Here is a 54226-nt window from a genome sequence, read left to right as displayed (position 1 = left end):
TAATCTCAGCTTTCAAATCGGCATCTACATCTGGACGATTCATTTTCTTTACTAAATCATAATACGTGCTTCGAGGAATAGTAGCTAGCTCCACGAGTGCCTTGACCGAATATTTATGCCTTAATTCATAGACTACTTGCGCTTTGTCTTGTTTTGTGATTTTTCCTTGTTTTGAACTAAGGCATTTAACTTTTTTAAGTACTCATTTTCCATCTCAAGCTGTTTAATGCGTGCTTCAAGTACTTCGACTGACCCTTCAGCTAAAGGTTGTTTTAATTGTTTATTTGAATCTTTTTTCATGGATGGACGCCCCTTTTTCTTAGATTGAAGGGCATCAATTCCTTGTGTTTCGAGCTGTTTTTTCCAAACAGAAATCGTTGAAGGGGCAGGAATATTAAAGATAGCTGCCGTCTCAAATAAGGACATACCGTTTTCAATCATAAAGTTTAGTACGTCTAGTTTAAATTGTTGTGTGTAATTTGTACATCGTTTTAGAAAAGCTTCCAGACCATTCTGTTTATATTGGTTTACCCAATTCAAAATGATTGTGTCACTTATACCGAGCGATCTACCCATTTCTCGATAACTTTCATTTCCGTTCAAATAACGTAGAACGATTTGTATTTTTTCATCAGCTGTAAATTTAGCCATAGAAAAACTGCACCTCCAATTGTTAGACTGTGTCTAACAATTGGGGTGCAGTTCAGGATAGTGCTCTTTTTTATGAATAGAAAGGAGTGAGTTAAATGAAAGAAGTAATTGAATGTCCACAGTGTGAAGGGGATATTACTGCGCAACATATTATGGATCTCCCGCATCCTTTTTCATTCAGGTGTCCACATTGTAAGGTGAAATTAAAAGAAATGAGGATCACACCATGTTTAATATTAGTGGCAATTTGTATCATTCCACTATTTATTATGATTGGAGAGAGTATTAAGGAATTACTAGTAAAATATTTTTCTATTATAGACGGTGTACCAACTGTACTTATTTTCTTCTTATTTTGTTATCCATTGTATTATCTCTATGAAAAATATAATGCCATATTGTTTATTAAATACGGCTTGTTGAAAGTTAAAAGTTGAATAGGGGTTTATCATTAAAAAAAGACAACGATGGATTATCCCATCATTGTCTTTTTTACTTTGCTTCTTACATAAATCATCCCAGCAAATGTTAATAAAAATGCTGTCCCGATAATGAAGCTGATGCTAGGTGATGCTCCGATTGCGCCGACTGTAAAGGAGCCAGCAACAACTCCTAATGAGAAGAAGGCATAAAATAATCCGAATGCCTTTCCGCGATTATCGTCTGTAGTATTTTCAACGAGTAAAGCGTTAATAGACGGAAAGAGGATTGCGAATCCAATTCCATAAATCATCATTACGATAAAGAGCATACCTTTTGTAGCAAATAATCCGAGTAAAGATAATGCGAATGCCATAACTGCAATTCCGATTAGCATTAGTTTCGAACGATTAAATCGATCGTAAATACGATTTGTTGGAAGCAAGAAGAAGAGGATAGCAGTTATACCGAATACACTTAACATCATGCCTGTTGTGGATGCTTTAAGCGCTAATGCCTCAACTTTTACTGGTAACATATAAGTGACAATTCCTTGTGAAAACATTAATGTGAAAGCACCAATATATGCTTGTAATAACGGTTCTGATTTTAAAAGTTCAACCATATCTTCTTTGTTCATCATTTGCGTTCTTGATGTATCTTTTCTTGATACGTTATTTGGTAAGAAGAATAGAGATACGATCGTACCAAGAGCCATTAAAATAGAAATAGTAATAAAGACCCACTCTACGCCAGCTGTTGCTTTCATAATACCGCTGAAAGCAGGTCCTACGATTGCGGCTGTTCCAACAGCCGCACCAGATAGAGCCATTGCTTTTCCTTGTCTTTTTGCATTTGTTTGTTTTGATAAAAATGTAAAGGCGGCAGGAATTAAAAAGCCATCACTAAATCCATGCATAAAGCGCACAACTAATAGTTGTTCACCACTTTGAACAACGGTGTATAACAAGACTATGAAACTCGTAATTCCCATGCTTATATAAAGGATTTTTTTTGCACCAAATTTATCGACAGCGGCTCCAGCAATAATATTACCGATCATATTAGCGAATGAGTACATACCGACAACTAGCCCGATAATAAGAGGAGTTCCTCCAAGGCTTTGAGCGAAAGTACTCATAATAGGTAATTGTGAAAATGTATCTAAAAATGCCACGATAACGATAAAGTAAATAAAATATTTCAAGCGATATTCACCTCTCCTATGCTATTATGGCACAATGCTAATTTCACCTGCAATGAAATTGAATTAACAGATGTGGAAAAAAGTACAAAGTGACAAAATATTGAACGTTATTTGTAAAAAATTAGTGGGAACGTGATTGTTTTTTTGAAATATATGGATAGAAGTATTATAATAGAATTGTAAACTTCACCAGGTTAAGTATATACATAGAGAGGGATGTATAAAATGAAAGCACTACTTTGGCATAATCAACGTGATGTACGAGTAGAAGAAGTACCAGAACCAACAGTAAAACCAGGAACAGTGAAAATCAAAGTTAAATGGTGTGGTATTTGTGGGACAGACTTGCATGAATATTTAGCAGGGCCTATTTTTATTCCAACAGAAGAACATCCATTAACACATGTGAAAGCACCTGTTATTTTAGGTCATGAGTTTAGTGGTGAGGTAATAGAGATTGGTGAAGGAGTTACATCTCATAAAGTGGGAGACCGCGTTGTTGTAGAGCCAATTTATTCTTGTGGTAAATGTGAAGCTTGTAAACATGGACATTACAATGTTTGTGAACAACTTGTTTTCCACGGTCTTGGCGGAGAAGGCGGCGGTTTCTCTGAATATACAGTAGTACCAGAAGATATGGTTCATCACATTCCAGATGAAATGACGTATGAACAAGGTGCGCTTGTAGAACCAGCAGCAGTAGCAGTTCATGCAGTACGTCAAAGTAAATTAAAAGAAGGGGAAGCTGTAGCTGTATTTGGTTGCGGTCCAATTGGACTTCTTGTTATCCAAGCAGCTAAAGCAGCAGGAGCAACTCCTGTTATTGCAGTTGAACTTTCTAAAGAACGTCAAGAGTTAGCGAAATTAGCAGGTGCGGATTATGTATTAAATCCAGCAACTCAAGATGTGTTAGCTGAAATTCGTAACTTAACAAATGGTTTAGGTGTAAATGTTAGCTTTGAAGTAACAGGTGTTGAAGTTGTACTACGCCAAGCGATTGAAAGTACAAGCTTCGAAGGACAAACTGTAATTGTTAGTGTATGGGAAAAAGACGCAACAATTACTCCAAATAACTTAGTATTAAAAGAAAAAGAAGTTATTGGTATTTTAGGATACCGTCACATCTTCCCAGCTGTTATTAAATTGATTAGCTCTGGTCAAATTCAAGCAGAGAAATTAATTACGAAAAAAATTACAGTGGATCAAGTTGTTGAAGAAGGATTTGAAGCACTTGTAAAAGATAAAACACAAGTGAAAATTCTTGTTTCACCTAAATAAGATAGAATCGAAAAGAGTAGCCCTTTTCTAGAAATAGAAGAGGGCTACTTTTTTTCTGTACAGAAAGGTGATAGACTTTCCTGTAACTAAAGGTATTTTGTTTGGAAGGGGAAGTCTAATGCTTTCATTTATGTTGACATTGAAACGGATGCTAAAAGCTTGTTTGCGAGCATGGAAAGATAAAGAATTTCAAGTGTTATTCGTATTAACAATTTTGACATTAATATCTGGTACAATCTTTTATAGTACAGTGGAGGGGTTACGTCCTCTGGATGCTTTATATTTTAGCGTTATGACGCTGACTACTGTCGGTGATGGACAATTTAGTCCCAAAACTGACTTCGGAAAGATATTTACGATATTATACATATTTATAGGGATCGGATTAGTGTTTGGATTTATACATAAGTTGGCAGTTAATGTACAATTGCCAAGTATATTATCGAATAGAAAAAAAGAGTAAAGCATGTGTATGCTTTACTCTTTTTTTACATTAGTTTAGACAAGCCTTAATAATAGTTTATTAAAATGAAAGTGTATTCATTCATTATATTCACTGTGTATAAAGTTATAATGATATGAACATTTGCATATTTTAATTTAGTGATAGAAATTTCGTGAAAGGTGGGATATTCTAGTCATAGGTTAACCGGACGACATCATAGGATCCTAACAAAATGTTTACAATAATTCAATTATAAAATGGAGGATTTTATATGAAAAAGAAAGTACTTGCTTTAGCGGCAGCTATTACATTAGTTGCTCCATTACAAAGTGTTGCATTTGCTCATGAAAATGATGGGGGACAGAGATTTGGAGTTATTCCGCGCTGGTCTGCTGAAGATAAACATAAAGAAGGCGTGAATTCTCATTTATGGATTGTAAACCGTGCAATTGATATTATGTCTCGTAATACAACACTTGTAAAACAAGATCGAGTTGCACTATTAAATGAATGGCGTACTGAGTTAGAGAACGGTATTTATGCTGCTGACTATGAAAATCCTTATTATGATAATAGCACATTTGCTTCACATTTCTATGACCCTGACAATGGGAAAACTTATATTCCGTATGCAAAGCAGGCAAAGGAAACTGGAGCTAAATATTTTAAATTAGCTGGTGAGTCTTACAAAAATAAAGATATGAAACAAGCATTCTTCTATTTAGGATTATCTCTTCACTATTTAGGGGATGTAAACCAACCGATGCATGCGGCAAACTTTACGAACCTTTCGTATCCACAAGGATTCCATTCTAAATATGAAAACTTTGTAGATACGATAAAAGATAATTATAAAGTAACGGATGGAAATGGATATTGGAACTGGAAAGGTACAAATCCAGAAGATTGGATTCATGGAGCGGCAGTAGTTGCGAAACAAGATTACGCTGGCATTGTAAATGATAATACGAAAGATTGGTTCGTAAGAGCAGCTGTATCACAAGAATATGCAGATAAATGGCGCGCTGAAGTTACACCAATGACAGGTAAGCGTTTAATGGATGCACAACGTGTTACTGCTGGATACATTCAGCTTTGGTTTGATACGTACGGAAATCGTTAAGTATTTGAAAAAGGTCAAATCTCAGAATAGAGTATTTGGCCTTTTTATGACTATACAATACATGGAGGTATGAAACGTGAAAGGTAAATTGCTAAAAGGTGTACTTAGCTTAGGGGTTGGTTTAGGAGCTTTATATAGCGGAACTTCAGCTCAAGCAGAAGCATCTACAAATCAAAATGATACATTAAAAGTGATGACGCATAATGTATATATGCTATCAACAAACTTATATCCAAACTGGGGACAAACTGAGCGTGCTGATTTAATCGGGGCGGCAGATTATATAAAGAATCAAGATGTTGTTATATTAAATGAAGTGTTTGATAATAGTGCCTCAGATCGTTTATTAGGCAATTTGAAGAAAGAATATCCAAATCAAACAGCAGTATTAGGTCGTAGTAGTGGAAGCGAATGGGATAAAACGTTAGGGAACTATTCATCTTCAACTCCTGAAGATGGTGGCGTTGCGATTGTGAGCAAATGGCCAATCGCTGAAAAGATTCAATATGTATTTGCAAAAGGATGCGGGCCAGATAATTTATCGAATAAAGGATTTGTATACACGAAAATTAAGAAAAATGATCGTTTCGTTCACGTGATTGGGACGCATTTGCAGGCTGAAGATAGTATGTGCGGAAAAACTTCACCAGCATCTGTACGTACGAATCAATTAAAAGAAATTCAAGATTTTATTAAAAATAAAAATATACCAAATAATGAGTATGTGTTAATTGGTGGTGATATGAACGTAAATAAGATAAATGCAGAGAACAATAATGATTCAGAGTATGCATCTATGTTTAAAACATTGAACGCTTCTGTACCATCTTATACTGGACATACAGCGACTTGGGATGCAACGACAAACAGTATTGCAAAATATAATTTCCCTGATAGTCCTGCCGAATATTTAGATTATATTATTGCAAGCAAAGACCATGCGAACCCATCGTATATAGAGAATAAGGTGTTACAGCCGAAATCTCCACAATGGACTGTTACATCGTGGTTCCAAAAATATACGTATAATGATTACTCTGATCATTATCCAGTAGAGGCGACTATTTCTATGAAGTAGTTTCAAAAAGTTTCTTCGTAAAGAAGAAACTTTTTTTATTTGCAAACAGGAAAATCATACTTTCTTTCCAATATGTATAAGACATATTGAAAAGAGGAGAGAAAAATGTGGATCGAGGAATTTTTAAAGAAGTTCCATTACCGTGTGCATTTTTGGATGAAGTGGCTTTAGATAGAAATATTCAATCGATTATAGAGTTAAGTGGAAATAAGAAGATTCGTATAGCGAGTAAATCGTTACGTTCTGTTCCGATTATGCAAAAGATTTTAGCTGCAAATGATCGATTTCAAGGTATTATGTGCTTTTCACCTAGAGAGGTTTTATTTTTAATAGAACAAGGATTTAATGATTTATTGCTCGGATATCCTGCTTATGATGAAAGAGCTTTGTGTGAAATTAGTTTGCTAACAAAGAAAGGTTTCATTATAACTTGTATGGTGGATTGTGAAGAGCATATTGTGTATTTAGAAAAAATTGCTGAGAAATCTAAAGGATGTTTTCGTGTTTGTTTGGATATTGATATGAGTAGTCGTTTCTTTCAATTTCATTTTGGTGTACAAAGATCCCCAGTAAAAAATGTGCAGGATGCGTTGAAAGTAGTAGAAAAGGTGAGAAGGTCATCATATTTAATGTTAGATGGTGTGATGGGTTATGAAGCTCAAATTGCTGGGGTGGGAGACCATATACCGAATCAATGGCTGAAAAGTAAAGTGATTTCGTATTTAAAGCAGAAATCAGTGCTAGAAGTGAAAGAAAGAAGAGAATATATTGTAAAAGCAATACAAAAACTTGGTATTGAGCTAAGGTTTGTAAATGGAGGCGGAACAGGAAGCATAAAAACAACTGAGAAAGATAATTCAGTTTCAGAGATTACAATAGGTTCTGCTTTTTATTCTCCGAAGCTGTTTGATTATTATAAAGAGGTGAAATTTCATCCAGCGGTCGGATTTGCCTTACCAGTTGTGCGTAAACCAGTCCCGTTTATTTACACTTGCCTAGGTGGTGGATATATTGCTTCAGGAGCAGTTGGAAAAGATAAAGAGCCTGAAGTTTGGAGACCGAAGGGTGCAAAACTATTAGCTTTAGAAGGTGCTGGCGAGGTACAAACGCCAATTTTTTATAACGGCGAGGAACGAGTGGATATAGGAGAGTCCATTTTGTTTCGTCATAGTAAGGCTGGTGAATTATGTGAGCGCTTTCCTTTTTTGTATCGTGTTAAAAAAGGAGAGATTGTTGGGGAGTATTCAACATATCGGGGGGATGGCCAATGCTTTCTATAAAGGGACAAAAGTGGAGGAATTGGACAGGGAATGTAGAAGGAACGCCGCATTATACGATGTATCCAGAAAGTATACAAGATGTAGTAGAAGTAGTGGGGCTTGCACGAAAAAAGGGGCGGAAAATTCGTGTTGTTGGTTCAGGACACTCGTTTACACCCCTTGCGCAAACCGAAGAAGTTTTAGTTTCTTTAGATGAATTGAAGGGCATTGTGAATATTGATGAAGAGAAGATGGTCGCTGAAGTGTGGGCAGGAACAAAGTTATATGATTTAGGGAAGTTACTTGAGGAAAAAGGTTATGCGCAAGAAAATTTAGGGGATATTGATTCACAATCTATTGCAGGAGCGATTAGTACGGGGACTCATGGAACGGGTATTACCTTTGGGAGTTTATCAACACAAGTTATAGAGATTACGGCAGTTTTATCTAATGGTGAGAGTATAGTTTGTTCGGAAGCTGAGAACGTAGAATATTGGAGAGCGTTTCAGTTGTCACTTGGAATGTTAGGTATCATTGTAAAGATAAAATTGAAGGTTATTCCAGCGTATTCACTCGTTTATGAAAGTGAAAAACAGTCATTATCTACTGTAATGAACAAACTAGAAGAGTATAAGAAGCATCGTCACTTTGAATTTTTCGTTTTTCCTTATTCTGATGAAGTACAAGTAAAACTTACGAACGAAACAACGAATCAAGGCAGTGATTTGAAATGGCATAAACTAAAGGTGGAGTTACTTGAAAATAGGATGTTCTCTTTACTATCTAAAGGGTGTAAATGGTTTCCTTCTATAAGTAAAGGAGTGAGTCGATTATCAGCTAAGGCTGTACCAAACACAAAAATAATTGGCCCGAGCTATGAAGTATTTGCTACATCACGTACGGTACCATTTTATGAAATGGAGTATAGCATTCCTTCAAAGTATATGAGGACTGTGGTAGAAGAAATCTCAAATATTATTGAAAAGAAAAAGTATAAGGTGCACTTCCCGATCGAATGCCGCTATGTGAAAGGTGATGATATATGGCTTAGTCCAGCCTATGGAAGAGATTCAGCGTATATCGCTGTTCATATGTATAAAGGTATGAAATATGCTGCTTACTTTGGCGAAGTGGAAAAAATTTTTCTAAAGTATGAAGGGCGTCCGCATTGGGGGAAAATGCATACATTATCGTATGAGCAATTACAAGATATATATCCAGAGTTTCATTCGTTTTTACAGGCGAGGAAGTCTCTAGATGAACTTGGAATGTTTTTTAATCCTTATGCAGAAAAGTTATTTATCCCGCTATTTGCCGGGCAGTAAGACCCCCACTGATTAAAGTTTCACATTATGTATATAAAAAAGCTGACAAATAATTATTTGTCAGCTTTTTTTAGTGTAATTGCATTTCTTGTATGACTAATATGTTCATAAAAAAGTAGTTTATCACGGCTAAATACATGCAGTAAAACATGAATAATAAATAGGCCGTTAATGATAAATAGGAATAACAATGTAACGAGTAATACTAAAGGCTCTGTATGATTTAACATAGAGCTACTAGAAAGAATGTAATTGATTCCGCCTAACGCAAAATAAAATATACCGTAGCGAATAAATAGTTCTTTTAATGTAATACGATCTGATTTTCCTTTCAGGTGAATGCGAAGCAATGCTTTCCCAATTGTTTTTCCATTCGTAAAGTATGGAATAATAATAAAGTAAATAAGGATTGAACACGTAATGAAAATGAGTTCATACATATTGGTGTAAGATTGCATATTAGAAACGAAGAAAGAATTTCCTTTGTTTTTAACGACAGGTACAACGATAGATAAGAAAATCCAATCAATTTGCATCGCGATAAGGCGACGAATGAATCCGACTGGTTTCGTTTCCAAATCAATATGACTATCTAACTCATTTGTCTTCGGAAGGAAGTACGTAAATATTGGTGCAATGATAAAACCAATTACGCCACCTAATGTATTTAAAAACAAATCATCGATATCAAATAATCGGTATGCACAATTGTATATACCGTATAATCCAGTCACTTGTGTTAGCTCGAAAAATAGTGAAAGGAAAAAGGAAATGCAAATTGTTTGTAAGAAACTACGTCGGAAATAATAACGTAAGTAAATACCGAATGGAACAGTTAATAGAACATTAAATGCAACTTGTAAAAACGCAGACTCTTTTAATAAGTAGAAATAAGTAGCTGGTTTCGTTAAAACTGCCGATGTATGACTACTAATCTCTTGTATGAAATAAAATGGTGAGAGTTGCATGTGTTGTGTATTAGCCGGTTGTAGGCTACAAGTATCAAACGTTTGTGGTAACGGCAAAATAACAAGAAAATAGGCATTTAATAAGTAAAGTAATAATGAGTATAAAATAAATGAGCGCCATTTATTTAAATAACCGTATTTTCGATAATTAAATATTAAAAAAGGGATTAAAAGAAACATTGCTAAAAAGGGAAATAAAATAAACGCTGTTTTCACTGGAAATAAATATGCAGTCAAAGTAAAACTCCTTTCAATAAAAATTCGTTTATCATTATAGCGCTAAAAATATTTAAATACAAAGTTAAAATCTTTCGAAATAGAAATAATTACTAATTTTATAGGAATTAAGTTATAATAAATTTAATATGAGGATATTATGATTATATAAGTTGAGAGAGGGTACAAGAGATGCGATATGAACTTTTTTCTGTAAGTGGGGATCATATTACGACTTTTGAAAGTGCATGGCGTTTTCAGGAGGGAGAACAGATTTTTGTTCATGATGATCAAACAAAAAGAAACTTTATTATTATTCGTCTGACGCATGATGTATTTCAACAAAATAAACATGTTATTCGTTTGTATTGTCAAGAGAAGAAAGTGTATGCATAAGAGAAGCCCTCTTACAGTATGAAAAGTAAGAGGGGCCTTATCTCGTTATTTGTGAACAGCCCGATTGATGAGAGCTGATTAAAGTTTCACTTTATCATTTTGCCCCTCGTAAGGAATAAAAAGAGGAGGGTTAATGTACATAGCTAGCATTTGATTTGGAAGAAAGGATATAGCCTTGTATTTTGCGCTTCAAAGTTACATTTCTTTCTCTTTGAGAAAGCCATGTATGGTAATCTTGTTGTGTTTTCCATAACATACGAATCATATATTCTGTCTTATCATTTGTACGATGAACATGTGAAAACTCTATGTTAATACAACCGTTCGTTCCGGGAGAAGGATAATATTGTTTAAGCCCATAAAGAAGCTCACATTCATATCCGTACTTAATATGAATGAGTTTAGTAACAATAAACATATAAACACCTCTTTTACGATAATAGTAGGAAAGATAGCTTTACTATAATAGTGAACTTAAATAATATTATACTATTCAGAAAATTCAAAGTAAATAATATATTTTAACTTAATAAAGGTATAAAAAAGCGAGTCATCTAGTGTAATAGAATGACTCGCTTTCAATTTGTAAGTTTCATTTTATAAGAAAATAAGAGTAAGTACACCTACGATAATACAATAGAAAGAGAAATATTTTAAATTTCCTTTTGCCATAATGTTCATAAACCATTTTAGTGAAATATACGTCATGATAAATGTTGCGATGAATGCAACAACATATGGCACGAATAATGTGTCTAGATTTGGATCATTTGCAATGTCTGTAATGCTTAACAATAAGCCACCTAAGCTAACAGGAATGTATAGTAAGAATGAAAAGCGAAGAGCTGTTTCTTGCTTCATACCAAGTAACATTGCTGCTACGATTGTGGCACCAGATCGGCTTATTCCGGGAATCAGTGCGCAAGCTTGTGCTAATCCGACGATGATTGCATCTTTCATAGAAAGGTCGCCATCATTTTTACGACCGCGTAAATTTCTAATAATCCAAAGGCCGACAGCAGTAATAAGAAGGGAAATCCCAACCATCTTCACACCTTTTAAGTACTGATCGATGTAATCTTTAAATAAAACACCAATAACACCTGCTGGAATGGTTGCAATAACAAGATAAATAATAAAGAAGAAATCTGATTTTGCGTCTTCTGCTCTTGTAAATATATAAGAGAGACCATTCTTCGTTAGACGAATTAAATCATTTCTATAAATAAGTAATACAGCTAATAATGAAGCTGAATTAACAAGTAGTTCGAAGCTAAACCCTTCTATTTTTAGTCCTAGCAAATGTTGTGCTAAAACGAGATGACCACTTGAAGAAATCGGAATTGGTTCTGTTAGTCCTTGGAACAGACCGAGAATTAAATATTTTAAAACGTAGTAAAATTGTTCCATAATAACCTCCTTGTTTATTAGTTGAAAGAAACAACTTTTCCATTATAACAAAGATATGGATGAATATTGAAAAGAAATAAATATTCGAAATAAAATAAAAATCCCTCATAGCAGTATAAGGGATTTTTATTTTTAATTAAGAATTTACTGTTCCTTGAAGACTTTTAGACAATTGAACATCGACTTTTTCAGCATCATGAATATGATTCATAATAGTAGTATTTAATTTTTGGAACATTTGTTGTGTGTTAGCGAATTCTCGTAATATGTCATCATTACAAGATTTTTGGTTTTCAATAGCCTTAATAACATTTGTAGCACCATTTTGTAACGTTTGAATCATAACTAAAATATTTTCAATTCTAGCATTTGTATCGGCGCTCATTTCTACACCTTCATCGACTAAATGTAAATTATCTTTTGTGTTATCGTATGCTTTTTCAATTTCTTCTTGAATTTTTTTCGTTAAGTTGCCTATGTTTTTTGTACTTTCTGCTGTACTTTCTGCTAGTTTTCTTACTTCATTGGCAACGACAGCGAATCCTTTACCGTGTTCTCCAGCACGTGCGGCTTCAATACTCGCATTTAAAGCAAGTAAATTTGTTTGTGCTGCAATGTTTTGAATGACTTCTACAATTTGCTCGATTTCCTTTGAGCGTTCGCTTAGATGATTCATACTAGTAGACGTGCGTTGGGATTGTTCACCTAATTTATTAATTACAATAAGTAAGCGGTGAACGGATTCTTTTCCTTCATTAGAGCAGTCAATAATTTCTGCAATAGACTGAATTAAGCTTTGTTCCTTTTGCAACATTTCATTATTTAACTCATTGGAATGTGTCGTACGTGTTGAAACATTTTCGAAACATGAACTTAATTGTTGAACTAAATTTTGGAGTGTATTGTGTTGGTTATTTACAAGTTGGTGCTCGTGGACAACGCTTTGTACACGATTGTGGATAGTAGAAATAGTCTCTTGTTTTTCAATATCTTTTTGTTTTAATTCTGCTTCTAATTCTTGTATACGCTCTTCTAATTGAGCAATTGTATGTTGGAGTGATTTCTTTTGAGTAAACATGTATTTATTTCAACCGCCTTCGAAAGTTATATTTTCTCTATATTTGGATTTTAGCATCTTTTGTATTTTTTAAATATAGGAATTGTTAAATATTTAAGAATCTATTACATTTTATTCATAATTCTCTTTTTTTTGTCACGAAAAATAAACTGTATTTAATCGTTTTGTAAACAAACTGTAAAATAAATCATGTATAACTGTATAAGAAGGGAGTCGGATTATGAACTATTTTAAGCGAATCAGCTGTCTAGTATTAGCAGGAATTATCGGTCTTTCTAGTACAGTCGCTGTTAAAGCAGAGTCAAACGACGAGAAACTTAACAACATGCAACAGCAATTGCAACAAAACGATGCAGAAATGCAAAAGAAAGAGCAAGAGAAGCAAGCTGTTAGTAAAGAAATTAAAGGTATCGAAAACGAACTACATAATTTAAATAATACAATTGCAAAAAATAAAGAGGATCAAGCTGCTATTCAACGTAAAATTGATGAAACACATAAGCAGATTGAACAAAAAAAGGAAGAAATTATCGTTTTGGAGGATAAAGTCCTTGCTCGTAAAGATATTATGAGAAAACGTATGGTTTCTGTTCAAAACAGTTCAAATACAAGTTTAGTAGTAGAAGTTGTAGTAGAGTCAAAAAACTTTGCAGACTTCTTACAACGTATGAACGCAGTTTCTACTATTCTAGAAGCTGATAAAGAAATTTTACGTCTACAAGAACAAGATCTTCGTCAAATTGAAGAAGATAAGAAAACAATTGACGAAAAAGAAGCATCTTTAGTAGTAGACAAACAAAAATTAGCAAAATCGCAAGCTGAACTGCAAGATAACTTGAAAAAACGTCAAGATAACTTACAAACAGTTCAAGCTAAATATAATGAGGTTGCAAGTCAACTTAATTTAGCAGCAGAAGAAAAAGCTAAAATTGAATCAAATATGAAGACAGTACAAGAAACGATTGCTCGTGAGCAAGAAGCAGCAAGAATTGCGGCAGAAGAGCGCGCAAAAGCAGAAGCGGCTGCAAAAGCAGAGCAAGAAGCTTTAGCGAAAGCGCAAGCAGAAATTGCTGAAAAGCAAAAGCAAGAAAAAGCTAGTAAACCAGCTGAACCTGTAGCAAAAAATACAGAAACAGAGTCTAAGCCTGATACGAAACCAACTCAAGGTGGAAAAGAATTTTACGTAACAGCAACCGCTTATACAGCTGACCCATCTGAAAACGGCTATAAACCGGGTGAAACTGTAAAATCTAAGTTAGGACATAATTTAACTGCAAATCCAAACATGAAATTAATTGCTGTAGATCCATCTGTTATCCCATTAGGTTCTACTGTATATGTAGAAGGATATGGAACAGCAATTGCTGGAGATACTGGTAGTGCAATAAAAGGGCATATCATTGATCTATTAATGCCAAATTCAGCTCAAGCTAATGAGTGGGGTAGAAGATCAGTTAAAGTTAAAATTTTAAATTAATATGCAATCCAACTTTACAATACGTAAAGTTGGATTTTTTTGTAAGGATAATGTTAAGTTGAGTTTACATTTTGTTAAGGATAGCATACAATAATGGTAAGAGGTGGTAAATTTGACCATTTTAAACAGAGTAAAAGAATTAAGAGCTCGTTTTAACTTTACACAAAGCGTATTAGCAGAAAAGGTGGGAGTAACGAGACAAACAATTGCAGCAATTGAAAAAGGGGATTACGTTCCTTCGTTGTTATTAGCACTTACGATTTGTGATGTGTTTCAGTTAAAGATGGAAGATGTGTTTGTTTTAAATAAGGAGGGGGAAGAGGATGAATAGAATTGTTTTTTCTTATATCATAAACGTGCTTTATACTGCTTTAGCATGCTGGACATTTGTTGAATTTTATAGTGTCATTACAGAGTTAGCAGATATAATTAAAAACGAGAAATTCCCATTTGAAGTATGGTTTAATGGAGTACCATTCATTTTATTATTTATTGGAGCAATTATAGTTACAATTTTTTATAGAATTCAAAAGAAAAAATATAAGAATTTATCTTTTTGGATGTATCCATTATTATTTCCACTAGAAGATGAACGTGAAAAAGCGATTACGGATAAAGCTTGCCGAACAACATTTGTATCGTTATGGTTTGTGTTACCTTGTGCAGTTGGATTTTTAACTTTTTCGCCTATTATTAATGAATATCTTCCTGGATACCCATTATATATTCTATTTTCGATTTTCTTTATTCAAATGACAGTATTTCACGTATCACTATACAGAAATAAATTAGCTTAAAAAGAAACCTTCTTGCACCGGCAAGAAGGTTTCTTTTTAAGCTAATACTTGTACATATGACGATATTATTTTATCATTTTATATAGAGTAAGATTTTGTAAGGGAAAGGAATTGTATATGAATAAGCAAAGAATTTATAGTATAGTAGCAATCCTTCTATTTGTTGTAGGTGGCGTGTTAATTGGAAAGCCATTTTATGATGGATATCAGGCTGAAAAGAAACAGACTGAAAATGTGCAGGCTGTTCAAAAGATGGATTATGAAAAGCATGAGACGGAATTTGTAGATGCTTCCAAAATTAATCAACCAGACTTGGCGGAAGTAGCGAATGCATCATTAGATAAGAAACAAGTAATCGGTCGTATTTCGATTCCAAGTGTTTCAGTAGAACTGCCTGTTTTGAAAGCTTCTACTGAAAAAAACTTATTATCAGGTGCAGCGACAGTAAAAGAGAATCAAGTTATGGGAAAAGGAAATTACGCACTAGCAGGACATAACATGTCTAAAAAAGGTGTTTTATTTAGTGATATAGCTTCTTTGAAAAAAGGCGATAAAATTTATTTGTATGACAATGAAAATGAATATGAGTATGCGGTTACTGGTGTATCTGAAGTAACTCCTGATAAGTGGGAAGTTGTAGAGGATCATGGGAAAGATGAGATAACGCTTATTACATGTGTATCTGTAAAGGATAATTCTAAGCGTTATGTTGTTGCTGGTGATTTAGTAGGAACGAAGGTGAAGAAGTAAAAAAAGAAGGTGAACTCTTTAAAGAGTTCACCTTCTTTTTTACTAATGTTGAGAAATAATAGAATATTTTGGTTGGTATTTAAGTATTCTTCTATTTATGTATAATAAAGTTAGAATTCTATATTTTGGGAGGAACAAGAGTGAGACAACAGGTGAAGAAACTTCTTTTAACAACGAGTATAGCGTTATTGGTAGCTCCAATTTCAGCTTATGCGCATCCAGGGCGTACAGATGCTAATGGCGGACATACGTGTCGTACAAATTGTGAGAAATGGGGATTACAGTACGGGGAATATCATTATCACAATAAACCAGCTTCTAGTAGTGGTGCAACGAGCCCAGCTCCTAGCCAGAATAATAATAGTGCTGTAGAAGCTGAGAGACAAGCAGAAGCCCAGCGCAATAATGAGGCTGAAAAACAACGTGCTGCAGAAGCACAGCGTAAAGCTGAGGCTGAAAAACAACGTAATGCAGAAGCCCAGCGTAAAGCTGAAGAAGAGAGACAACGTGTAGCCGAGGAACAAAGAAAAGCTGAAGAGGCACGTAAACAAGAGGAAGCGCAGCGCCAAGCTGATATGGAAAAAGGTCAACTTGAAGGTCAAAAGAATGGAGAAACTGATTTTAAAGCAGGAAAAAATGATGCAGAAGTGCATGTAGCTGGAAAATCTGATGCATATAAACAAGCGTTTAAAGCGACTTATGCAGCCGCATGGTCTTTAGAAGAGCAGAAGAAAACGCATTTTGAAAAAGGAAAAGAACAAGGTTTAGCACAAGAGACGATGGACGATAGTCAAGTTGCTCCAGAGTTTAAGGTAAACTTTGCAGACGGGTTCAAAGTAGGGAATAAAGAAAGAGTAGAAAAAATTGAAAAAGAGCAAGCTGAATTAGGGGAAAAGACAGGGAAAGAATTAGCTGAAAAGAATCCTGGAAATAGAGAGAAAGAAGTATACGTGAAGGCATATGAAACAGCGTATGAAAAAGGCTATAAATCTACAAAAAAGGCAGTAGAAAAAGCTGGCTATAAGTATGCATTTGAAAACTATGATTTAAAAGTTCCTGCTAAGTATGAAAGAAATGAATTGTTAAAGAAATGGTTTACTGAAGGATTTAAATCGAATAAAAAAGCAGCGGAAATTCGAGAAGAAGGGTATAAAAAGGGAGACAGCTGGTTCTCATTCTTCTATAAGAGTTTCGTACCAAGTGAATATAAAGAACATAAAGAGCTGTACGAACAAGCAATCGAAAAAGGTAAAACAGCATAAAAAAAGATGAGGAGAAATTCCTCATCTTTTTTAATCCATCCATTTCACTAATTTCTTAGAAATTAATAATAAAACACAACCTAATACAATTGCCACAGCGCCAATAACTGTGAATACTTCAGCGTATCCAAGTGAAGTTGTGAAGCTTGCAAGTTGTCCGCCTAAAATGTTGGCGATACCTGAACTTGCTAGCCATACACCCATTAGTAAAGATGCTAATTTTACCGGAGCAAGCGCACTAACCATTGATAGTCCGACAGGTGATAAGAATAGCTCACCTAACGTATGGAAAAGATACGTAAAGACGATAAATAGTAAGTTTGCTTTTTCTGTAATGTTATGTTCATCACTACCTGTTTTTAATGTAGCGATAACGAGAATGATATAACCGATACCGAGCAAGATCATCCCAAGTCCCATTTTAGTTGGGATTTTTAAATCACCGCGCTTGCGAGTTGCAAGTTTTGCCCATAATGCAGAAATGACTGGAGCAAGCAAAATAATAAATAATGGATTGACCGATTGGAACCAAGATGTTGGAACTTCCCATCCGAACACAGAGCGGTCTACAAATTTGTTTGTATATAATGTTAATGAGCTACCAGCTTGTTCAAAGCCAGCCCAGAAGAAGACAACGAAGCATGTTAAAATGACGATAACTGCGGTACGTTGTTTTTCTTTTTTTGTTAATGGTGTATCTCCTACTGATGGTTGTCCAGCAGCTGTTTGTAAATCGCGAGTTGGTTTTTTACCAATATTACCAAGGAAGCGATTTGATAGTGTTGTAAATAAAATTTGTCCAATAATCATTCCGATTGAAGCGGCTAAGAAACCGTAACGGAATCCGTAATGTACAACGCCATCAACTGTTGTTTTGAATAAATTTTCTGATAAAAATCCGCAAACGAGTGGAGCTAAAAATGACCCGACGTTAATACCCATATAGAAAATGGTAAATGCACTATCACGTTTTGGATCGTTCTCTTCGTATAATTCTCCAACCAGTGTAGAGATGTTCGGTTTGAAGAATCCGTTACCGATAATAATAAGCGCTAATCCGAGGTATAGGCCTAATTGGTTTTGCAAGGCAAATAGTGTAAGGTTACCGATTGCCATTGTTATACCACCAATTGTGATCGCTTTTCGTCTACCTAGAAAACGATCTGTTAAGTATCCACCAATCATTGGTGTGAAATAACAGGCTCCAGTGTAAAATCCGTAAATAGAGAGTGCCCATGCGGGACTAAACCCAAGACCACCGCTTACTAAAGCTGTCGTTAAATATAATGTTAATAATCCTCGTAATCCATAGTAACTAAATCTTTCCCACATTTCTGTAAAGAAGAGTAAGTATAAACCTGGAGGATGTTTCTTTTTTCTTTGTTGTTCTCTTTCTAGTTGTATCGTTGATTCCATTTTATTTTCCTCCTGACACAAACAAAAACAAAGTTAATAATTTTGTACATTTAATATTTTACCTTATTAACTATTATAAGTCAATAAAGGTTGATTTTTCAGAAGAAATTGGAAAAGGGGGATAGCTATAGAAGGGGTGTTTCTTTTGTGATAGACTATGGACTATGTTTTCTTTGTAAGGAAGCAGGTTATTGTACTTTTTTTATATGTGGAATTGATTTCATAAGAGATAAAATTAAAGAAGGAGAAAGAAATGAAATTGTTACAGAAAAAAGAAATTTTACTTATTAGTCTTATGTTATTTTCGATGTTCTTTGGAGCAGGGAATCTTATATTCCCACCTTTTCTTGGATATGAAGCAGGAGAACATGTGTGGATTTCATTAGTAGGATTTATTATATCAGCAACAGGTCTTCCTATATTAGGTGTTATCTCTATTGCAAAAGCAGGAAGTTTTCAAACGTTAGCGGGTAGAGTTCATTCTTCATTTGCAATTATTTTTCCATGTATCGTGTATGTATTTATTGGACCTGGGCTTGGTATACCACGTGCGGGAAGTTTAGCCTTTGAAATGGGGCCAGGTCAGTTATTCCCTGAAGCAGGAAGCGGAGTATTATTGTTTTATACAGTTATTTTCTTTAGTATTGTTTATTGGTTAAGTTTATCACCATCTAAGTTAATGGGTTTGTTTGGGAAAGTTTTAACACCATTATTATTATGTATGATTGCCATTATTTTTATAAAAAGTATGTTTACATCAGTAGGTGGCGTGAAAGAGGCTGCGGGGAATTATGGACAAGCTCCTATGTTTCAAGGATTTTTAGATGGATATTTAACAATGGACGCGTTAGCTGCTTTAATTTTTGGAATTGTGATTGCAAATGCATTACGTGCAAAGGGTATTGAAGATGATAAAGGTTTAGCGAAATATATGAGTATTGCTGGAATTGGAGCAGGACTATTATTATCTATTATTTATGTCATCCTTGGATATGTGGGGGCAATTAGTGGCTCATTAGGAACATTTGATAACGGTGCGAAAGTGTTAGCACAAGTTATGATTACATTATTTGGACAGGACGGAGTCGTTTTATTAGGTCTTATTTTTACTATCGCTTGTTTATGTGTTTCAATTGGACTTGTTACGTCTTGTAGTCAATTTTTTGCGAGTGCATTTCCGAAAGTATCTTATAAAGTGTGGGCATTTATAGTAAGCGTTGTTAGTATAATCTTAGCTAATTTAGGATTAACGCAAATTTTAAAAGTATCAGTACCAATTCTTGGATTTATTTATCCAATTGCATTAACGCTTATTATTCTAGGGTTATTCCATAAGTATATTGGGAAGTATGCATACGTATATGCAGTAACTGTTTGGTTTGTAGCAATATTTAGTGCAATTGATATTTTAAATAAAAATGTAATGATGAATCAGTGGACGTCAGTATTAAAATACATTCCATTTTATACAGAAGGTGTTGGGTGGATAGTTCCAGCTATTATAGGCGTGTGTGTTGGTGTCATCGTTAGCATTGTTCTAAATAAGAATAAATGAGTAAAAAGGTGTTTTCCTATTTTGGGAAGGCATCTTTCTTTTTTTGGAAAAAATACTATTGAAAATGAATAGACTAAGAGTATGATAAAGATAATTGGTAATATATAGGTTTAATGAGAGTTACGAATAAGGGGGTAGCGTATGAAGAAGGATTTGGATAAGAAAATAGAAGCACTCGAAACGGCAATTGAAACAATTCAAGAAGCACTTGCTGAATTAAAAGTGAAGCAAAGGGAAATAGAAGTAGAGAACGCTCAGCAACATGTTAGTAAGGAAAAGAAAGAATATATTGAAACGGTAATGGAGGAAAAGCCAAAAGAAGAAATAGTTACGATAAAAGAGCCTGTGCAAGAATATGAGGTAAAACAAGTAGATATATCTGCTTTTAAACCAGAGCCATTTAATATTATTAAGTTTTGTCAAACGTGGTTACCGCGTGTATTTGTCGGTATTATGTTGCTTGGAGTGATCTGGTTATTTAAAGCAGGGGTAGATGCTGGTTTATTAACACCAGCAATACGAATTGTGTTTGGTATCGCATTATCTATCGGTTTGTATTATATAGGAGATATTCAAATTAAAAGAGAGCGGCAGGCGTTAGGATTAGTATTGGTTGGAGGAAGTATTTCGGGGATTGTTTTAACGACGTTTGCGGCACATTATTTGTATGCATTTATTCCGGCAAGTATCGCGTTTCTCTTTAATATTGCATGGGTTATTTTAGGGATTTATTTAGCGAAAAGATATAACTCGGAATACCTTACTATCTTCGTAGCGGTAGGAGCGTTCTTCGTGCCATTCTTGTTAAATAGTACGACTCCTAATCCTTATATTTTCTTTGGATATGAGACAGTGTTAACACTTAGTTTATTATGGTATGGATTGAAAAATCGTTATAAATATTTATATATGATTTCTTACGCTGTTGCGGCCATTGTTCTTTTTGTCTTCTTTGCTGTTATGTCAATATTATTAGAGAACTTGCAAATACAGTTAACGATTGTATATGGTTTGATTCATTTACTATTATTTTGGCATATGTTTACGGAGAGAAGTTTTATACCAGAACCGCGTTTGGCGATATTTAGTGCGAATGCAGTGTTCTTTATACTAGCTATTTCAAAAATACCTGATTTTACAACATGGGGATTAATTATTAGTGCACTCGTGCATGCCGCTATGTTCGTATTTGAATATAGGAAAAATAGACATTCTACATTTACAAATCTCTTATTTGGTTTCGCAATGGGAGCATTTAGTTTAGCGATTTTATACGAGTATAGTTTAGTGAATGCAGCGATCGTACTATTGTTACAAGGTTTCCTCGGTATGGTTACTTCTATTAAAGGAAAACAACAGATAAAGTTGTATGTTAGTGCAACGATTTACGCAATTGGAATGATACAGACGATTTTTAGCCCGTTTGATCAATTTATTTCGGCAGGTTTTGTTGCTCATCTTATTTTAATAGGAACGTTCTATTATTGCATGAGACAGGCGAAAGAAGTGTTAGCGAGTTTTGGTAAGTATGTGTACTCTATAGCACTCTACTGGTTAATGGTCATTGTATTTATTACAATCACTAGAATTGGTGAAGTTCTTTCTACAGATGGAAGTATAATTAGCGTATCTGTATCGTTATTATGGATGATATATGCGTTATTTGCAGTTTGGTTTGGCCGTTATAGACAGATGAATGAAATATTATATGCTGGATTAATCGTATTAGTAGTAACGGTAGGGAAGTTATTCCTACTTGACTTACCAGAGGTATCGATGATGATTAGGGCAGTGTTATTCCTAATCGTCGGTAGTATAGGTATCGTTATTTCAAGAATGTTTTTCTCGAAGGAAGAGAAGTGAGAAGAAGGCAATCCATGTATGGATTGCCTTTTTCATTATTTCTTATTAATCGTTACAGTTTCATTATATTTCGTTGTTGTATTTTGGCGTAGACGAAGAGTTGCTTGTCCAGTTGTATTTGAATCAATCTGTACATTTACAACTTTCTCAGCAGAGCCTAAGCTGTTGGTTGTGAAAGAGAAGGCACTACTATATCCAAAAGCAGATGGCCAAGTGCCGTTTGTATTTTGAATTTTTGCTACTTGTGTTCCACCAGTAGTGAATATACCTAAAGAATAGTTGTTATAAGTTGTATTAGGTAGTAAGTTGTTTACTTGAATCTTCATTTGGAAAATTTCATTGTTTGGTAGAATGCTAGGGTGTGTAACGACGTAGTCGCTTGTTGTTACCGCACCGTTATAACCGTATGAACCTGGTTTAAAAGTATTTGTATTAAACCATTGATAACCTGCATTTGGTGCACTCCAAGGTTCAGGTTGTGGTTCTGTTGATAAGCTTGGCTGTTCAAATGTTTGTAGAGCTGTAGGTGAATCAAGCTGTAAACCATTTACTTGATCTAAACTTGTAAATGTCTCTTTATTCGATAACCAATTTACGATGTTTTCTAATAAAATCGCATCGTTTTCTTCTTTATAACCATCGTAAGTTTTCTTTGTTTGGCCAGAATCTTCACGAACGTACTTTGGCGTAGCATCTTCAACAGGAGAAGAGTCACCAATAAAGGCAGCTTTTCCAAGTCCTACTTTTGCAATTGCAGCATATGGGCCTTCTGCAATACCACCGCCATTATAAACGCCACTATCAACAGCGTTATTCCATTTTGATGGATTTTCTGGAAGGTAAACAAGTCCTTTTGCTAGTTTTGGGTTTGTAATTGCTAGAGTAGAACCAGCATGCATTGCTACAGAAGAAACACCTTTTGTAATTCCGAAAGATTGTTCAGGCGATACAATTGTTTTCGCTGAAACATCACCAAGTGCATTGTAGCGGAAGCGAATACCGAAGTTGTCAGATAGCCAATCAGAGCTTTCTACTCCTTGCATAGCTTGTGAATTTGCTTCTTCATTAGACATTCCTTTTGCTGGATTATCCCAAGCACCGCGTCTATATCCATTAAATACTTCAGAAGAGTCCCAGCGATTTTTATTACGATCTGCATTGTAATGATCGGCAATAAAGAAGATACTACCGCCATTTTTTACATATTGTAACATAGCGTCCTGCTCAGATTTTTTGTAAGGAATATTAGCTTCTGGAACGATAAATACATTGTAACCTTTTAAGTCTTCGTACGTAATAGGTGTTGATTTACGAAGTTCTTTTACGTGATAACCGTTTTTTGCAATGCCGTTTCCGAAGTCAGAAAAGCCGCCGTCAATAACCCAGTCAGCTGTCCCAGCAGTTTGACCGTGTGTATTATCGAATAATACTTTCTTCCCATTGTTTTGATTTACAACTTTTGCAGCAATTTCAGGAGCTGGGTCTACAGAGCTTTCGGCATAAGTAGACGGTATGAACGAGGTCCCTATACTTAGTGTAATTGCTGTTGCTAAAGAAAATGTAATCCATTTTTTATTCTTCATAGAAGAATCCCCCTAATAATAAATATATGTGCTTTAATAATGTAATTTATTTTTCTGTAAAAATAAAGACGGAAAACATAAAAAATATTAAAAGATTGTAAAAATACCGTGAATTTTGTTGAGAAATATTTATATAGATATAAAAAAAACCTTCCAAGTAATAAGGAAGGGGTTTTTGCTTAACTAATTTTTGAGTTAGGTGTTTCATCAATCTTATGAAACCCTTTCATGTAATATACGATTGCTAAGCCGATAAGCCAAATTGGGCCGACAATCAATGCAATTCGTGTATCTTCTGAATACGCCATTATACCTAGTACTAATACAAGGAAAACGAGTGAGAAATATGAGCTTAATGGGTATAAAGGCATTTTATACGATAACTTTTGTTTATTTTGAGTAGGTAAGCTTTTACGGAATTTAATTTGAGCGACTAATATAATTCCCCAAGTCCAAATTGCGCCGAAAGTTGAAATGCTAGTAAGCCATGTAAATACCTTTGCAGGTACGAGATAGTTTAATATAACACCAATGAGTAAAACGATAGCAGTTGCTACAATTCCTTGGCTTGGAATGCCATTTTTATTTAAACGACCAAATCTTTCAGGAGCTTTTTTCTGCTGAGCTAATGTAAATAGCATACGGCCTGTACTAAATAAACCGCCATTACAAGAAGAAAGAGCTGCTGTTAATACGACAAAATTAATAATACCTGCTGCTTTTGCGATACCAATTTGCTGGAATGTTAATACGAATGGGCTTCCTTTCTCACCAAGTTCGTTCCATGGATAAATTGCCATCATAACGAATAGAGCTCCTACGTAGAACAGTAATATTCTCCAAAACACGTTATCAATTGCTTTTGCGAGTGTTTTCTTCGGATTTTGAGCTTCACCAGCTGTAACACCGATTAATTCAACGCCTAAATAAGCGAATAGTACCATCTGCATGGAGAGTAGTAACCCAGAAAAACCATTTGGGAACCAGCCACCATGTGACCAAAGGTTTGAAATACCAGTAGCGATACCACCGTTTCCGAATCCGAATAAAATAATACCAGCTCCGACTACTATCATACAGATAATTGTGACAATTTTAATTAGAGCAAACCAAAACTCAAGTTCTCCAAATACTTTTACCGATAAGAAGTTAAAAGCGCTCATTAACAATAGAGCAAGTAACGCCCAAGTCCAGCGCGGGATATCTGGGAACCAGTACTGCATGTAAATGCCAGCTGCTGTAATTTCAGCCATACAAGTAACCACCCATAAGAACCAGTAATTCCAACCAGTAATATAACCAGCGAGTGGGCTGATATAATCATATGCATATTTACTAAAAGAACCGGCAACAGGTTGTTCAATTGCCATTTCCCCGAGAGCTCGCATAATGAAAAAAATAACGAGTCCGGCAATCATATAGCCTAGTAAAATAGAAGGACCGGCTAGTTTAATCGCGGAAGCGGATCCTAAAAATAGCCCAACGCCAATAGCTGAGCCCAGTGACATTAAAGTAATATGTCGTTCTTTTAAACCACGATTTAAAGTTCCAGATTTGTTTGTGTGCTGCATAAGAAGACTCCCCCTTGTAGAGTGAACGATATTTGAATGCCTTTACTAAATATTTAACTATTTCAAATTATAAAACATTTCTATCTGTTATGCTACAAAAATAATCATAATGAACTGTACTACATCTGTACTTGTCAGACTTAAACTTAAAATTCGAACTATTAGGGAATATGTTGACTCTTCTTTTTATTGATTGTTAAGATTAAGTATTATATTTTCTCACATACTAGTAAGAAAAAGAATGTGTGATAATAATTCAGGTGTAGGAAGGGTACATAAGCATGTTTCAATTACAAAAATATAACACTTCTGTGAAGCAAGAGTTTTTAGCTGGCATCACAACTTTTTTTACATTTGCGTATATTCTTGTCATCAATCCAAAAATATTATCTGATGCAGGTGTACCATTTGACCAAGCGTTTACAGCAACAATTATTGCAACCGTTGTTGGAACAGTAGGTATGGCGATTTTCGCGAATTACCCGATTGTTATTGCTCCAGCTATGGGAATGAATGCATATTTTGCTTATTCTGTTGTACAGAAGGCAGAAGGGATTACATATGTAGTTGCCTTTTCAGCTGTATTTGTGACGGGGATTATTTTTCTTTTATTATCTTTTACTTCGTTTAGGCAAAAGTTAATTTTAGCAATTCCTGATAGTTTAAAGCATGCAATTGCAGGTGGAATTGGACTATTTATTGCTTTTATTGGATTGCGCCTTTCTGGAATTATCGTGGATCATCCATCTAATTTAGTTACGATTGGTGATTTTCATTCTCCAGCTGTTATTTTAACTTTAATTGGTTTAATATTAGCGGCGGTATTAATGACATTACGTGTGAGTGGTGCATTATTTATTAGTATGATTGTGACAGGAGTTATCGCCTTCTTTACAGGGCAATTGAAGTTTGCTGATAAAATTGTGGCGATGCCTCATTTGCCAGAGGGTATTATCGTTTCAAACCCAATCAATGCATTTTCAGATGTAATTGAATACGGATTATATGGTGTTGTATTTTCATTTTTACTTGTACTTTTATTCGATACAACAGGTGCATTACTTGGTTTAATTAAACAAGCAGGTTTAATTACAGACAATACAGAGAAGCGTTTTGGTAAAGCGTTTATTGCAGATGCAATTGGCGGGACTACAGGTTCTATCTTTGGAACAAGCCCAACAGCAGCGACGATTGAATCGTCAGCAGGTATTGCTGCAGGTGGTAAAACTGGATTAACAGGGATTGTAGTTGTTGGTCTAACAATTATAACGGCATTTTTTAGTCCTGTTATTGCTTCTTTATCAAGTGTAGCCGCTATTACAGCTCCTTCGTTAATTATAGTAGGTAGTTTAATGGCACAAAGCATTCGAGATATTAATTGGAATGAATTTGAAGATGCGTTACCAGCATTTTTAATTTTTATAGGTATTCCGTTAACATCTAGTATTGCAAATGGAATCGCAATTGGATTTTTAGTATATCCAGTCTTGAAAATTGTGAAGGGTAAAGGGATGGAAGTACATCCATTACTATACTTATTTGCATTCTTATTTGGATGTCATTTATTCTTATAATATAAATATAGGAGAGGGCCTTCTTATGGGAGGCTCCCTTTTTGTGTATAATAAAGTGAAACTATAGGCAGTAGGGGATATCCTCACTGTGTATTAGCCCGCACCAATTGGAATAAGGTGAAAACTTAATTGATTTCGTAAAATATAAATTACTTAATGGAATATATATGTTACAATAGAGGTAGAGGAGGAACATGAATGGCTGTAAGTAAAATAAAAGTCGCGCGTGTTCAGTTAGATTTAACACAGCAACAATTAGCAGAAAAAGTAGGCGTTACAAGGCAAACGATTAGTTTAATTGAGAAGGGGAAATACAATCCATCTTTAGATTTATGTTTAAAAATTTGTTATGCAGTAGATAAAACGTTGAATGATTTGTTTTGGGAGGAAAAGGAGTGGTAGGATGAAAATCGTGAAAGATGAACGTTTAATGATTGAAGGGTTAAAACATATTAGATTAGCTTTCATCTTACAAAATATCGTCATACTAGCTATCGTCTTTTACCGCTATGTCTTGCAAGGGGCAGGATATGAAAATGTTTCGGATTTATTAATGGTATTTATGGGCGGGATAATAATTATTAACTTTTTAAATCTGAAAAATTCAGTGGAAGTGTATGAGCATACGGGCGGAGTGTCGCGTCGTTATTTTATGAAGCTATTATTCATTCCGGTGGGTATTATTATTGGGATTTTAGCTATTTGTATCGTTGTAACACCAGATATTTCGATAAAGGAAATTAGTATGACAGGACTTATTATGTTTGCTTGTTTTTTAGTTCCAAGTTTGTTTATATACATATATATGAAAAAAATAAAAAGAGAAGATTGAAATATAAGAAAGGCTTTCCTATATTGAGGAAAGCCTTTCTTATATCTTTTTATACAAAACTTTATGAAGGCCAATTGGTTCAATTTCAAAAATTTCACCATGCTCCTGAAAGCCTAATCGCTTGTAATAGTCAGTTACAGTAATTCGGCCATTACACCATAGGATGTTTGCTTTTCGTTCTTTTAAAACTTGTTCTGCCTTATGAATTAAGGAGCTTCCAGCTCTTTTGTTCCGAAAGTTAGGTAATGTTGCCATTCCTCGTAGTCTATAATGGATACCATTTTGTAAATCAGGATATATTTCTTTTGAGAAGGAAGCGATGCTAATCAACTCAGCGTTTATAAAGGCGCCTAAGTGGAATGTGTCTTTTTCGTAGTCAGAAGAGTATTTACAGTCTGCTAGGGACTGATTTGGACGCAACACCGCTTGGCGTAATAAGTGTGTCTCGGATGCATCAATATATTGCACAGTAATCATGTTATCATCCTTTCTTATAAACCTTTTTCTATAAGTTGTATAAAGAAGTATGCAGGTGCAGCTAGAAGGCCGAGTATACTAGCGGTTCCGAGGAAGAGTGAAAGTAAAAGGCATGAGTATTTAACTCCAGTTGATTTTTTCCAACCATAGCTGCAAATTTCAATGCTAACACCGATGAGAATAATGGCGATGAGTACTTCCGCTAATAATAAGAGAGCTAAAGTTACAATAGACATAATGTAATCCATCCTCATAATATGTGATAGTAACATTTTACCATATGAAGTTAAAAAAATGCCCCTCAATTATGTGAGGGGCATTTTTTACTCTAATATGTTTTTTAGTGTATCGATATGTTCTTTTGAACCTGTTACAAGTAATGTGTCACCGTGTTGTAGTCTTGTATCACCATGTGGTATTAATGCTTTGTTACCGCGGTAGATTTGAATGACAAGTACATCACCTAAAAATGGGAGGCGGCGAAGCGCAACGCCGTTATATTTATTGCTGCGCAGTTCAACTTCGCGTACTGTTTCGTTTGCTGTTGTAATTAAGCGAACGAGACTAGGTTTATCAATAAGCGCACGTAATAAAATACGTGTAGAGTTAATTGTTGAGAATACAGCGATATGTTCTTGCGTTGCTTTTTCTTGTAGAAGTGGATCTTCTACACTTGCAATAACATGTTCAACACCTAGCTCTTTTGCATGTTCTGCCAATAATAAGTTTTGTTCATCATCACTGGTTGCAACAACGACGCGATCTGCATCAAATGCTGTTTGTTCAGTTAATGATGCGATTGTGATGTCATCTAATTTTACGATAGGGAAGTCATGCGATTTCGCTTCTTCATCATTTATTTTGTTTTGACGCATCATATATAGCGTTACGTCATAATCTTCTCGTTTTAAATCTAGTGATAACGGAAGGGTAATTCTGCTCGCGCCAATAATAGCTACTTTTGGTTTTGGTGTTTCTACTTTTGGGAACATTTTTTTAAACAATATAGGTGCAAAAATACAAGTAATAACTGCGCTTAAAATAAGAGAGGCAGATAAACTTGGACTGATAATCCCCAGTTTTTCACCAATTTGTGCAGCCGCAATAACTAAAGAAAGTGTCGATGTTAATAAAATTGCACTTCCAAGTACTATATTACGTGGATACCATTTTCGTAAGACGAGTGATGGTAAGAGTTTTGAAATAAAGAGTCCTACAATTAAGATTGGGATCATTAGCATGCTAGAAGGTTCTTTGAAAATAGACCATACCTCTAGATTTACACCAACCATTACGAAGAAAATAGGGATGAAGAAACCATAGCCGATGGAATCAAGTTTTTCAACCATATCTTCATTTGGTGATAATAACGATACAAGTACACCTGCTAAGAAGGCACCTAAAATATTTTCTGCTCCAACAGATTCCGATAACCCTACTAATATTAAAATGAGTGCAAAAACAGCTCGTGTATCAATTTGTACACTACCAGCTTTTAAACTATCTAAGTATGGAATGTTTTTAAAGCGTTTTGCAATAAAGTAAATGACAATACCAGCACCGAATAGAAGAAGTAGGAGCCACATACTTTGGCCGCTTTCGGAATTTAATCCGACGAAAACAGCGAGTAAAATCATTGTAACTAAGTCTGCAATAACAGCAACTAATAAAATGATTTGTCCGATTGCAGTTTTTCCTAGGTTGTTTTCTTTTAATGTTGGTACAACAACACCTAAAGAAATAGTTGAAATAATTAAAGTCATGAACATTGCATTATCTACAAATCCTAGCCATACGAATAGTAATGATAGGGCATAAGATAAGATGAAAATAAATAAGAAGATAATGCTTGCTACTTGAAATGTATTTGGCTCGTTTGTCGTATTTTTTTTCCCTTTTTGTTTAAAGATAGAAAAATCAATTTCTAAACCGCTTAAGAACATGAGGAAGATAAATCCTAATGTTGATAAAACTTGAAGCCATATATCTGGCTCAATAATATTAAACCCACTTTTACCTACAAAGATTCCTGCAATAATTTCTGCAACGACAACAGGAAGTGCTTTTAATTTAAAGCGTTGTAACAAAAGGGGAACGAAAAACGCGATTGCAACGACAACCATAAGTGATAGAACAGAAGTATGATGTTCCATTGCGTTCTCTCCCTTCAAATAAATATAGTACCTATTTAGCCATATAATAGGTAGAAAAGCAACGCATATGGATTCGATTTCATAAAGAAAGATTTTTCTTAACATTTGTCATAATAAGTATATTTTTCATGATTCTGTTGTTAATTCCGTAATGTGGATGTAATAGGGGAGGGGATAAAAAAAGACTGCTGAGGAATCTCAGCAGTCTTTTTCATGTACATTACATTGAGAAGAAGATCCATACAGTTAAACCAACTGTTGCAGTTGCAACGAAGAAACTGTATATCATTGTAAGAATTTGAACTCTTCCTTCTCCTTCTTTTAAATGCATGAACATAATTAATTGTAACAATGCTTGCGCAACAGCCATTATGATAATAGTTGTTAAGACTGTTGAAAGTGGCAATGTTGTGTAAAGTGCCACGTATAACGCTAGAAACGTTAATGCAAGCGATAAAATAAATCCGAAAACGTGTGACCAAGGGAATCCGCTATGCGCATGCCCGTTTGCTTGATTGTTGTTTTGAGCCATTTACGCCACCATCCCGTTCAAGTAAACTAGTGTGTAAATAAAGACCCAAACTAGATCAAGGAAATGCCAGTATAAGCTGATAATGAATACTTTACGAGCTGTAACTGGTGTTAAACCTCGTTTTAAAATTTGGATAATAACACAAGTTGCCCAAATGATACCGCCTGTTACGTGGGCTCCGTGCGTTCCAAGAAGAACGAAGAATGCAGATAGGAAAGCACTTGTTTGAATTGTTGCGCCTTCACCGATGTACATAATGAACTCTTCGATTTCAAAGAATAGGAAACCTGCACCTAAAAGTAATGTAAGGATGAACCATCCAAGCATTGCTTTTTGGTTGTGCTTACGCATTTCGTGAATTACGATACCACATGTGAAACTACTTGTTAAAAGTAGTAATGTTTGAATTAAAAGCGTTTTAAGTTCAAACAGTTGCGCTGGAGTTGGGCCATCTGCCGTACGACCAGCAAGGACTAGATAAGAGGCGAAAAGTGTTGCGAACAGCATAATTTCAGCCCCAAGAAAAATCCAGAATCCTAGGATATTCAATCTGCTTTGTTCGGATTGATATTCCAAAGGTAAGCTTTTATCTAAAGCCGCCATGTCATTTCACCTCTCATGCTATATGTTCTGTTTCTTTAATTTCATCAACACTTACGTAGTAGCCATCATCATAATCGAATGAACGATAGATTAAGCAAGCTAAAATACCAACGCCGCCGATTGCTGCAAGCCAGAACCAGCTAAATACTAATGCGAAACCTGCAAGACCGAAGAATAAAGACGCAATAATAGGCACACCAGAGTTACTTGGCATGTGAATTGGTTTGATATCTTCTGCTGCTGGTGTAACTGTTTCTCCGCGTTTTTTCATGTACCAGAAAGCATCAGCTTCTTTGATTTCAGGAAGTTTCGCGAAGTTGTAATGTTGTACAGGAGATTGAGTTGCCCATTCAAGTGTACGGCCATCCCATGGATCTCCAGTTGTGTCACGTTCACCGTGACGTGCACTCCAAATTACGTTGTAGCAAAGAAGTAGGAAGCCAATACCCATCATTACCGCACCAACAGATGCGATTTGGTTTAGCCATCCCCATCCAAGACTTTCAGAGTAAGTGTACATACGACGAGTCATACCGTCTAAACCTAAGAAGTACATTGGGAAGAAACAGATGTTGAATCCGCTCATAAAGATCCAGAATGTCCATTTACCTAGGCGTTCATTTAACATATGACCAGTCATTTTTGGATACCAGAATGTGAATCCAGCAAGCATAGCGAATACTGTACCTGCGATTAATACGTAGTGGAAGTGAGCGATTAGGAAGTAGCTGTTATGGTATTGATAATCAGCTGCTGCCATTCCAAGCATAACCCCTGTAACCCCACCGACTACGAAGTTTGGAATAAATGCCAATGACCAAAGCATTGGAACTGTAAAACGGATACGTCCTTTATACAGTGTAAACAACCAGTTAAAGATCTTAACCCCGGTTGGAATCGAAATCGCCATTGTCGAAATCGAGAAGAATGAGTTAACCGCTGGACCTGCACCCATCGTGAAGAAGTGGTGAAGCCATACGACGAAACTTAGTAAAGAAATTGCAACCATTGAGTATACCATCGCACTGTAACCGAATAGACGCTTACGTGAGAATGTACTAATGATTTCAGAGAAAATACCGAATGCCGGTAAAATAACGATATATACTTCAGGGTGACCCCATACCCAGAACAGGTTGGCCCATAACATCGGCATACCGCCGCTCGCCATCGTAAAGAAGTGAGCATCGAATAGACGGTCAAATGTCATTAATGCAAGAGCAACTGTTAATACTGGGAAAGCGAAAATAATGATAATTGTTGTAATTAAGATTGACCAAGTAAACATTGGCATTCTCATTAAAGTCATACCAGGTGTACGCATTTTTAAGATAGTAACAAGGAAGTTAATACCGGTCATTAGCGTACCGAGACCTGAAATCTGTAATGCAATTGCGTAGTAGTTATTTCCTACGCCTGAAGTAAACTCTGTACCTGCCATTGGGAAGTAAGAAGTCCACCCAGCGTCTGGAGAACCACCGATTACGAAAGCGATGTTGAATAACATTGCTCCGACAAAGAATAACCAGAAACTTAAAGCATTTAAGAACGGATATGCAACGTCACGAGCACCAATTTGTAATGGTACTACAAGGTTCATTAATCCCATAACGAATGGCATTGCCATGAAAAGAATCATTACTGTACCATGCGTTGTAAAGATTCCGTTATAGTGTTCAGCGTTTAAATAAGTTGTTTCTGGGAATGTTAACTGTGCACGGATCATTAAACCATCCATACCACCACGGAATAACATGATAACCGCAGAAATAATATACATGGCTCCGATTTTTTTATGGTCAACAGTTGTCAACCATTCGTCCCAAAGCCATTTCCATTTTTTATACTTTGTTAGTACGAAAATGATTGCTAATGTCACAAGAACGATAGAAGCGTCTGCACCGTAAATAATCGGGTCACCTGTGACAAAGAATTCATCAAGCTTCACTGTGTTCACTCCAATCTGTTGGAATAATAGCTATTATTTTTTGTTTTTGTAGTAGTTGTAATCACAATATTCAAGTGATTTTGGATCTACATAACTTAAGTGGTGACTAGAGAATGTCATACGACCAACTACACCAGGTTTAACAATTTCGTTGTACTTAGCTTCTGTTAGTTTAGGAGCAGTTTCTTGTACTTCTTTAACCCACTTGTCATATTTCTCTTTAGTTTTCGCTTCAACTTCGAACTCCATGTGTGTGAATCCTTCACCAGAGAAGTTCGCACTACGGCCTAGGTAAGAACCTGGCTTGTCAGCTTGTAAATAAAGATCCATAATCATGCCATCCATTGTGTACTTCATACCACCAAGTTCTGGTACCCAGAAAGCATTCATTGGGCCGACAGAAGTCAGTTTGAATTGAATTGGTACACCAGCTGGGATGTTTAAATAGTTAACGGTTTCAATTTTTTCCTCTGGGTAACTGAATAACCATTTCCAGTTTGCAGATGTAACATAAATTTCAACTGGTTTAATATGTTTGGACTCTTTCGGAACCTCTTCCGAAGCATAAGTTGCTTTTACTGTTGGAATCGATAATGCGATAACGATAATAACAGGAACAAGCGTCCAAATAATTTCTAGTAATGTGTTACCGTGTTGTTCAGGTGGCTCATAGTCCATATTCTCTGGTTTTTCACGATAACGAATCAAGATGACTGTAAACAGAATGAATACAATTGCGATAATTAATGACATAAGCAAGAATGACCAAACAATTAAATCATACTGTGCTTTTGCAACAGGTCCTTGCGGATTTAATACTGCGAGTTTTTTATCACAGCCACCGAGGAACAGAAGTAATGATAACGGAAGAAGCGAAGCCAACTTCCAAAACGCTTTCTTTAGTTGCACGATTGAAAATCTCCTTTCTCCTTGGATTGAAACTATGCCAATAAAACAATATAAACCTATTAATTTATAGAAGGCAATAGTTTTTGATATATTGTTAAAAAATAGACACAAATGCACACTTTTTAAGGTGAATATCATTTGTAACTTGATTACATTGTAAACTATTTTCCAGAGAAAAACGTGATTGTGAAAATTTTAAGATAAATAAAGTTATACCAGGATATCCAAGAAATAGAAAAAAGCTATCTTATCATAAGAAAGATAGCTGAATATTTCGTATATTTAGTTTATTTCTTGTGTGACAGTTCGTGGCTGTTCAAGTGTGACAACTTTTTTATATTTAACTTGGTATAAAATGTAACAAATAATCATAAATGGAATGCCACAATAAAGAGCAATTCTTTGATCTGGAATGAAAGCCAAACTAACAAATGTAATGAAATTAAGTGAGAACGCTACGATTGGAACTAGCGGATAGAGCGGTGTACGATATTTTAAATCATTTATGTCGCCACCATTTTTCACGAAATTTCTACGGAAGAAAAACTGTGAAGCGGCGATTGACATCCACACGACAACAGCAGCCATCGCTGCAATAGATGTTAAAACTAGAAAGACAGTATCTGCCGCAAATACACTTGTTAATAAGGAAAGGCTAGCGAAAATTAGGCTGAAAATTAATGCATTTAGCGGTACACCTTTTTTAGTTAATTTCGTAAATGCTGGACTTGCCATTCCTTGTTTTGCCATCGCCCACAGCATACGAGAATTTGCGTATAGACCAGAGTTAGCAACGGATAATACAGCTGTAATAATAACGAAGTTCATAATGTCTGCTGCATATGGGACACCGGCTACATCAAATACAAGTACAAAGGGACTTTCGACTAGATTAGCCTCTTGCCACGGGAGTAAACCTACAACAACTGATATCGCTAAGACGAAGAAGAAGAGAGTTCGCCAAATTGTATTTTTGATTGCTTTTGGAATTGTTTTTTCAGGATTTTCACTTTCTCCTGAAGCGATTCCAATTAATTCTGTTCCTTGGAAGGAGTAATTTACTGTAATCATCGTAAGAAGAACAGCTAATGCACCGTTTGGAAATAGCCCGCCATTTTCAGTGAAATTATGAAGCATCGGAGCTGGCTTTCCATTAAAGTCTAGTAGACCGAACATAACAGCGCCACCAAGTACGATGAAAATAACAATTGTTGCAACTTTCACACTTGCGAACCAAAACTCTGCTTCTGCATATGCTTTTGCTGATAAAGCGTTTACGAGAAATAGCGCTGCTGCAAATGTAACGCACCAAATCCATGAAGAAACGTCTGGAAACCAGCGTTTCATTAAAATACTTACAGTTGTTAACTCTACGCCAACTGTAACAGCCCAATTTAGCCAATACATCCAACCGACAACAAATCCAAAACCAGGTGAAATGAATTTGCTTGCATAGCTTTGGAATGAACCTGCTTCTGGCATAGCAACGGATAATTCACCAAGACATAACATCGTTAAATACATAACAAATCCACCGACTAAAAATGCAAGAATAGCACCACCAGGTCCGGCATTATGGACAATTTGACCAGATCCCATAAATAGCCCGGTTCCGATAACACCACCGAGTGCAATCATAAATAGGTGTCTACTTTTCATTGTTCGTTTTAAATCTGTTTGTTCAATTTGTTGATTCATATGCCCCTCACCCCGTATTTTCTTGAATGTGTGAACTTCGTTTTATTCTGAGTTTTTAATCATTAGTGGGGGATGCAACACACACTCGGTTTATTTACTATAAAATGAATGGAGTATGTAAAAAAACGAACTATGACTAAATACTCTAAGAATGTTTGTTAACATGGTGATATCTTCACCATGTTAACAATTTTGATTTTAGCAAAATATTCTGGAAATGTATATTTATTTTTCTTTTTATTAAAAATAATTAGAATTTTTACAATTAATTCTATGAACGATAATTCACATGATCTTTCTAGCAAACTAGTAAGAAGAAGGGTACAATGATAAGAGTTGTGTCTGTAAAATAATAATTAATGGAGTTTTGTTTATAATGAAAAAGTTAAAATATCTTTTTGTTTTTGGGATTATACTTGCTGCTGCATTTTTTATAGGAAAAGATAAAATTATGCAAAAGGCGCAAGTTCTACGCTTAGAGTTTCTATCTGAAATGAAAGAAGCAGCTATGATTGAGGATGTTCCGTTTATTAAACAATTACCAGAATTACCTCGAGGATGTGAAGTGACAAGTTTAGCTATGTTGTTGCAATATAAAGGTGTACAAGTAGATAAGATGCAACTTGCTAGCGAAATTCATCGCGTTCCATTTGAACAAAATGGCGTACGGGGAAATCCTTACGAAGGGTTTGTTGGAAATATTTATACAAAGGCAGAGCCTGGATATGGTGTATATAATCAACCGATTTTTAATTTGGCAGAAAAATATGTTCCTGAAAAAGTAATTAATTTAACAGGTAGAGACATGCAAGATATATATAAAGTAATTAGTTCTGGTTCTCCGGTATGGGTCATTATTAATACGACGTTTAAGCCGCTAGCTGAAAGTAGTTTTGAAACATGGAATACGAGTTCAGGTGAAGTGAAAATTACATATTATGAGCATAGTGCAGTAGTAATTGGATATGATCAAAACTTTGTATATGTAAATGATCCTCTTAAAAATAATCCGCGTTTGGCTGTTCCGCGAGCAGAATTTGAGAAAGCTTGGGAGCAAATGGGAAAACAAGCAATTACTATTTTATAATAATGAAAAAGTCATCTTTTGGGTGGCTTTTTCTTTTTGGATTATTATTGCGGAAAATTCAGAAGATTCTTTTAAAAGTTAACAATTCACGTTATAATAACATTTAACTTGGTGAAGAAGGAGTGAAGGGGTATGGATGTTGCAAAGGAATTTGTTTTGTCAAAAAATCAGTTAGTTGAGTGGAGAAGGCATTTTCATAAGTATCCAGAGTTATCTTTTCAAGAAGAAAAAACATCGCAGTTTGTGTTCGATATACTTCGGAAATTCCCATATTTAGAAGTGTCACGGCCGACTAAATATAGTGTGATGGCAAAGTTAGTAGGTAAACATCCGGGCAAAACAGTTGCGGTTCGAGCCGATATGGATGCTCTTCCTATTCATGAAGAAAATGAGTTTAATTTTATTTCTACATATAAAGGTGTAATGCATGCATGTGGTCATGATGGACATATAGCGATATTACTTGGGGTTGTACATAAGTTAGTAGAAGAAAGAGAGAAGATTAAAGGGGAGATTCGTTTTCTATTCCAACATGCTGAAGAAAATTTCCCTGGTGGTGCAGAGGAGATGGTTGCTGCAGGTGTAATGGAAGGTGTGGATTATATTATTGGTGCTCACCTTTGGGCGTCGTTAGAGGTTGGGAAAATAGGCGTTATTTATGGTCCTGCAATGGCTGCACCAGATGTTTTTAAAATTAAGATAGAGGGAAAAGGTGGACATGCTGGAATCCCTCATGAAACGGTGGATAGTATTGCGATCGGAACACAAGTCGTTTCGCAACTTCAGCAAATTGTATCTCGCCTCACGAATCCATTAGATTCTCTCGTAATATCTGTTACACAATTTCATGCGGGGACAACTCATAATGTAATACCAGAGCAAGCGGAGATTGAAGGGACAGTGAGAAGTTTAAGACATGAATTACGAGGTGAAACAGAGAAGAAGATTGAGCGGATTGTGAAGTATATTACGGAATCTTACGGAGCGAAATATACATTTTCATATGAATATGGATATCGACCAGTTGTAAATGACTACGAAGCTACAGATCTTATTGAACAAACGGCATTACAACTTTATGGAAGGGATAGAGTTGTTCGTTTACAGCCGACGATGGCTGGAGAAGATTTTTCAGCGTTTTTACAAAAGGCACCGGGGACATTCTTTTTTATCGGAGCGGGAAATAAAGAGAAAGGTATTATATATCCTCACCATCACCCTCGTTTTACGATTGACGAAGATGCATTACCGATTGGAGTGGAAGTCTTTGTATCAGCCATTATGAATTTTATAAGTAAAGGAGAATGAGATGAAGAAAATACACATCCTAGCGCTTATTCCAGTTCTTTGTTTAGTAGTTGGGCCAATATTTGCGAATTCGGTTACTCCTTACGTATTAGGGATGCCCTTTTTATTATTTTGGGTATTATTATCAGTGTTTATTACATCTCTTTGTATGGGGCTTGTGTACGTGTTTGATCCTGCTAATAAGGAGGATGTAAAATGACTGCATTACTTATTATTATTTTATTTTTGTTTCTCGCACTATTTTTAGGGATTCGGGCACAACATGGAAAAGATATGAATTTAGAGCAATGGTCAGTTGGAGGAAGAGGGTTTGGCACTATTTTTGTTTTTCTCCTTATGGCAGGTGAAATTTATACGACGTTTACATTTTTAGGAGGAAGCGGCTGGGCATATAGTAAAGGCGCACCTACCTTTTATATTTTAGGCTATGGCGCTTTAGCTTATCTTTTATCGTATTTTTTATTACCACCGATTTGGAAGTATGCAAAAGAGCATAACCTTGTTTCGCAGTCGGATTTTTTTGCGAAGAAATACAGAAGTAAGGCGCTTGGACTTATTGTTTCAATTGTTGGTGTTGTTTCCATCATCCCATATCTTGTTTTACAGTTAAAGGGACTGGGAATTATCGTTTCAGAAGCGTCTTACGGAAGGGTATCACCTGTTGTTGCGGTTTGGATTGGTGCCATTGTTATAACTATATATGTAATGGTTTCAGGTATACACGGTTCAGCTTGGACGGCTGCTTTGAAGGATATTATGATACTGTTTATCGTTATGTTTTTAGGTATATATTTACCGTATCATTATTATGGAGGATTTCAGCCGATGTTTGAAGCTGTAGAAGCAGCGAAACCAGGATTTTTATCTTTACCTGAAGAAGGAATGAGTATTTCTTGGTTTGTTTCTACTATTATATTAACGGCCCTCGGTTTCTATATGTGGCCTCATACATTTGCTTCTGCTTTTTCTGCAAAAAATGAAAAAGTATTTCGTAAAAATGCAGCAATTATGCCATTGTATTCTTTAGTGTTACTCTTCGTATTTTTCGCAGGGTTTGCTGCTATATTGCAAGTTCCTGGGTTAAAGGGAGCGGATGTAGATCTTTCGTTAGTCCGTCTTGCTTTACAAACTTTTGATCCTTGGTTTATTGGGATTATTGGTAGTGCGGGAGTATTAACGGCATTGGTTCCAGGCTCTATGCTTGTTATGGCGGCTTCTACACTGTTAGCAAAAAATATTTATCGAACGATTGTTCCATCTGCTTCAGATAGACAAGTTGCTAAGATGGCAAAATTATTTGTGCCTGTAGTAACGCTCGTGGCAGTTTTATTTACATTTAAAGGAGGGGAAACAATAGGAGCGCTTCTCTTAATGGGGTACAGTATCGTTACGCAACTTTTCCCTGCACTTGTATGTAGCTTGTTTCCACGCCAAATTGTTACGAAGCAAGGAGCGATTGCAGGAATGGGAGTTGGGCTATTAGTGGTCGCATATATTACCTTATCTGGCTCAACTATAGCTACGATGTTTCCGAGTTTTCCGCAGTATATAAAAGATTTGAATGTGGGCATAGTCGCATTGTTAATTAATATGATTGTGATGTTTGTAGTTAGTGGATTTACAAAAGGTGTATTTATAAAGAAAAACACTACAATAGTAGAAAAGTAATTCGTTTATTGGAGCTATCTTTGCAAAGAGATAGCTCTTTTTTGTATATATTTTCTTCTATTAGCGGAATCTAACTAAAAACTTGTTGAAAAGGAAGTTAGGTGGGGAAATTGTTAGAGCTTGAAGGTAACTTATTTGAAGTTATGAAAGAAATTAGGGATGAGTTAGGTTCACCTAATGATTTAACAATTAGAGAAGTTGCTCTTGCTGGGAGTTTTACACGTTGTGCGGTTGTGTTTTTATGTGGATTGACAGATAAGGATAATGTTTATAAATATGTCATTCGCACACTGCAATACGAAGAAATTATAAATGAGGAAGCTGTTGTTCAAACGTTATTGGATCGTTTTATTTCTATCGCAGAAGTGGGTGTAAAGAAGAAGTTTCCAGATATTATGAATGCGATATTAGCGGGAGATACAGTTATATTAATTGATAATATTCAAACCGCTATCGTTATTAATAGTAGAGCTTGGGAGAAGAGAAGTTTAGAACCACCAGTGACAGAAGATTTAATACGCGGACCGAGAGTTGGATTAAATGAAGATATTAATGTGAATAAAATGTTAATCCGACGCGGTTTACGTGATCCAAAGTTGAGGTTCCAATCTTATATTATGGGGAAGCGATCGCAGAAAGAAGTAACCCTAGTATATATAGAGGATATTATTAATCCTCACATTGTAAAAGAGTTAGATCGCCGTCTTCAATCAATAGTGACAGATGTCGTTTTGGAAACAGGTACGATTGAACAATTAATTCAGGATAATAATTTATCCCCATTTCCACAGTTTTTGAATACAGAGAGGCCTGATAATATTATAGCCTCATTAGCGAAAGGGAAAGCGGCCATTTTAGTAGATGGATCCCCGTTTGCTCTTATTGCACCACTTGTGTTTGTTGATATTTTTCAATCTGTAGAAGATCATTACGAGCGCTGGGTGATTGGAACGTTATTAAGATTTTTACGTATGGGTTCAGGTATAATTGCGGTTTTGTTACCAGCTATGTATGTAGCACTTGTATCTTATCATCAAGGACTTATTCCTTCTAAACTGGCTTATTCAATTGCAGGTGCGAGGGAAGGTGTTCCATTTCCAGCATATATTGAAACGTTAATGATGGCCTTGACTATGGAATTAATACGAGAAGCTGGAATCCGATTGCCGAAACCGATGGGACAAACGATAGGGATTGTAGGAGGTCTTGTAATTGGAGAAGCTGCGGTAAATGCAGGGATTGTAAATCCGTTTTTAGTTATTATTATTGCGGTTACTGCGATTGCTACGTTTTCGCTTCCTGTATATAGTATTACGATTACGTTCCGAATTTTACTTTTCGTCTTTGTATTAGCTGCAACGGCTTTTGGGTTGTATGGGATCATTCTAGCTCTGATCGCACTTGCTATTCATATTACAAATTTAACAAGTGTTGGTATACCGTATACAACTCCAATTGCTCCTGCATTTTATAAAGATTGGAAAGAAGAATTTATTCGCATGCCAAAATCGATGTTGAAAGATAGACCAGAGTACTTACAAACAAAAGATTCTACAATACGTCCAAAGGAGCGAAAATAAGTGAAACCATTTGAGTATGGCGATGAAGAGATTGGATCTCGGGAAATTGGGTTTGCGGTATCATCGACCATTATTGGTATAGGGGCATTGTCTATGCCAAGAGATATCGCTAACCAAACTTTATTTTCGGACGGTTGGATTATCTTGCTTTTGGGTGGATTGATCTGCGCAGTTTTAGGTTGGTTTGTGACGAGAGTGGCTATCTTATTTCCGAAACAAAATTTTGTTCAATATACGAGTGCGCATTTGACGAAGCCTGTTGCATACACAATTAGTAGTATTTTAGTATTAACGTTTGCTGCTTTGACAGCATATGAATCGCGAATGATTTCAGTTATTTCTCAAACGTATTTATTTAGTGATACACCGATACAACTACTGTCTTTCTTCTTCTTATTAGTTGTTATTTATGGAATAGCAGGATCAAGAGCAGCCTTATTAAGGTTAAATGTTTTATTCTTACCTATTGTTTTAATTGCGATAGTACTTCTTTCTTTATTGAATATAAATTTAATGGAAATAAATAATTTACTACCAGCTTTTCAAACGAAAGTAAGTCAATATGCTGTTGGAGTTAAAAATTCTATTTTTACGTTTATTGGATTTGAAGTAGCTTTATTTTATGCGGTGTTGCTAAATGATAAGACAGCGAAAAAAGCGCCAATGGCAGTCGCGAAAGCGGTGATGGTAAACGTACTGTCATACATTTTAATTTATGTAACTTGTATTAGCGTTTTTACTTATATGACAACACGTGGATTGACATATCCAACAATTGAATTAGGGAAAGAAATTGAAATTGGGGGAGGATTTTTAGAAAGGTTTGATGCGATTTTTTTTACGACTTGGATTATTACAATTTATAACACTACAGCAATGTATTATGACGTCGCATCTTTATTGTTTTGTGCTATGTTTCCGAAAGTGAAGAAACATATTTTTATTTTCGTAAGTGCCCCTATTATTTTTATGGTGAATATGATACCTAGTAGTTTGAATACTTTATCAAGTTATGGGACTTATTTAGCTTGGATAGATATGGGGTTTGTTGTGTTAGCTCCTTTGCTCGTTTTAATTATATATAAAATAAAAAGAAGGAATGGTGGCAATGAAACACCTTCTTAAAATTATAATGGTTATGGCTTTAACTGGATTTATGAGTGGGTGTTCTGAGTTAGAAGAGATAGAAGAAAGAGGATTTGTAGTAGGAGCGGCTTACGATATCGTGAAGGAGAAGAAAGCGAATCCAATTATGAAAGGGACCTATCAGATGGTACTCCCTAGTAAATTGTCTCAACAGGGCGGACAAGGGGGTGGGGATAGCGAAAATTATATTAATGTTAGTGCAAAAGCAGATAGTGTATTTGAACAAATAAGAATAATCGCAAAAAAAATTAGTCGTACATTATTTTTCCCTCATATACAGGTGATTATTTTCTCTGAAGAATTACTTTCACATCCATACATTTTACAAAATACGTTAGATGTATATATTCGCGATCATGAGATGAGAAGAAATATTCGTTTGTTCGTTTCTAATAAAAATGCCGAAGCTATTTTAAAACAAAGTGCCAAGCCTGAAAATTTACCGGCGCAGTATATTGATATGTTAGCTGAACACCCTCCGAAAAATGCCCAAATGATTGAGGCTGCAAGAATTGGTGAGGTGCAGGAAAAGATGATCTCTAACCGAAGTTTTGTATTGCCTATTCTGGAACTAACAAAGCAAGGAGTACAAATGAACGGTGCAGCATTGTTTCGTGGAAAGGATAATAAGTGTGTAGGCAATTTGAGTGGGGAAGAAACATTAGGGATGAATTATATAATAGGTAAAAAAATTGGAGGTTTTTTTACCATCCGTAAAAAGAATCAACTTATTACATATGAAATTCATAAGTTACGTCGAAAAATTAAAGTATCCACAACGAATGCTACAAAACCGAAATTTAATATTCATTTATTTCTGGAAGGTACAATAGCTGAGTTGCACTTTAGTGATCATAAAAAGGTTTTGAATGAAAAGCGTTTAGAGAAGGATATATCGGAAGAAATGGAGGAGCGTATTCAAAAATCGATTAAGCTTGTTCAAAAAAAATATAAGGTAGATGTATTAGAGTTAGGGGAAGTGTATAAGAGACATAATTATAAAGAATGGACAAAAATAAGTAAGAATTGGGATCAAGGCGAAAATTACTTTAGTAATGCTGAAATTACTGTTCACGTTCATCCAACAATTGAACATTCAGGTTCAGCTTTACCGAAAAGAGTGAAATAAGGTGATGAAAGTTGTTTACTGGATTAGGAATTAGTTGCACGATATTAATGGCGGTGCTGCCGGGGGCTATTTATTTCATTCATAAAAAACTCACAACGTATGGAGCGCAGCCGTGGAATACTGATGTACAAAAAAAGAAACCTGAATGATTTTCAGGTTTCTTTCGGGCAAAGCATATGTGAAGGGGGATGCCTTCTATGTATGCTTTGTTTTATACAAGCCCTAACCAATGTACCAATTGTGTAGAGAGGAATGTAACAACAATGGCGATAACGGTAGGGATTGCAAACGATAAGAATGTCCATTTTGCACTTTTTGTTTCTTTGTATATGTTAACCAGTGTTGTTCCACACGGGAAATGAAGAAGTGAGAACAACATTGTGTTTAACGCTGTTAACCAAGTCCAACCATTTTCTAGGAATAGATTTTTAATTTGATTAAAATCATCTATTTCAGTTAAAGCCCCAGTTGATAAGTAAGACATTAATAAAATTGGGATTACAATTTCATTAGCGGGTAGTCCAAGAATGAATGCAGCTAGAATAAACCCGTCAAGTCCTAACATTTTAGCAAATGGATCTAGGAAATTTACAAAATACATAAGTAAGCTTGTGTCACCGATAAAAATATTAGCAAGTAACCAAGTTAATGCAGCTGCAGGGGCAGCAACAACTATAGCTCGTTTTAAAACGTAGATTGATTTATCGAGTGTTGCGCGAACAATTGTATTCCAAACTTTTGGCTTGCGGTACGGAGGTAACTCCAGTGTGTAGTGAGTTGGAACCCCTTTTAAGGCTGTTTTTGATAGTACCCAAGAAACAGTTAATGTCATAATAACACCAATTACAACCATTCCAACTACAACGCCAGCAGTAACCAATGTTTGCATACTGCCTGTATAACCAGCAGCCATAAATAGTGAAGCCATTAAAATTAACATAGGCCAGCGACCGTTACAAGGAACGAAGTTGTTCGTTAAAATTGCTAGCATACGTTCACGTGGTGATTCAATGATACGTGTTGACATAATGGCTGCTGCATTACAACCAAATCCCATTGCCATTGTTAAAGATTGTTTCCCGTGTGCGCCGGATCGTTTGAATAAGCGGTCCATATTAAACGCGACACGTGGTAAGTATCCGTAGTTTTCTAATAGCGCGAACATAGGGAAAAAGATTGCCATAGGTGGTAACATAACGCTAATAACAGCACCGATACCACGGAACAAACCAAGTATTAAAATGCCATGTAACCATTCAGGTGCATGCGCTGCTTGGAACCAAGATGTTAAATATCCTTCGGCCCATCCGAAGAATTCGGCAATCATATCAGATGGTACGTTAGCGCCTGCAATTGTAAGATAAAAAATAATAGATAAAATACCGAGCATAATTGGGAATCCCCAGATTGGAGATGTGAAAATTTTATCTAGTTTTTCGGAACGATATAATTTATCAGTATTTGTATATTGGACAGATTCTTTACATATGCTTGCAGATGTTCGGTAAATATCTCCGACTATATCATCTCGTATATCTTCTTTTGAAAGTGTTTGTGCATGTTGAATAATATAGTCTAATGGAAGAGCTTTACTGGCTGAGTGAGATTCCATTAATTACGACCTCCCTTACAAGTGGTTCATTATGGTGTTTTTGAAGTGTAGTTAAGAAATTTTTATCTCCATCTAATATACGTAACGCAATCCAACGTGCTGGATACGTATCACCGAACACTTTATAAATTTGTGGTTCTAATTCCTGAATCATATTTTCGATTTTTTCGCTGTAAGTAATTTTAATTGGTGTTGGAATTAGTTTTTTATTTGCTACTTTTGCAATAACATTTAGCAAATGACCAATACCTACTCGGTTACGTGCTGAAATTTTAACGACAGGTACACCAAGTGATTTTGCTAATTTCTTTTCATCGATAACAATCCCTTTTTTCTCGGCTTCATCAATTAAGTTAATGCAAATGACTACATTATTTGTCATCTCCATCACCTGGAGTGCTAAATTTAAATTTCTTTCCATAGCAGTTGCGTCTATGACAACTACAGTTACTTCTGGTTTTTCGAATATAATATAATCCCTCGCTACTTCTTCGTCTGCGGAATTTGAGTATAGTGAGTAAGTTCCAGGTAAATCTATTAATGTATAATTACTTCCGTTATGTTCATATTCTCCTTCAGCTTTTAAAACAGTTTTTCCCGTCCAGTTTCCAGTATGTTGTTTTAAACCTGTTAAAGTATTAAATAATGTACTTTTCCCGGTATTCGGGTTACCAGCTAAAGCAATACGATGTTTGCTCATCTGAAATCATCTCCTATTAATACCCCGAAAATAAGGGAGCTTTCTTCTTTGCGCAGTGCAATAGTTGTGTTGCTCACTTGATAAGCGACCGGATCTCCAAGTGGACTGCGTTGCAATACTTTAATCGTTGCCCCTGGGATAAATCCCAAATCTAATAAACGTCGTTTCATAGTTCCTTCTAATTGTATCTTCTCAATTTGTACAAACTCCCCTGTTTTAAACTCGGAAAGGGGTTTAGTATTAGCCGATACCATAAAAGTTACCTCTTCTCTATATTTTTAGTGTTAGTTTAAAAAGTTTCCTTAGGTAAACTTTTTGTTAGTAATATAGTAGACTACATTGGATGATGCTGTCAATTAGTACTTTAAAAATATTCATTTAATTTTAGAATTGTTCCAATTTATTTAGTTGTACTAAAAAATATTACTGAAATTCTTTTTAATGTGCATAAATTAGGCGTGAAAAAGTTACAAAATACAGCGGAATTGTAAATGTAACTTTAACTAAAAGGGAAAAAGAGAGAAAAACATTTACATTGAATTTACATTGTTAAGAATAAATTTACATTACAGCATAGTTAGTGTGGTTTTTGTTTGCTTCTTTAACTACAAATGTTGGGATTCCTAGCTTTTGAGGATGATTATCGTCATTTACTTAAAATTAAAAATTGCTTAACACTCACATAATATTGTTGTCCTACAATGAATTTGTGTTCGAAAGAAAATGAATTCGAAAAGTGATAATCCAAATGGGGGTACAAGACATGGTTATGAAAAAAGGTATTAAATTTTCTTTAGCAGCTTTAGTGGTAGCAGGAGCATTAGTTGGGTGTGGGAAAGCAGAAGATACAACTAGTAAAGAAACTGCTAAAGGAAGCGATAATACAAAACAAGAATTATCAGGTACGATTGCAGCAGCTGGTTCTACAGCTCTTCTACCTCTTGCGGAGGAAGCTGGAAAGAAATTCATGGAGAAAAATTCAAAAGTTTCTATTCAAGTTCAAGGTGGCGGTAGTGGAACTGGGATTAACCAAGTAGCATCTGGTGCAGTACAAATTGGTAATTCAGATGTTCCGTCTGGAGATAAAATAAAAGATGCTGAAAAGGCGAAAGAATTAGTAGATAACAAGGTAGCGGGTATTGCATTCGCTCTTGTCGTAAATAAAGATGTAAAAGTTGATAACTTAACAGTGCAACAAGTACAAGATATCTTCACTGGAAAAGTAACAAACTGGAAAGAAGTAGGCGGAAAAGATGAAAAAATCAACGTAATTAATCGTCCGGCTTCATCTGGTACACGTGCTACATTTGAAAAAACGATTATGAAAGACGCGAAAATTAATGATGGAACTGGTACAACACAAGATTCTAACGGTGCAGTAGAGCAAGCTATCAATTCTACTCCAGGTTCAGTAAGTTATTTAGCGATGTCTTACATGGTTGGAGATAAAAAAGGTGCACTACAAACAGTGAAAATTGATGGTGCTGAACCGAAAGTTGAAAACATTGCGTCTGGTAAATATCCATTCTGGTCTTACGAGTATATGGTAACAAAAGGTGAAGCGAAAGAAGCAACAAAAGCTTACATCGATTATGTAAAAGGTAAAGACTTTGAAAAGCAAGTAGAAGATATGGGCTACATTCCAATGTCTAAATTAAATAAGTAATAAAGTTTTATGGGGCTGGCTGCAAGGCCAGTCCTGTTCATTTCAATCTGTGAAGTGGGGTCTGTCCTGTGATGAAGGGGAAAAAACAAATTAATTACGTAAAAAGTGAATATATAGGAAGATCACTTGTTACGTTTTGTGGTATTTTTATTGTTTTAATTACATTAGCTATTATTGCGTTTATTTGTGGTAAAGGTATTCAATCTTTTACACAAAGTGGTATCTCGTTTACTGAGATGTTAACATCGACAAAATGGAATCCAAATGCTGATCAAGGATCCTTCGGGGCTTTAATTTTCATTGTAGGTTCAACGGTGGTTTCGTTAGGTGCGGTTATTATTAGTGCACCAATTGCTATAGCTCTTGCTATATTCATGAATTTAATTTCGCCAAAGTTTGGAAATAAAGTGTTGAAGCCTGTTCTAGAATTGTTAGTTGGTATTCCTTCGGTTGTATACGGATTATTAGGTGTTACGATTTTAGTACCACTATTACGTGATTCGTTTGGGGGAGTAGGCTTTAGTTTAATTGCAGGTATTGTTGTATTAAGTATTATGATTTTACCTACTATTGCTAGTATCGCTTCTGATGCAATACGTTCTGTTCCATTTGATTATTTAGAAGCTTCTTATGGTCTAGGATCAACGAAATGGCAAGCGATTAGCCGAGTGATTGTTCCTGCTGCGAAAAAAGGGATTTTAACAGGTGTTGTTTTAGGCTTAGCGCGTGCTTTCGGTGAAGCGTTAGCGGTTCAAATGGTAATCGGGAATACGATTAAATTACCAGAAGGAATATATAGTCCGACAGCGACGTTAACTGGTATTTTAACAATGGACATGACGAATACATTGAACGGAACTGCTTGGAACAATGCGCTATGGACTTTAGCGATGATTTTACTTGTTATTTCATTCCTGTTTATTTTAGTAATTCGAGCGATTGGGCAAAGAGGTGAGCGATAATAATGAATGCAAGAACGGTAAATAAAGTTTGGACAGGTATCTTTTATGCGGTTGCGGCTTTAGTTGTAGCTTTGCTAGTGTTCTTAGTATTTGAGATTTTACAAAAGGGATGGGGATTTTGGGATCCTAATTTCTTGTTTGGAGAACCAAGCAATACAAGAGCTGGTGGTGGGATTGGTCCGCAGTTATTCAATTCCTTCTACATGCTTGTTATAACGCTTATTATATCTATTCCTCTTGGATTAGGTGCTGGAATATATTTAGCAGAGTACGCAAAACAAGGACGTTTTTTAAATTTTGTTCGTCTATGTATAGAGACGATGGCGTCTTTACCTTCTATTGTTGTTGGTTTATTTGGTTTGTTAGTGTTCGTTACAATGACAGGTTGGGGATACACAGTAATGGGTGGTGCTCTTGCTTTAACTATTTTAAATTTACCAGGTTTAACGCGTGTTTGTGAAAATGCGATTTCAGAAGTTCCTCATAATGTAAAAGAGGCAAGTCTTGGATTAGGTGCAACGAAGTGGCAAACAATCGCTCGTATTATTATCCCATCGTCATTACCACAAATTATTACAGGGATTATTTTAGCGGCGGGTCGTATATTTGGGGAAGCGGCAGCATTAATTTACACAGCGGGTTTAACATCCCCGATTTTAAATTCAGCAGCGGATTTCTCAAGTCCTGCGCATCCTTTAAATCCGTTTAGACCAGCTGAAACATTAGCGGTTCACATTTGGAAATTAAATTCTGAAGGAGTTATTCCAGATGCGAAGTTGATTGCGACAAAATCTGCAGCTGTATTAATTATTATGGTATTACTATTCAATGTTATTTCACGCTTGATAGCATCTATATTACACAAGCGCTTTACAGGAACGAAAAGAAAAAGTAAAGCAACGAAAAAGGTAAAAGCGGCATAAATTATAAAGAAGAACTCTCTATTTATAAGTAGGGGGTTCTTTTGTATTTTAATATAGAAGGAATGGATGTAATGATTGTTGAATTTGTGGTTAATTATAAAGAAGAACAGATGTAATTTAGAGAGGAGTTTTAATTTGTTTTTTCTGCAAATGTCAGGTTTTCCTGGGTCAGGAAAATCGACAGTTTCTAAGTATATAGCGAAATTAACAGGTGCTGTAATTATAGATCATGATGTTTTGAAATCCGCGTTGTTAAAATCATTAAAAGTAAAAGGAATTGAATCAACGATTGTTGGTGGGCTTGCGTATGATGCCGAATGGGTATTGATTGATTCTTATTTAGAACAAGGGCATAGTGTTATATTGGATAGTCCGTGTTTATATGAGGGAATGGTTGAAAAAGGAATTAAATTATCAACTAAACATGGTGTGAAATATAAATATATTGAGTGTTATCTTAATGATATGGAAGAGATTAATAGGAGACTGCAAACACGTAAGCGTATGATCAGTCAAATTGAAAAGGTGGAGTCGGAAGTAGGTTTTGAAAAGTGGTTAAATGGTAGTCAAAGACCTTTAAATAATGAATACCTTATTGTGGATTCTAGTAAACCTATAGAGCAATATGTGGAAAAAATGATGGATTATATGACTAAGTAGAGAAAAGACGTTATCTTCATTTGTGAAGATAACGTCTTTTGTTTTTAAATATCAGGTGTTTCTGTAGAAGTGCTTATTTTCCTACGGGAGCGTCTTTTTCTCCCGATTTTATCTAATAGTTCATACATAACTGGAACGACTACTAATGTAAGAACAGTCGAGACTGCCAAACCGCCGATGACAACGACGGCTAAACTTTTTGATACCATACTTCCTGCTTGGGATTGGCCAAATAGGAGTGGGAGCATAGCGACGATTGTTGTAATAGCTGTCATAATAATTGGGCGTAGTCTAGTAGAACCTGCTTCAAGTAAGGCTTCTCTAGTTTCCATTCCGTGTTCCCGATTTTGTTGGACTCTTTCTATTAATACAATAGCGTTTGTAACAACAATCCCGATTAACATTAATGCGCCAATCAAGGAATTTATATCAACAGGTGTTCTTGAGATGATTAATCCTAAAATACCACCGACAGCAGCTAACGGTAAGGAGAATAGGATTGCAAAAGGAGCGCGTGCTTGGCCGAAGGTGATAACCATAATTAAATATACAATCCCGATTGCAATCCCCATAATTTTGAATAAATCTGTAAAATTCTCTTGCATAGATTCAGTAGCTCCTGCGATATTTACTTTTGAACCGCTAGGTAAATCTAAGTCGGTTATCGCTTTATTTACTGCTGTGTTTACTTTACTCAAATCTTCATTTGAAGCTTCGGCGGTAATTTGAATTGTTTCTTTTCCGTCTTTATGGAAAATTTCTGTTTGCGTTTGTTTTTCTGAAATAGTTGCGATGTCTTTTAAAGGAATTGGTCCATTAGTAGGTGATAGTATGTTTATATTTAAAATATCTTCTTGTTTACTAATGTTTTCCTTTTTATGTTCTATCATAATAGTAGTTTTTTCATTATTAATTGTAATTTCGCCAATAGGTGACTTCTTCATAAGGAATGCTACTTGTTGCGCAGCTATTTCTGGTGTTAAACCTAGTTGTTCAGCCTTTGTTTGATCAATATGAATTTGCCATTCTTTCTTAGAGTCTTCTAAATTCGTTTTTACTTTAGAAAGATCATCCATGCTTTTTAGTTTTGTTTCGACGATAGTAGCCGCCTCTTTTAAATCCGCTTCGTTAGTAGCTGTTACGTTAAATTGTAAGTTGTTGCCGCCGCCAGAGCTTGAATAACTTGTTTTTATATAATCAAGTTCAGCAGGCTCAAAAGTTTTATTTTCCTTTTTTAACTCTTTAATATATTGATCAATATCAGAACCTTTTTTAAAGACTACAAATATACTAGCAAGGTTATTTTTAGTTGTTTGCCCCCATTGTGCATCTTCTGCGCTAGATCCCATTCGTAAAATAACGTCTGTTACATCTGAATTAGAAAGTAATTTCTTTTCGAAATCAAATGCTTTTTGTTTTTGAGCTTCAGCATTATAATCGGCTGGAAATGTCATGTTAATAGATAACATTGTGTCGTCCTCAGATTTTATGTTTGCTTTCGGTAGTAATATATAGGCTGCAATTGATCCTGCAAATAATAAAAATGCAGTAAGTAGAATAATGAATTTATGAGAAAGAGACCACTTTAACGTAGCGACATATCGTGATGAAGAACTTGGCTTTCGATGCTTTGTTTTTTTGAGTAGTAAAAAAGCCATAAGTGGAACGACTGTGAGTGCAACGATTAAGGATGATAGAATAGAATATACAACTGCTAATACCATAGGTAACATTAATTTTCCGATTGCTCCCGATACGAGGCCGATAGGTAAAAAAACAGCGACCGTTGTTAAAGTAGAAGAAGTAATTGCGACGGCAACTTCTTTCGTTGCATCAAGAATAATATTTTTAGAGAAAGAATCTTTTTGTAAACGGCGGAAAATATTCTCGATGACAACGATACTATCATCGACGAGACGTCCAACCGCAACAGCTAAACCACCAAGGGTTAAAATGTTAAGTGTGATGTTAGATTGATGTAGTAAAAAGAGTGTTAATAAAATAGATAATGGAATACTGACAACAGCGATGAGTGTTGTTCGGAAGTTACGTAAAAAGATTAAGATAATTAGAGTTGCAGCGATTGCTCCAAGTATTACTTCTTTTCCCATGCTAGTAACAGCATTTTCAACTTGTTCATGGGTTGAGGCTAAAAGTTTAATGGAAAACTGATCTTTATATTCCTTATTTATCTCTTTAACTTTTTTATCAATCTCTTTTCCAATTGCAACTGCATTTTTGCTCGGTTCTTTCATGATGATTAATCCAGTGCCTTCTTCTCCGTTTATATGTGAGATTGTATCGTAGTGTTGTTTGATTTCGATTTGAGCAATGTCTTGCAATTTCACTTGGGGTACCACAGTGATGTTTTTAATGTCATTTACATTTTTTATGTCCCCAATGACGCGGAGGTTGTATTCTTCCTGATTAACAGTAATTGCCCCAGCTGGAGTAGAAGTTTCTTTTCCTTGTAAAACAGTGAGTACCTGCTGTGATGTTACGTTTTTGTTTTTTAATTGGTTCGGATCAAGTACGATAGATAATTCAGAGGTGGATTTTCCGAAAAACATAACATTAGCAACACCATCAATGTTTTCGAGTTGTGGTACGATTTCTTTTTCAATTTGTTTTTCATCTGCTTTTGAAAACCCGTTTTGTTTCTGGATAGTAATTTGGGCGAGTGGAATCATAGAAGTGTTTAGTTGACTAACTACGGGCTTGGTTACATCTTTAGGTAATTTAATTGTATTGACGGCTTTTTCGACTTCGCGTGCTGCATCTTTCATGTTTGCTTTTGATGTATACGCAATGTCGATACGTGATAATCCCTCGTATGTAGAAGAAGTAATGGTGTCGACGTGTTCTAAATTGCGAAATTGTTTTTCGAGAGGATCAGTTACATCCTTTGTCATCGTTTCAGCGTCGAGTCCTTGAGATAAGGTTGTGACGGTAATTGCTGGATTGTCGATACTTGGTAAAAATTCCATAGGTAATTTAGAGCCGGAATAAACACCGAGTATGGAAATGAGAAAAATCATGATGATAATGGCAGCTCGGTTTTTTAATGAAAACTTTGTTAACCTATCCATAAAATAATTCCTCCATTGGTTTATTTATAGTTGAGTACATCCTTTCTTACTATATAACAAAAAATGGATATTTTTCATTAATTAAATGTAAAAAAATTCTAACAATATTCTTAAGTTTATATTTGCATTGGAATTGTTTAATGTGGATGGGATTTTTTCTTACGGCTAAGTTATATCGTTATTCTATAGAAGGATAATTATTATAAACTTTAATATAGAAGAGAATGAAAACCTGGGAAGGTATTGTGAAATGCAATTTGGTTGAATGAAGTGTAGTAGTATACAATCAGAATAACTATTTTTAGTAGGAAGGATAATAATTCTTTCTATAGAAGAAAGTAGGATAGATAAATTTTTTTTGTTTTTTATAAAAAACACTTGTTATTTAAAAATCATGATGGTATATTAATAAACGTCGCTGATGCGGAAACGCAGAAAACGACAAAAAAGAAATTTAAAAACTTAGTTGACATCGAAAAATGAAGATGTTAATATGATGAAGTCGCTTCTGAAGCGGCGGACAAGTTCTTTGAAAACTGAACGAAACAAACAACGTGAAACGTCAATTTTTATTTTTAGATGCTAGACAAACTAACTTTATTGGAGAGTTTGATCCTGGCTCAGGATGAACGCTGGCGGCGTGCCTAATACATGCAAGTCGAGCGAATGGATTGAGAGCTTGCTCTCAAGAAGTTAGCGGCGGACGGGTGAGTAACACGTGGGTAACCTGCCCATAAGACTGGGATAACTCCGGGAAACCGGGGCTAATACCGGATAACATTTTGAACTGCATGGTTCGAAATTGAAAGGCGGCTTCGGCTGTCACTTATGGATGGACCCGC

49 protein-coding genes, 1 rRNA gene and 2 pseudogenes are annotated in these 54226 nt (G+C 35.4%); 31 read left to right on the top strand and 21 right to left on the bottom strand.

Translation table 11 applies throughout. The annotated features are described in order from the left end of the window. Positions 1-651, bottom strand: a pseudogene (locus ACO6VI_RS24540) (helix-turn-helix domain-containing protein); the annotation flags it as partial. Positions 652-746: 95 nt separating this feature from the next. Between ACO6VI_RS24540 and ACO6VI_RS24535 the strand changes: the two are divergent. Continuing rightward, positions 747-1088 (top strand): hypothetical protein, encoded by a 342-nt coding sequence (locus tag ACO6VI_RS24535; protein WP_021036119.1) that lies wholly within the window; start codon positions 747-749, stop codon positions 1086-1088. A 35-nt stretch (positions 1089-1123) separates the two neighbouring features. Here ACO6VI_RS24535 and ACO6VI_RS24530 read toward each other — a convergent pair whose 3' ends face one another. Beyond that, a complete protein-coding gene (locus tag ACO6VI_RS24530; RefSeq protein WP_000873271.1) occupies positions 1124-2278 on the bottom strand; it encodes an MFS transporter in 1155 nt (384 codons plus the stop codon). Positions 2279-2503: 225 nt separating this feature from the next. Between ACO6VI_RS24530 and bdhA the strand changes: the two genes are divergently transcribed. The 6 genes from bdhA (at position 2504) to ACO6VI_RS24500 (ending at position 8786) form a co-directional block, all read left to right on the top strand. After that, positions 2504-3556, top strand: coding sequence for a (R,R)-butanediol dehydrogenase (bdhA, locus tag ACO6VI_RS24525; protein WP_000645827.1), 1053 nt, complete (start codon positions 2504-2506; stop codon positions 3554-3556). Positions 3557-3674: 118 nt separating this feature from the next. Next, positions 3675-4019: a potassium channel family protein gene (locus ACO6VI_RS24520; RefSeq protein ID WP_000948241.1), complete on the top strand. Its 345-nt coding sequence runs from the start codon at positions 3675-3677 to the stop codon at positions 4017-4019. Between the two features lie 253 nt (positions 4020-4272). Then, positions 4273-5124, top strand: a complete 852-nt coding sequence (cerA, locus tag ACO6VI_RS24515) for a phospholipase CerA (protein ID WP_000730997.1) — start codon at positions 4273-4275, stop codon at positions 5122-5124. 76 nt (positions 5125-5200) lie between these two features. Next, positions 5201-6202, top strand: a complete 1002-nt coding sequence (gene sph / locus ACO6VI_RS24510; RefSeq protein ID WP_000676799.1) for a sphingomyelinase C — start codon at positions 5201-5203, stop codon at positions 6200-6202. A 107-nt stretch (positions 6203-6309) separates the two neighbouring features. After that, entirely contained in the window at positions 6310-7482 is a 1173-nt protein-coding gene (locus ACO6VI_RS24505; protein WP_063546466.1) for an amino acid deaminase/aldolase, read from the top strand. Further along, complete coding sequence (locus tag ACO6VI_RS24500; protein WP_078994576.1) at positions 7470-8786, top strand: D-arabinono-1,4-lactone oxidase; 1317 nt, start codon at positions 7470-7472, stop codon at positions 8784-8786. The genes ACO6VI_RS24505 and ACO6VI_RS24500 overlap by 13 nt, the downstream gene beginning before the upstream one ends. Before the next feature lie 53 nt (positions 8787-8839). On the opposite strand, the gene ACO6VI_RS24495 is transcribed toward ACO6VI_RS24500, so the two are convergent. Further along, positions 8840-9991: a VanZ family protein gene (locus ACO6VI_RS24495; RefSeq protein WP_000128017.1), complete on the bottom strand. Its 1152-nt coding sequence runs from the start codon at positions 9989-9991 to the stop codon at positions 8840-8842. A gap of 171 nt (positions 9992-10162) precedes the next feature. Between ACO6VI_RS24495 and ACO6VI_RS24490 the strand changes: the two genes are divergently transcribed. After that, a complete protein-coding gene (locus ACO6VI_RS24490) occupies positions 10163-10366 on the top strand; it encodes a hypothetical protein (protein WP_001268332.1) in 204 nt (67 codons plus the stop codon). A gap of 130 nt (positions 10367-10496) precedes the next feature. Here ACO6VI_RS24490 and ACO6VI_RS24485 read toward each other — a convergent pair whose 3' ends face one another. The 3 genes and pseudogenes from ACO6VI_RS24485 to ACO6VI_RS24475 all read right to left on the bottom strand — a co-directional run. Next, positions 10497-10784: a hypothetical protein gene (locus ACO6VI_RS24485; RefSeq protein WP_000471243.1), complete on the bottom strand. Its 288-nt coding sequence runs from the start codon at positions 10782-10784 to the stop codon at positions 10497-10499. A 179-nt stretch (positions 10785-10963) separates the two neighbouring features. Further along, entirely contained in the window at positions 10964-11776 is an 813-nt protein-coding gene (locus ACO6VI_RS24480; RefSeq protein WP_000434794.1) for an undecaprenyl-diphosphate phosphatase, read from the bottom strand. 136 nt (positions 11777-11912) lie between these two features. Next, a pseudogene (locus tag ACO6VI_RS24475) lies at positions 11913-12413 on the bottom strand (methyl-accepting chemotaxis protein); the annotation flags it as partial. Positions 12414-13074: 661 nt separating this feature from the next. Here ACO6VI_RS24475 and ACO6VI_RS24470 point away from each other — a divergent pair. From ACO6VI_RS24470 to ACO6VI_RS24450, 5 genes are all read left to right on the top strand, one after another. Further along, a complete protein-coding gene (locus ACO6VI_RS24470) occupies positions 13075-14331 on the top strand; it encodes a 3D domain-containing protein (RefSeq protein WP_063546470.1) in 1257 nt (418 codons plus the stop codon). Between the two features lie 112 nt (positions 14332-14443). Then, a complete protein-coding gene (locus ACO6VI_RS24465) occupies positions 14444-14662 on the top strand; it encodes a helix-turn-helix transcriptional regulator (protein WP_000154019.1) in 219 nt (72 codons plus the stop codon). After that, on the top strand, positions 14655-15128 hold the full coding sequence (locus tag ACO6VI_RS24460; protein ID WP_001080043.1) for a hypothetical protein: 474 nt from the start codon (positions 14655-14657) through the stop codon (positions 15126-15128). The genes ACO6VI_RS24465 and ACO6VI_RS24460 overlap by 8 nt, the downstream gene beginning before the upstream one ends. Before the next feature lie 117 nt (positions 15129-15245). Then, complete coding sequence (locus ACO6VI_RS24455) at positions 15246-15878, top strand: class A sortase (protein WP_063546472.1); 633 nt, start codon at positions 15246-15248, stop codon at positions 15876-15878. A gap of 140 nt (positions 15879-16018) precedes the next feature. After that, on the top strand, positions 16019-17140 hold the full coding sequence (locus tag ACO6VI_RS24450) for a YHYH domain-containing protein (protein ID WP_001249808.1): 1122 nt from the start codon (positions 16019-16021) through the stop codon (positions 17138-17140). 30 nt (positions 17141-17170) lie between these two features. On the opposite strand, the gene ACO6VI_RS24445 is transcribed toward ACO6VI_RS24450, so the two are convergent. Then, entirely contained in the window at positions 17171-18556 is a 1386-nt protein-coding gene (locus ACO6VI_RS24445; RefSeq protein ID WP_000446273.1) for a peptide MFS transporter, read from the bottom strand. Between the two features lie 253 nt (positions 18557-18809). Here ACO6VI_RS24445 and brnQ1 point away from each other — a divergent pair, with 253 nt between their 5' ends. Both brnQ1 and ACO6VI_RS24435 read left to right on the top strand, forming a co-directional pair. Continuing rightward, entirely contained in the window at positions 18810-20111 is a 1302-nt protein-coding gene (gene brnQ1 / locus ACO6VI_RS24440) for a branched-chain amino acid transport system II carrier protein BrnQ1 (RefSeq protein ID WP_161520586.1), read from the top strand. Positions 20112-20252: 141 nt separating this feature from the next. Then, positions 20253-21974 (top strand): DUF2339 domain-containing protein, encoded by a 1722-nt coding sequence (locus ACO6VI_RS24435; protein WP_063546474.1) that lies wholly within the window; start codon positions 20253-20255, stop codon positions 21972-21974. Between the two features lie 35 nt (positions 21975-22009). Here ACO6VI_RS24435 and ACO6VI_RS24430 read toward each other — a convergent pair whose 3' ends face one another. Both ACO6VI_RS24430 and ACO6VI_RS24425 read right to left on the bottom strand, forming a co-directional pair. Next, positions 22010-23557, bottom strand: coding sequence for a DNA-binding protein (locus ACO6VI_RS24430; RefSeq protein WP_000791513.1), 1548 nt, complete (start codon positions 23555-23557; stop codon positions 22010-22012). Positions 23558-23736: 179 nt separating this feature from the next. After that, positions 23737-25128 (bottom strand): amino acid permease, encoded by a 1392-nt coding sequence (locus tag ACO6VI_RS24425; protein WP_001164901.1) that lies wholly within the window; start codon positions 25126-25128, stop codon positions 23737-23739. Positions 25129-25409: 281 nt separating this feature from the next. Between ACO6VI_RS24425 and ACO6VI_RS24420 the strand changes: the two genes are divergently transcribed. From ACO6VI_RS24420 to ACO6VI_RS24410, 3 genes are all read left to right on the top strand, one after another. Then, complete coding sequence (locus tag ACO6VI_RS24420) at positions 25410-26702, top strand: NCS2 family permease (protein ID WP_023521191.1); 1293 nt, start codon at positions 25410-25412, stop codon at positions 26700-26702. A 198-nt stretch (positions 26703-26900) separates the two neighbouring features. Further along, entirely contained in the window at positions 26901-27104 is a 204-nt protein-coding gene (locus tag ACO6VI_RS24415) for a helix-turn-helix transcriptional regulator (RefSeq protein WP_000301183.1), read from the top strand. Between the two features lies 1 nt (position 27105). After that, entirely contained in the window at positions 27106-27534 is a 429-nt protein-coding gene (locus ACO6VI_RS24410) for a hypothetical protein (protein ID WP_063546476.1), read from the top strand. A 39-nt stretch (positions 27535-27573) separates the two neighbouring features. Here ACO6VI_RS24410 and ACO6VI_RS24405 read toward each other — a convergent pair whose 3' ends face one another. The 8 genes from ACO6VI_RS24405 to ACO6VI_RS24370 all read right to left on the bottom strand — a co-directional run bounded on the left by ACO6VI_RS24405 (position 27574) and on the right by ACO6VI_RS24370 (position 35854). After that, the gene (locus tag ACO6VI_RS24405; protein ID WP_023521193.1) at positions 27574-28011 is read right to left on the bottom strand and encodes a GNAT family N-acetyltransferase; all 438 of its coding nucleotides are present in this window, start codon (positions 28009-28011) and stop codon (positions 27574-27576) included. A 14-nt stretch (positions 28012-28025) separates the two neighbouring features. Further along, the gene (locus ACO6VI_RS24400; protein ID WP_071732208.1) at positions 28026-28283 is read right to left on the bottom strand and encodes a DUF4022 family protein; all 258 of its coding nucleotides are present in this window, start codon (positions 28281-28283) and stop codon (positions 28026-28028) included. A gap of 51 nt (positions 28284-28334) precedes the next feature. Then, entirely contained in the window at positions 28335-30164 is a 1830-nt protein-coding gene (locus ACO6VI_RS24395) for a monovalent cation:proton antiporter family protein (protein ID WP_063546478.1), read from the bottom strand. 220 nt (positions 30165-30384) lie between these two features. After that, on the bottom strand, positions 30385-30696 hold the full coding sequence (gene qoxD / locus ACO6VI_RS24390; RefSeq protein WP_000068425.1) for a cytochrome aa3 quinol oxidase subunit IV: 312 nt from the start codon (positions 30694-30696) through the stop codon (positions 30385-30387). Beyond that, on the bottom strand, positions 30697-31299 hold the full coding sequence (gene qoxC, locus ACO6VI_RS24385; RefSeq protein WP_000729314.1) for a cytochrome aa3 quinol oxidase subunit III: 603 nt from the start codon (positions 31297-31299) through the stop codon (positions 30697-30699). It abuts the gene before it with no gap. Between the two features lie 13 nt (positions 31300-31312). Next, positions 31313-33247, bottom strand: coding sequence for a cytochrome aa3 quinol oxidase subunit I (gene qoxB, locus ACO6VI_RS24380; RefSeq protein WP_000762374.1), 1935 nt, complete (start codon positions 33245-33247; stop codon positions 31313-31315). 33 nt (positions 33248-33280) lie between these two features. Continuing rightward, complete coding sequence (locus ACO6VI_RS24375) at positions 33281-34156, bottom strand: cytochrome aa3 quinol oxidase subunit II (RefSeq protein WP_001176165.1); 876 nt, start codon at positions 34154-34156, stop codon at positions 33281-33283. Positions 34157-34438: 282 nt separating this feature from the next. Next, complete coding sequence (locus tag ACO6VI_RS24370) at positions 34439-35854, bottom strand: amino acid permease (RefSeq protein ID WP_023521196.1); 1416 nt, start codon at positions 35852-35854, stop codon at positions 34439-34441. A gap of 376 nt (positions 35855-36230) precedes the next feature. Between ACO6VI_RS24370 and ACO6VI_RS24365 the strand changes: the two genes are divergently transcribed. From ACO6VI_RS24365 to ACO6VI_RS24330, 8 genes are all read left to right on the top strand, one after another. After that, the gene (locus tag ACO6VI_RS24365) at positions 36231-36941 is read left to right on the top strand and encodes a C39 family peptidase (protein ID WP_000734491.1); all 711 of its coding nucleotides are present in this window, start codon (positions 36231-36233) and stop codon (positions 36939-36941) included. A 132-nt stretch (positions 36942-37073) separates the two neighbouring features. Continuing rightward, the gene (locus ACO6VI_RS24360; protein ID WP_000382087.1) at positions 37074-38249 is read left to right on the top strand and encodes an amidohydrolase; all 1176 of its coding nucleotides are present in this window, start codon (positions 37074-37076) and stop codon (positions 38247-38249) included. A gap of 1 nt (position 38250) precedes the next feature. Continuing rightward, positions 38251-38448, top strand: a complete 198-nt coding sequence (locus ACO6VI_RS24355) for a DUF3311 domain-containing protein (protein WP_000719836.1) — start codon at positions 38251-38253, stop codon at positions 38446-38448. Beyond that, the gene (locus tag ACO6VI_RS24350; RefSeq protein WP_063546480.1) at positions 38445-39917 is read left to right on the top strand and encodes a sodium:solute symporter family protein; all 1473 of its coding nucleotides are present in this window, start codon (positions 38445-38447) and stop codon (positions 39915-39917) included. The genes ACO6VI_RS24355 and ACO6VI_RS24350 overlap by 4 nt, the downstream gene beginning before the upstream one ends. 101 nt (positions 39918-40018) lie before the next feature. Next, on the top strand, positions 40019-41497 hold the full coding sequence (gerLA, locus tag ACO6VI_RS24345; RefSeq protein WP_003269520.1) for a spore germination protein GerLA: 1479 nt from the start codon (positions 40019-40021) through the stop codon (positions 41495-41497). Next, positions 41498-42622: a spore germination protein GerLB gene (gerLB, locus tag ACO6VI_RS24340; protein ID WP_000802006.1), complete on the top strand. Its 1125-nt coding sequence runs from the start codon at positions 41498-41500 to the stop codon at positions 42620-42622. Next, complete coding sequence (gerLC, locus tag ACO6VI_RS24335) at positions 42606-43772, top strand: spore germination protein GerLC (protein ID WP_023521200.1); 1167 nt, start codon at positions 42606-42608, stop codon at positions 43770-43772. Before gerLB ends, gerLC begins: the two co-directional genes overlap by 17 nt. Before the next feature lie 11 nt (positions 43773-43783). Next, on the top strand, positions 43784-43921 hold the full coding sequence (locus ACO6VI_RS24330; protein WP_000493991.1) for a hypothetical protein: 138 nt from the start codon (positions 43784-43786) through the stop codon (positions 43919-43921). A 62-nt stretch (positions 43922-43983) separates the two neighbouring features. Here the strand turns inward: ACO6VI_RS24330 and ACO6VI_RS24325 are convergent, their stop codons facing one another. Genes ACO6VI_RS24325 through ACO6VI_RS24315 form a run of 3 tightly spaced genes read right to left on the bottom strand, consistent with a single transcriptional unit; the run spans position 43984 to position 46338 of the window. Beyond that, entirely contained in the window at positions 43984-45384 is a 1401-nt protein-coding gene (locus ACO6VI_RS24325; protein ID WP_000443602.1) for a nucleoside recognition domain-containing protein, read from the bottom strand. Beyond that, on the bottom strand, positions 45362-46084 hold the full coding sequence (locus ACO6VI_RS24320; RefSeq protein WP_000033865.1) for a FeoB small GTPase domain-containing protein: 723 nt from the start codon (positions 46082-46084) through the stop codon (positions 45362-45364). Before ACO6VI_RS24320 ends, ACO6VI_RS24325 begins: the two co-directional genes overlap by 23 nt. After that, positions 46081-46338, bottom strand: a complete 258-nt coding sequence (locus tag ACO6VI_RS24315; RefSeq protein WP_000252989.1) for a FeoA family protein — start codon at positions 46336-46338, stop codon at positions 46081-46083. The genes ACO6VI_RS24320 and ACO6VI_RS24315 overlap by 4 nt, the downstream gene beginning before the upstream one ends. A gap of 509 nt (positions 46339-46847) precedes the next feature. On the opposite strand from ACO6VI_RS24315, the gene ACO6VI_RS24310 reads away from it, so the two are divergent. The 4 genes from ACO6VI_RS24310 to ACO6VI_RS24295 all read left to right on the top strand — a co-directional run bounded on the left by ACO6VI_RS24310 (position 46848) and on the right by ACO6VI_RS24295 (position 50295). After that, positions 46848-47750, top strand: a complete 903-nt coding sequence (locus tag ACO6VI_RS24310; protein WP_000245112.1) for a phosphate ABC transporter substrate-binding protein PstS family protein — start codon at positions 46848-46850, stop codon at positions 47748-47750. 71 nt (positions 47751-47821) lie between these two features. Beyond that, positions 47822-48712, top strand: a complete 891-nt coding sequence (gene pstC / locus ACO6VI_RS24305) for a phosphate ABC transporter permease subunit PstC (protein WP_000676676.1) — start codon at positions 47822-47824, stop codon at positions 48710-48712. 2 nt (positions 48713-48714) lie between these two features. Next, positions 48715-49635, top strand: coding sequence for a phosphate ABC transporter permease PstA (pstA, locus tag ACO6VI_RS24300; protein WP_000994139.1), 921 nt, complete (start codon positions 48715-48717; stop codon positions 49633-49635). 135 nt (positions 49636-49770) lie between these two features. After that, positions 49771-50295, top strand: coding sequence for an AAA family ATPase (locus tag ACO6VI_RS24295; protein WP_063546482.1), 525 nt, complete (start codon positions 49771-49773; stop codon positions 50293-50295). Positions 50296-50339: 44 nt separating this feature from the next. Here the strand turns inward: ACO6VI_RS24295 and ACO6VI_RS24290 are convergent, their stop codons facing one another. Beyond that, on the bottom strand, positions 50340-53384 hold the full coding sequence (locus ACO6VI_RS24290; protein WP_078994566.1) for an efflux RND transporter permease subunit: 3045 nt from the start codon (positions 53382-53384) through the stop codon (positions 50340-50342). Between the two features lie 597 nt (positions 53385-53981). Between ACO6VI_RS24290 and ACO6VI_RS24285 the strand changes: the two genes are divergently transcribed. Further along, positions 53982-54226: ribosomal RNA gene (locus ACO6VI_RS24285) — 16S ribosomal RNA — on the top strand; the annotation flags it as partial.

It is taken from the genome of Bacillus sp. PSXD-155, assembly GCF_049310765.1.
GTDB classification, from domain to species: Bacteria; Bacillota; Bacilli; order Bacillales; family Bacillaceae_G; genus Bacillus_A; species Bacillus_A cereus.
This window is presented reverse-complemented; position numbering and strand designations above follow the sequence as displayed.

Bases quoted from the DNA above. Each gene is read 5' to 3' on its own strand.
- ACO6VI_RS24480 (WP_000434794.1), bottom strand. From the start codon at position 11,776: ATGGAACAATTTTACTACGTTTTAAAATATTTAATTCTCGGTCTGTTC.
- ACO6VI_RS24425 (WP_001164901.1), bottom strand. From the start codon at position 25,128: ATGCAGCACACAAACAAATCTGGAACTTTAAATCGTGGTTTAAAAGAA.
- ACO6VI_RS24520 (WP_000948241.1), top strand. From the start codon at position 3,675: ATGCTTTCATTTATGTTGACATTGAAACGGATGCTAAAAGCTTGTTTG.
- qoxD (WP_000068425.1), bottom strand. From the start codon at position 30,696: ATGGCTCAAAACAACAATCAAGCAAACGGGCATGCGCATAGCGGATTC.
- ACO6VI_RS24430 (WP_000791513.1), bottom strand. From the start codon at position 23,557: ATGAAGAATAAAAAATGGATTACATTTTCTTTAGCAACAGCAATTACA.
- ACO6VI_RS24435 (WP_063546474.1), top strand. From the start codon at position 20,253: ATGAAGAAGGATTTGGATAAGAAAATAGAAGCACTCGAAACGGCAATT.
- ACO6VI_RS24370 (WP_023521196.1), bottom strand. From the start codon at position 35,854: ATGAATCAACAAATTGAACAAACAGATTTAAAACGAACAATGAAAAGT.
- brnQ1 (WP_161520586.1), top strand. From the start codon at position 18,810: ATGAAATTGTTACAGAAAAAAGAAATTTTACTTATTAGTCTTATGTTA.
- cerA (WP_000730997.1), top strand. From the start codon at position 4,273: ATGAAAAAGAAAGTACTTGCTTTAGCGGCAGCTATTACATTAGTTGCT.
- ACO6VI_RS24485 (WP_000471243.1), bottom strand. From the start codon at position 10,784: ATGTTTATTGTTACTAAACTCATTCATATTAAGTACGGATATGAATGT.
- ACO6VI_RS24320 (WP_000033865.1), bottom strand. From the start codon at position 46,084: ATGAGCAAACATCGTATTGCTTTAGCTGGTAACCCGAATACCGGGAAA.
- bdhA (WP_000645827.1), top strand. From the start codon at position 2,504: ATGAAAGCACTACTTTGGCATAATCAACGTGATGTACGAGTAGAAGAA.
- ACO6VI_RS24310 (WP_000245112.1), top strand. From the start codon at position 46,848: ATGGTTATGAAAAAAGGTATTAAATTTTCTTTAGCAGCTTTAGTGGTA.
- ACO6VI_RS24400 (WP_071732208.1), bottom strand. From the start codon at position 28,283: ATGTTACTATCACATATTATGAGGATGGATTACATTATGTCTATTGTA.
- ACO6VI_RS24395 (WP_063546478.1), bottom strand. From the start codon at position 30,164: ATGGAACATCATACTTCTGTTCTATCACTTATGGTTGTCGTTGCAATC.
- ACO6VI_RS24445 (WP_000446273.1), bottom strand. From the start codon at position 18,556: ATGGAATCAACGATACAACTAGAAAGAGAACAACAAAGAAAAAAGAAA.
- ACO6VI_RS24405 (WP_023521193.1), bottom strand. From the start codon at position 28,011: ATGATTACTGTGCAATATATTGATGCATCCGAGACACACTTATTACGC.
- ACO6VI_RS24460 (WP_001080043.1), top strand. From the start codon at position 14,655: ATGAATAGAATTGTTTTTTCTTATATCATAAACGTGCTTTATACTGCT.
- ACO6VI_RS24410 (WP_063546476.1), top strand. From the start codon at position 27,106: ATGAAAATCGTGAAAGATGAACGTTTAATGATTGAAGGGTTAAAACAT.
- ACO6VI_RS24325 (WP_000443602.1), bottom strand. From the start codon at position 45,384: ATGGAATCTCACTCAGCCAGTAAAGCTCTTCCATTAGACTATATTATT.
- ACO6VI_RS24315 (WP_000252989.1), bottom strand. From the start codon at position 46,338: ATGGTATCGGCTAATACTAAACCCCTTTCCGAGTTTAAAACAGGGGAG.
- ACO6VI_RS24350 (WP_063546480.1), top strand. From the start codon at position 38,445: ATGACTGCATTACTTATTATTATTTTATTTTTGTTTCTCGCACTATTT.
- pstC (WP_000676676.1), top strand. From the start codon at position 47,822: ATGAAGGGGAAAAAACAAATTAATTACGTAAAAAGTGAATATATAGGA.
- ACO6VI_RS24470 (WP_063546470.1), top strand. From the start codon at position 13,075: ATGAACTATTTTAAGCGAATCAGCTGTCTAGTATTAGCAGGAATTATC.
- ACO6VI_RS24490 (WP_001268332.1), top strand. From the start codon at position 10,163: ATGCGATATGAACTTTTTTCTGTAAGTGGGGATCATATTACGACTTTT.
- ACO6VI_RS24455 (WP_063546472.1), top strand. From the start codon at position 15,246: ATGAATAAGCAAAGAATTTATAGTATAGTAGCAATCCTTCTATTTGTT.
- pstA (WP_000994139.1), top strand. From the start codon at position 48,715: ATGAATGCAAGAACGGTAAATAAAGTTTGGACAGGTATCTTTTATGCG.
- gerLC (WP_023521200.1), top strand. From the start codon at position 42,606: ATGAAACACCTTCTTAAAATTATAATGGTTATGGCTTTAACTGGATTT.
- ACO6VI_RS24535 (WP_021036119.1), top strand. From the start codon at position 747: ATGAAAGAAGTAATTGAATGTCCACAGTGTGAAGGGGATATTACTGCG.
- ACO6VI_RS24420 (WP_023521191.1), top strand. From the start codon at position 25,410: ATGTTTCAATTACAAAAATATAACACTTCTGTGAAGCAAGAGTTTTTA.
- ACO6VI_RS24500 (WP_078994576.1), top strand. From the start codon at position 7,470: ATGCTTTCTATAAAGGGACAAAAGTGGAGGAATTGGACAGGGAATGTA.
- ACO6VI_RS24365 (WP_000734491.1), top strand. From the start codon at position 36,231: ATGAAAAAGTTAAAATATCTTTTTGTTTTTGGGATTATACTTGCTGCT.
- ACO6VI_RS24290 (WP_078994566.1), bottom strand. From the start codon at position 53,384: ATGGATAGGTTAACAAAGTTTTCATTAAAAAACCGAGCTGCCATTATC.
- qoxC (WP_000729314.1), bottom strand. From the start codon at position 31,299: ATGGCGGCTTTAGATAAAAGCTTACCTTTGGAATATCAATCCGAACAA.
- ACO6VI_RS24355 (WP_000719836.1), top strand. From the start codon at position 38,251: ATGAAGAAAATACACATCCTAGCGCTTATTCCAGTTCTTTGTTTAGTA.
- ACO6VI_RS24360 (WP_000382087.1), top strand. From the start codon at position 37,074: ATGGATGTTGCAAAGGAATTTGTTTTGTCAAAAAATCAGTTAGTTGAG.
- ACO6VI_RS24415 (WP_000301183.1), top strand. From the start codon at position 26,901: ATGGCTGTAAGTAAAATAAAAGTCGCGCGTGTTCAGTTAGATTTAACA.